Source organism: Variovorax sp. GW531-E2 (assembly GCF_059423125.1).
The window spans coordinates 1-48824 of the sequence record NZ_JBWKXQ010000049.1; the positions used below are offsets into that span (position 1 = coordinate 1).

Genomic DNA, 48824 nt, shown 5'->3' on the forward strand with positions numbered 1-48824 from the left:
ACGCATCGGGGGACGGGGCAGGGCGCCGGTGGTGGCGGAAGAGGAGTCCATCGAGGAAGAAGGGGAAGAAGAAACGGCGTGCATCGGTTTCGAAGTGTCGCGCATCCTGTGCGACGGCTGCGCGCCGAAGTTTCTATTTATCAAAGCAATAGCTTGTTTAATTGAGGGGCGCCGCCTAGTATCCAGGCTCCTTTCGCGTTCCCCTTCGTTCTCATGTCGTCCTCCTCCTCTTCCCTCGATGCCGCCGCCGTTGGCGCGCCGCCGCCTACCGCCGCCTGGCGCGAGCTGTTCAGCGGGCGCAACGGCTGGCGCGCGCTGGCGCTGACCGGCGGCGTCGCGCTGCACGCGGTCAACGTCCACATCGTGACCACCGTGCTGCCCTCGGTGGTGCGCGAGATCGGCGGGCTCGACTGGTACGCCTGGAGCACGACCCTGTTCGTGGTCGGCTCGATCCTCGGCGCCACGCTCTCGGTGCGGCTCTTGGCCGCGCGCGGGCCGCGCGGCGCCTGCCTCACGGCGCTGGCCGTGTTCACCGCCGGCTCGGTCGGCTGCGCGCTGGCGCCGGCCATGCCGTGGCTGCTCACGGGGCGCACGGTGCAGGGCCTGGGCGGCGGGTTGCTGGCGGCGCTGAGCTACGGGCTGATCCAGCGCGTGTTCGAACCGCGGCTGTGGCCGCGCGCGGTGGCGCTGGTGTCGGGCATGTGGGGCGTCGCCACGCTGTGCGGGCCGGCCGTGGGCGGGCTGTTCGCGCAGGCCGGCCACTGGCGCTGGGCCTTCTGGGCACTGCTGCCGGTGGCGGCGGCGCAGGCCCTGCTGGTGGCGGTGCAGCTGCGGCCCGCGGCCGGCATCCGGCACGACCGCCCGGCGCAGATGCCGCGCGTGCCGGCGCCGCAGATCGCGCTGCTGGCGCTGTCGGTCTTGGTGATTGCCGCCAGCGGCTTCTGGCCCGGCCTCGTGGGGCAGGCCGTGGGCGTGGCGCTGGGCCTGGCCATCGGCTTCGCCGCCACCCGCATCGACCGCCGCACCGGCGCCGTGCGCTTGCTGCCGACCGGCGCCTATGCCCTCGGCACGCCGCTGGGCGCCATCTACGCGAGCGTGGCGCTGCTGCTCATCGGCACCACCACCGAGATCTTCGTGCCCTACTTCCTGCAGCTGCTGCACGGCCACTCGCCGCTCGCGGCGGGCTACCTCACGGCGGCGATGGCGGGGGGCTGGAGCATCGGCTCGCTGACCTCGTCGGGCCGCACTGGCGCAGGCGCCGACCGCATGCTGCGCGCCGGGCCGGTGGTCTGCACCGCAGGCCTGCTGGCGCTCGCGTGGTTGCTGCCGACGCCGGGTGCGCTTGACGCCAATGTCGAGACCGCGCTCGTGGCTGTGGCGCTGGCCGCGGTCGGCTTCGGCGTGGGCATCGGCTGGCCGCACCTGCTGACGCGCGTGATGGCGTTGGCGCCGCGCGGCGAAGAGGGCCTGGCGTCCGCGTCGATCACGACCGTGCAGCTGTACGGCATGGCCGTCGGTGCGGCCGTCGCCGGGCTGGTGGCGAATGCGGCGGGGCTCACGGTGCCGGGCGGCGTCGACGGTGCGCGATCGGCCGCGATCTGGCTGTTCACGGTCTTCGCGCTGGCGCCTGCCATCGCCGCCTGGCTGGCGTGGCGCGCGGTGGCGCGGCGCTAGGCCAGCACGCCTTCCCAGGCCAGCGCGCGCCGGCGTCCACGTTCGCGGCGCGTTTCGCCGCGCAAGGTGGCGACGAGGTCATACACATCCGCCGGCAGGTGCGCGCCGCGCCACGCGATGTGCTGGTCGGCGCGGCACATCACGAGGCGGTGCGCATAGGCCTTGGGCAGGCTCGCGGTCTCGATGTCGAGCACCGTGAGCGGCATGCGGTAGGCGGCGGCCGCGCGCTCCAGCGGCCGCACGTCCACGCTGCGGTCGAAGCGCAGCAGCGTGTAGCCCGGGCCGAAGGCGTCGTACAGCGAGCGCCCGTCGGCCAGCCAGAAATGCGGCGCGCGGCAGCCGGGCACGGTGGAGGGCGTGAACTCGCCCATCGAGTACGGCGGCGCGCGGTGCTCGCCGTCGGGCACGATGATCGGTGAGCCCGTGTAGAAGTAGCCGAAGTTGAGCCCGCCGCAGCAGAACTGCTGCACGTTGAGCGCATAGGCCTCGCGGCCGATTTCGGCGCGCTGCGCGTCGCCCGCGGGGCCGGGCGCCTCGATGTCGGGCGGCACGGCGCGGCGCGCGCGGATCATCTTCTGCGCATGGTCCATCGCGAACTGCGACACCTGCTCGGTGATCGGCAGCCGCTCGGCCTCGTAGGCGTCGAGGATGGCCTCGTCGGCCCAGCCCTGCACGCAGGCGCCCAGCAGCCACGAGAGGTTGAGCGCGTCGGCGATGCCGGCGTTCATGCCGTAGCCCGCGTAGGGCACCCACAGGTGCGCGGCGTCGCCCGCGAGGAACACGCGGCCGTCGCGAAAGCGCGTGGCCACGAGGCGTCGGCCGATCCAGTCTTCCTTGCTGATGATGTCGTAGTGGAAGTCGGACCCCACGCCCAAAATCTCGCGGATCGAGGTGTCGCGGTCGACCGAGTCGAACTCGGGCTCTTCGGCGTTCAGGTGGTTGTGCACCAGCCAGGTCTCGTGGCCGTCGATGGCGAACATCGTGCCGCAGCGGCGTGGGTTCATCGCGTAGTACGACCACGCGGGCTTGCCCGGAATCATGTCGCGCAGCTGCGGTGCGCGGATGAAGGTCGACTGCACGCGCTGGATGACGGCCGTGCCTTCGAGCTTCGCGCCGATCTGCTTGCGCACCGGCGAGCTGCCGCCGTCGCAGCCGACCATGTAGCGGCAGCGGATGCTGCGCGTGGCGCCGCTGTCCATGTCGGTGGCGATGGCGTTCACGCCCTCGGCGTCCTGCGTGAAGCGCTCGAAGCGCGTGCGGTTGAGCAGCGTCACGCCCGGCAGCGCGGCCGTGTGCTTCAGCAGAATCGGTTCGAGGTAGATCTGGTTGATGCGGTGCGGCGGCTCCGGCGTGGGCCACCACGCGTCGGGGCCCTCGGTCTCGGTGTAGCGGTCGCGCCGGCACGGAATGGGAATGCGCGTGAGCTCGGTGCCCGTCACCGTGGTGCGAAACACCACGTCGTTCGGGTGGTCGGCCGGCAGCCCGGCATCGCGCAGCTGCTGCGCCACGCCCAGGCGGCGGAACTGCTCCATGGTGCGCGAGGCCACGTGGTTGCACTTCACGTTCGGCGGCTCGGCGAAGCGGCGCGTCTCGCACAGGATCACCGAGACGCCGCGCGAGGCCAGATCCATCGCCAGCGTGAGGCCCACGGGGCCGGCGCCGACGATCAGCACGTCGGCTTGCATCGAGGTGTCGGCGGTCTTCGTCATGTCTCTATCGGCTTGTCGTTCAATCGAGCTTGATGTGGGCGTCCTGGATCACCTGGGCCCACTTCTTCGTCTCGGCGCGGATGTAGCTGTCGAAGGATTCGACCGAGCCCGGCGCCGGCTCCACGCCGAGCGCGCGCATCGCGGTCTTCACCTGCTCGTCGCCGAGCGCGGCGTTGAGCTCGGCATTGAGCCGCGCCACCACCGGCGCCGGCGTGCCGGCCGGCGCGACCACGCCGAACCAGCCGGTCGAGTCGTAGCCCGGCAGGCCGGCCTCGGCCACCGTCGGCACCTCGGGCAGCATCGGCAGGCGCTGCGGGCTGGTCACGGCGAAGGCGATCAGCTTGCCGGCGCGGATCTGCTGCAGCGACGAGGGCAGGTCGACCACCGCCAGCGGAATCTGCCCGCCCAGCACGTCGAGCGCCGCCGGGCCGGAGCCGCGGTAGGGCACCTCCACCAGCCGCGTGCCCGCCATCTGGTTGAACAGCGCCGCCGACAGGTGCATGGCCGTGCCGTTGCCGCCGTGGCCGATCGACAGCGTGCCCGGCTTCGCCTTGGCCAGCGCGATGAGTTCGCGCTGCGTCTTCGCGGCCACCGAGGGGTGGCCGACCAGCACGAAGGGAATGGCCGCCAGCATGCCCACGGGCTTGAGGTCTTTCTGCGGATCGAAGGGCATCTGCGGGTACAGGCTCACGTTGGCCGCCAGCGCGCCCGCCGCGCCCACGCCCAGCGTGTAGCCATCGCCCGGCGCCTTGGCCACCAGCGTCAGCCCCACGTTGCCGCCCGCGCCGGGGCGGTTGTCCACCACCACCTGCTGGCCCAGCTTCTCGTTCAGGCGCGGCACCAGCATGCGCACCACGCCATCGGCGCTGCCGCCGGGCGGGAAGGTCACGACCATGCGGATCGGCTTGGTGGGGAAATCGCCCGCCGGGGCTTGCGCCAGCGCGGTGCCGGCCACCAGTGCACCGGCCACGGCCCACAGCAGTCGCCTGCGTCGCCCACGAAATGCGTGCATGCCGCGGGCGATGGGTGCTGTCATTCGGGCCTCTCCTTGAATTCGGTGCTTTGATCGGAGATTGAACGATGGCAGCATTCATTCGTAAATCAAGAAATTCCGAATGATTTTTCAAATTTTCTGATGAATACGAACTTCAGTCCTACGATCCGCCAGCTGCGTGCGTTCCTCGCGGTCTACCAGCTGCGCAAGCTCGGCGCCGCGGCCACGCGACTGTTCGTCACGCAGTCGGCCGTGAGCATGCTGATCCGCCAGCTCGAAGAGGGCCTGGGCACGCGCCTGTTCGACCGCACCACGCGCGCGCTCAAGCCCACGGCCGCAGCCGAACAGATGATTTCCACCGTCGAGCGCGTGCTGCGCGACGTCGATTCGCTCTCGGCCGATTTCCGCGAACTCGCCACGCTGGAACGCGGGCGCGTGACGCTGGCGATCACGCCCACACTTGCGGGATTCCTGTTACCTGATGCGCTGCGCGCCTTCGGCGAGCAGCACCCGAAAGTTCGCGTGCTGGTGAACGACTGCGCGCCCGACCAGTTCCTGTCGCGCATCCTCGGCGAGCATGTCGACTTCGGCATCGGCACGCCCGAGCGGCCCGGCCCCGAGGTCGAGGTGCAGCGCCTCCTGCGCGACCACCTTGCCGTGGTGTGCCGCACCGACCACCCCTTGGCCAAGGCACGCGTGGTGCGCTGGTCGGACCTGGGCCGCCACCCCGTCATCACCGTGCGCCCCGGCTACGGCGTGCGCCCGCTGATCGACGGCACGGCGGCCGAGGCCGGCGTGACGCTCGACGTGGTGAACGAGGTGTCCTTCCTGTCCACCGCGCTGTGGATGACGGCGGCGGGCATGGGCGCGTCGATCATGCCGTCGGCCTTCGCGCGCGCCGAGAAGAACCCGGTGCTCGTGGTGAAGGTGCTCAGCGCACCGCGCGTGGTGCGCGACATCTCCATCGTCACCAAGCGCGGCCATTCGCTGTCGGCGGCGGCGCGGGCGTTCATCGAGGCGTTGAAGCAGAGCCTGCAGTAGCCGTGGCGGCGGGCCGGTCGTATGCTGGCCGGTCTTTTCTCTTTGCGCGAAAGCAGGTGCCCCATGACCACAACCACACGGTCCCGTTTCTCTTCCGCATGGCTGGTCCTGGCATTCGGCCTGATGCTGTCGATGCTGCTCGTGGCCTGCGGCAACAAGGAGGCCGAGCAGCGCACCGCCTTCATCGCCTACCTGCAGACCCGCGTGCTCGACAAGCCCGGCTTGCGCGTGCCCACGCCCACCGCCGAAGAAAAAGCCTCGTTCGGCGACTACGCGCAGCACTACGCGGTGATCACCGATTTCAACGAAGGCATGAACCAGTCGGTGAGCCAGCCGATGACGCAGGTCATGGCCAAGGGCGCGCTGCGCTCGCTGGCCGACCTGCCGGCGCGCCGCGACGATCTCAAGGCCGCCAAGGAGGGCCTGGGCGGCTTGCGCTCCGCGCTCGACCAGCAGCTGGCCAAGGCCGACGCGGCGCGCGCGCAACTCAAGCAGCCCGACGACCTGAAGCAGGTCTACGGCAAGGCCTACGAGAAGACGGTGACGACGCCCGCCGCCACCTTCAAGGAGGTGTTCCCCGCGCTCGACGCCGTGTTCGACAGTGCGCTGGCCATCGGCGATTTCATGGAGAAGAACAAGTCGAAGCTGCAGGTCTCCGGCGCTTCGCTCACCGTGACCGACCCCGCGGTGAGGGCCGAGCTCGACAAGATGGTGCAGCAGCTGGGCCGCCAGTCGGCCGCCATCAACACCGCGCAGGACAAGATGCGCGCGATGCTGCGCGGCTCTTGATCAGACGAAGTGGTCGAACGAGCCGAAGCGCTGTGACACCGGCGCGCCGCTCGCATCGACGATGCGCAGCCCCGCGTCCGCTTCGATGCGGCCGATGCGAGTGACGCGCGTGGCACTGTTCACGCCGGCCTGCAGGACCGCATCGCGGGCCGAGGCCGGCGCGGTGAACACCAGCTCGTAGTCGTCGCCGCCCGAGAGCGCGCAGGTGCGCAGCGCCTCGGTGGGCAGGCCGGCCGTGTCGACGGCGATCAGCGCGGTGGTGGCGTCGGCATCGAGCGTGGCGCCCACGCGGCTGGCCGCGAGGATGTGGCCCAGGTCGCCGATCAGGCCGTCGCTCACGTCCACCGCCGACGTGGCAATGCCACGCAGCGCCTGGCCCAGCGCCACGCGTGGCGTGGGTTGTTCCATGCGCGCGCGGGCCTGCGCGAAGGCGTCGGCAGGCAGGCTCAGCGTGCCGCGGAACACCTCGAGCGCCAGCCGCGCATCGCCCAGCGAGCCGCTCACCCACAGGTCGTCGCCCGCGCGCGCGCCCGAGCGCAGCAGCGCGGCGCCGGCCGGCACTTCGCCGAACACGGTGATGCAGATGTTGAGCGGGCCGCGCGTGGTGTCGCCGCCCACCAGCTCGCAGCCGTGCGCGTCGGCCAGCGCGAACAGGCCGCGCGAAAAACCTTCGAGCCAGGGCTCGTCCACGCCGGGCAGCGCCAGCGCCAGCGTGAAGGCCAGCGGTTTTGCGCCGCAGGCGGCCAGGTCGCTGAGGTTCACGGCCAGCGCCTTGTGGCCCAGCCGGGCCGGCTCCACGGTCGAGAGAAAGTGCCGCCCCTCCACCAGCATGTCGGAGGACACGGCGAGCTGCATGCCCGCGGCCGGCGCGAGCAAGGCGCAGTCGTCGCCCACGCCCAGCGGCGAGCGCGTGGCGGGACGTTTGAAATAGCGTGTGATCAGGTCGAATTCACCCATGGGTGCGAGAGCATAACGACCTGGCGCGGGGCCGCCCGCCGCGGCGCCCGCGGGAAATGGGGGCTGACACTGGAAGCATTTTGTAATACCGTCATGCAAGCGGATACACCGAAAGTCCGAACAGGAGGAGGCCGCCATGACAGCCATCGTGCAGGGAGGCGTGTCCGCCGACGCAGACACCGACCGGATCGTTGCCTTGCTGTACGACGGGATCACCTGTCCCGGCGACTGGTACGACGCGCTCGATGCCATGCGCGAGGTGCTCGGTGCCGCGTGCTTTCACACGCTCACGGTGCGCCGCGCCGACTGCTCGGTGGTGGGCGCGGGGCTCGCCAACCTGGAGAGCCCGCCCGACAAGGTGCGCGAGTACGAGCAGCACCTGGCGCGCGACGACATCCGCATGCAGATGCCGGTCAACGCCCCGCTGGGCACGCCGGTGGCCGACCACGCCTACTTCGGCGCGCGCACGCTGTCGCGCAGCCCGATCTACGTCGACTGGCTGGCGCCGCTCGGCCTGCGCCACACGCTGGCGATGGGGTTGCGCGCCGACGACGACACGCGCGAAGTGCTCGGCTTCATCCGTCCCCGGGCCGAGGCGCCCTACGGTCCTGAGAGCGAGGCCTTCTGTCGGCGCCTGTCGCCGCACCTGGTGCGCGCCAGCGAACTGCGCGCTCGCATGGCGCAGCTGGGCGAGCACGCAGCCACCGGGCTGTCGGCGCTCGACGCGCTGCCGCAGGGCATCGCCGTGGTCGACGAGGCCTGCCGCATCGACCACCTGAACGCGCGCGCGGCGGGGTGCGCGGGCCGCGGCGGCCTGTTCGACAGCGCGCAGGGGCGATTGCGGCTCGCGTCGTCCGCGCTGCAGTCGGCCTTCGAGCAGCGGGTGCGCGAGGCCTGCGCCCCGGCCGGCGGCGCGCGGGCCGGCGTGCTGCACCTGCCCGTGGCCGGCAGCGTGGTCCGCATCACGGTGCTGCCGCTCAAACCTTCGCACCCGCTGGCCGTGCTGCGCCAGCGCCATCGCGCGCTCGTGGTCTTCGCCCATCCGGCCGAGGCGGCGCCCGTGGAGCCGCGGCAGCTGGAAAGCCTGCTCGGCCTGAGCCCGACCGAGGCGCGGCTCGCGCTGCTCCTGGCGAGCGGCAAGACCGTGAAGGACTTCGCCGCCGCGCAGCACTGCTCCGAACACACGGCGCGCAGCCATCTGCGCAACGTGATGCGCAAGACCGACTGCCACCGGCAGGCGGAGCTGGTGCTGCTGGTGCAGTCGCTGCGGGACTGAGCAGCAGGTTCTACTGCGAACGGGGGATGGCGCCGCGCGGCGGTTGCGAGAACCATGGCGCCCTCTACACGAGGAGTTCGCCATGGCTGTCTACTGGGACGAGACCAAGATGCAGATGGGTCCGCACGGCACCGCGACCATCCTTGCCTTCGGCGATTCGTGGTTCTGGTACCCGCTGCCGGGCGGCAGCCTGCTGAACTTCCTGGGCGACGTGGTCGGCGCGCGCGGCCACGTGATCCTGGCCAAGGGCATGAACGGCGCGGAAGCCCAGGACTATGTGGAGGGCAAGTACCGCAACGCCGTGCGCGAGTCGCTGCGCCTGTACGGCCCGACGCTGTCGGCGGTGTTCATCAGCGGCGGCGGCAACGACTTCGCGGGCTTCAACGACCTGCGCCCGCTGCTCAAGTCCGATTGCACGGGCGAGACCCAGGCCGCGCAGTGCTTTCGCAACGGCAAGGGCGGCTTCGACCAGTTCCTCGTCGACATGGACGAGCAGTACCGCGCGCTCATCGGCCTCATCTACACCCGCACCAGCGTGGACTGCCACATCGTCATGCACAGCTACGACTACGCGCCGCCCACCGGCAAGGCGCTGTTCGGGCGCGAAGGCTGGCTGCGCCCGGCGCTGGTCGACGCGGGCGTGGCGCCCGAGCTGTTCAAGCCCTGCGTCGACCACCTGATCGACGGCTTCCACGGCATGCTGCAGAACATCGCCGCGGGCGACCCGCAGCACCTGCACGTGGTGGACAGCCGCGGCACGCTGGGCCCGACCGACTGGGCCAACGAGCTGCACCCCAACGGCCGCGGCTTCAAGAAGATCGCGGTGCAGCGCTGGCAGCCCGTGCTGCAGCCGCTGAACCTGGCCTGAACTCTTGTGAAGTTCAGACGCCGCGCGCGCGGCGGTTGGACATGACCACGTTGTCCTTCTCGATCGCTGTACCGCTCTTCAGCGCAGCAACCCACGCGTCGGTCGTCGCCACGGCGGCAAAGTTGCTGTGGAACACGACGCTGAAGACACGGTGGATTTCCTCGGCGCTCACGCGGCCGGCCGCATTCTCGTAAGGCAGCGCGCCGGTGGCGTCCGACAGGAACTCCACGCTCAGTCCGCGGTGCATGGCTTCGAACACGGTGGAGGCGTCGCAGTTCTGCGTCATGTAGCCGGTCACGCTCAGCGTGTCGATCTCGTGGCGCGCGAGCCAGTCGGCGAAGTCGGTGCCGGTGAAGACGCTCGGGAAGGCCTTGGTGACGAGGTGGTCGCGCGGGCGCTGGGCGATCTCGGGGTGCAACTGGCCGTGGAACTTGTCGGCCTGAAAGACCGGCGCACCCTTCGGCGCGTGGTGCTGCACCACCACCACCGGCACGCCGGCCGCGCGGGCCGCGTCCATGGCCTGCGCGATCTTCGGCAGCGAGCGCTCGACCGGCGGGTATTCGATGGGCAGGCCGCCGCCTTCGAAGTATTCGTTCTGCACGTCGATGACGACGAGGGCGCGGCGCGGTGCGGTTTGGCTCATGGGGTATCTCCTTCGGTGGTGTGTTTGGAATGACTCGATTCTTCGCGCACCACGGGTTTTGCGACAGTGGCCCGAAAGCCATTCATCGATAAGATCGGGCCATGCGCCCATCTGCAGCCGAAACCATCGCCGTCGTGGCCTTCGACGGCATCAGTCCTTTTCACCTCTCCGTGCCCTGCATGGTGTTCGGCGAAGACCGCACCGACACCGGCGCGGCGCGTTTTCGGGTGCAGGTCTGCGCGCCCGAGCCGGGCCCGCTGGCCACCAACGCGGGCTTCACGCTCGTGGTGCCGCATGGGCTGGAGGCGATCCGCCGCGCGCAGATCGTGGTGGTGCCGTCCTGGCGCGACGACGGCCGGCCCGCGCCGCCCGCGCTCATCCGTGCGCTGCAGGCGGCGCACCGGCGCGGCGCGACCGTGGTCGGGCTGTGCCTGGGTGCTTTCGTTCTGGCCGAGGCCGGCCTGCTCGACGGCCGGCCCGCCACCACGCACTGGCACCTGGCCGCGGCCTTTGCCAAGCAGTACCCGCAGGTCGTGCTGCAGCCCGAGGTGCTGTACGTGGACGACGGCAACGTGCTCACCTCGGCGGGCACGGCCGCAGGCATCGACTGCTGCCTGCACCTGCTGCGCGTGCGCTACGGCGCCGACACCGCGAACCGCGCCGCGCGGCGCATGGTCGTCGCGCCGCACCGGCAGGGCGGTCAGGCGCAGTACATCCAGCAGCCCGTGCCGGCGGCGGCCGAGCGCGACCGGCTCACGCCGTTGCTCGAATGGCTGGGGCGGCATCTGCAGACGCCGCACGAACTCGACGAACTCGCGCGCCGCGCGCTCATGAGCCGGCGCACCTTCACGCGGCGCTTTCGCGAATCGACGGGAACGACGGTCGGCCAGTGGCTGCAGAACCAGCGCCTGGCGCTGGCGCAGCGGCTGCTCGAAACGACCGACCGCTCCGTGGAGCGCGTGGCGGCCGATGCGGGCTTCGGCTCGGCGGTGCTGCTGCGCAAGCACTTCGCCACGGCGTTCAAGGTGTCGCCGACGGTGTACCGGCGGCAGTTCTCCCAGGAGGCCGTGGCGGCCTGAACAACGTCAGGCCGCGCCGCGAAAGCGCAGCGAAGCCTGGCGCACCACTTCCGCCAGCAGCCGCTCCTTGCCCTGCTTCTCTCGCAGCCAGCGTGCGTCGTTGCGGTTGGCCTCGACGCTGGTGCGCAGCTCGCCCAGCGCCTGCGTGGCGTTGAGCGCCTCGCTGTGCCACTCGAGCTGGGTCATGGTCATCAGGATGTGGTCGCGCAGCGGCATGTGCTGGCCGCTGGCCGGGTCGACATACACGGCGTCCAGGCCGAAGCGGCAGGCCTGGAAGCGGTTGTAGGTGTAGACGAGGTAGTCGTCCTCGCTCGGCTCGAAAGGCTGCTCCTGCAGGAACCACGCGGCCAGCGACTGCACGTAGCCCGCCAGCGCGGCGGCGCGCTCGATGGTGAGCGGCGTGTCGAACACGCGGATCTCGATGGTGCCGAACTCGGGCTTGGGGCGGATGTCCCAATAAAAGTCCTTCATGCTGCGCACGACGCCGGTGCGGGTCATGCGCTCGAAGTAGGCCTCGAATTCCTTCCAGCTCGTGGTGAAGGGTGCGCGGCCCGAGAGCGGGAACGCGAACACCGAGTTCAGGCGTGCCGAGTCGAACTGCGTGTCCTGCCCCTGCACGAACGGCGAGGATGCCGACAGCGCGATGAAGTGCGGGATGTAGCGCGACATGCGGTGCAGCATCAGCAGCGCCGAGTCGGCGTCGGGGCAGCCGATGTGCACGTGCTGGCCGAAGATGGTGAACTGCTTGCTCAGGTAGCCGTACAGCTCCGACAGCTCGCGAAAGCGCGGCTTGTCGTAGATGCGCCGCTCGTGCCACTGCTGGAACGCATGCGTGCCGCCGCCGACCACCGCGATGTTGAGCTTGTCGGCGTTCTTGATCAGCGCCTCGCGGATCGGCGACAGCTGCGTGATCACGTCCTGCGCCGAATGGCAGATGTCGGTCGAGATCTCGATCATGCTCGAGGTCATCTCGGGCACCACGCTGCCGGGCAGCGGCGTCTGCGCCATCAGGCGCAGCATGTCCTCGGCGTACGGCGCGAGGTCGTAGTCGTGCGTGTTCACGAGCTGCAGCTCGAGCTCCACGCCCAGCGACAGCGCCTCCGACTTGTTGAAGGGCTCGAGCTTGACGGCGCGGCTCGCCGGATCGGCGGGCAGCGGCGCAGAGCGCACGTCGTCGCTGTCCGGATCGATCGGGGGAAGGGTGGGGTTGCTGTTGCTGCTCATCGCTGCGTGTCTTCCGTGGTGCTGAAGGCCTGTGGCGTCCAGGGGACCGAACTCTCGCCCACGGCGTGGATCGCCACGGTGGCGAGCACGGCGCCCATCACTTCCATCAGCAGGATCGAGGGCAGGGCGACCTGCGTGATCATGGTGCCCAGAAGCGGCGAGGCCGAGGCGAAATTGGAGGCGATCAGCAGGGCGATCGACGACAGCGGCGTCATCGCGCAGCCGACCCAGAAGGCTTGCTTCCAGCTGGCGCCGCTGCCCGGGTTGGCAATGGCCACGCCCGAGATCTTGGTGACCAGGCGCACGCCGATCACGGCCAGCACCACGCTGGCCACGGGCAGGGTCCAGTCGGCCTGCGCCGCCACCATCGACACCAGCACGAACATCAGCATGGTCAGCAGCGACGAGGCGGTGCCGAGCTGGCGCTGCCAGGCCCAGGGCTTGGGGTTGAGCGTCTTGAGCAGCACGCCGCCGATCAGCGCCGCCAAGGGTGCCGAGCCGCCGATGTGGGCCGTGAGTGCCGCGCCCGCCGCGATGATCGCCAGCAGCAGGATCGAGGTGTTCTCGCTGTTCGGGCTCATCACGCGCAGCGCCGAGCGCAGCGCCAGCGCCATGATCGCGCCGACCACGAACGACATGCCCAGCACCACCGCCACCGGGTAGAGCTTGAGCATCAGCGACTGCGGCGCGCGCTCGATCAGACCGGCCTGCGCGTAGCCCAGCGTGAGGGCGTAGAAGGTGTTGAGCGTGGCCAGCGTCATGGCGCGTTCGGTCACGGGGCCGGCGGCGCGGGTGTCCATGATCACGCGGCTGAGCACGGCGGGCGAGGCGACGATCGCCATCAGCGCGATGGGGTTGGCCACCGGCTCGGGCAGGCCCAGAAGAATCAATATCCAGTACACGCCGAAGTAGGTCAGCCCCGCCTCCAGCAGGCTCTGCACCAGCACCATCGGGTTGTGGCGGAACCAGCGCAGCGGCAGCCGGCCACCCGCTTCGAACAGCACCACGGCCGCGCCCAGCTCCAGCAGGAACAGGCTGATGCCGCGCAGCGGCCAGATCGCGCCCTCGAAGCCCGCAAAGCCCACCACTGCGCCCACCACCGAATAGCCGATGACCTTCGGCATTCCCAGGTAGCGCTGCACCAGGTGGCCGGAGGCCGCGGCGGCGGCCACCAGCAGGGCCCAGAGCACGGTGGGCAGGCCGGCCGAGGGGCGCGCCCATTCGGCCCAGAAGCCCTGGAGTTCGGCGAGGAGTGCGGTCAGGTTCATGTAGGCAGGAAGAAGCTCACCGGCCGGCTGCGCCAGCGGGCCCAGATCGCGCTGCGGATGCGGGCGCGGTCACCGAGGCTCACGCTGTGCGCGCGCAGCGCCAGCCGGAAAGCGAAATAGAAACTCACGCTCACATTGAGCGCGCCGATCACCGGGATCGCCGCAACCGCCCACCACAGGGCCGGCTGGTGCAGTGCCGGCAGCCCGATGGATGCCGCCGCGGCCGCGATCTGGCCGGCCGACAGCGTGACATGGCGCACATCCAGCCCGAGCCCGAAGAAGCCCGCGAACGCGGGCAGCAGTCCGAGCATGAGTCCCAGCGAGATGTTGGAGGCGAAGCCTGAGATGTGTGTGCGCATGAAGGCGGCCCAGCGACGGGCCCGGGCGGCACCGAGAAAGGCGCCGATGCGAGGGTTGTAACGCATGGCGGAGTCCAGGCGATGCAGGACAAAGGCGTTTTCTGTCCATCCGGCGATGATGCTGGACGAAAACAGCAGGATGCCGGTGATTGCCGCGAAAAGCACGGTCGGTCCGAGCAGCGACAGCGAATGCAGCGTCGAGGCCGCATGCGCCGCGTCCAGCAGCGGCCGGCCCAGCGCGGCCTGCCAGCCCAGCACCAGCAGGCCCACCGCCGGCACCACCAGGAGCACGTTGCCCAGCACGGCCGCCACCTGCGAGCGCACGAGGTTGGCCACCTCGTCGACGAACTGGTCCACGGCGTCGTCCGACTTGATGTCGCGCAGCCGCGCCGCCATGGCGGGCGCGGTCATGGCCGGCTGCTTGGTGGCCAGCGTGAGGTGCAGCAGCTGGATCGCCACGAAGCTGGCCGCGTACATGAGGCCCGCGGCCAGCCCGCTCCAGAAGGCCGACAGGGCCAGCGCGTAGATGCCGAACTTGGCCAGCACCGTCAGCGCCGTGAAGGCGCCGCCGCCGGCGGCCTTCTTCACCATCTGCAGGTAGCTGCGGCGGTCGCGGGTGATGTAGTGCTCGCCCGTCTCGGCGCTGCGCTCGGTCACCTTGGCCGCGAGCATCGACGAGTTGGAGGCGATCAGCGCGCGGATGCTGTTGCGCTCGCCGCCCGCCAGCACCAGCTTGCCGACCAGCCGCGCCATGCTCGGCCCCGGCACGGGCGACATCAGGCAGTCGAGCAGCTCGCGGATGCGCAGCACGCGCTCGCGCAGCTGGCGCAGCCGGAACACCAGGCCGACCGAGATGCCGTTGTCTTCCAGGTGCGTGTAGACCGACGAGGCGCTGGAGCGGCAGGCGTCGAGCCGGTCGCGGAAGGCCACGAAGGCGGCCTGCAGGGATTCTTCGTCGCGCGGCAGGGCGAACATCTGCTCGCGCAGCGCGTCCAGGTCGGCCATGAGGGCGTGGAAAGGGCGCGCCTCGCCCGCTTCGGGGCTGATGCGCAGCCGCAGCTCGGGCGAAAAGCCCGTCGCCACCACCTGGCTGCAGCAGTAGGTGACGGCGTCCATCACCGTGTGGCGCCAGCGCGCCGAGCCGTCGGGCATGGGCGCGGCGTCGGCCAGCAGCGCGCCGATGCGCGCGAGCTGGGTGTCGTCGAGCAGCGCGATCCAGCCGGCGTCGAACACGCCGGGCAGCACCAGCCGGAACAGGTCCGAGGCGTCGGTGGTCTCGGGCGTGCCCGGCAGGATCTTGCGGCGCATGCGTTCGCCGAACTCGCTCAGGAAGGCAGTGCGCGGCGCAAAGCCGTAGTCGGCCAGCAGCGCCGTGAGGTCGACCGACTGCGTGAACGCGCGCCACCAGGCGCGCAGCCGGTCGCACAGCTCGGGCCGCGCCTCGACGGCGTCGAGCAGCAGTTGCACGCGGCCGATGGCGGCCTGCGGCGAGGCGCGGTCGCCGCGCAGCCAGTCGAAGAGGTTGATGAGCCAGATGTGGCGCTGCGCCACATCGGCCGTGGGGTCGAGGCCGGCAAGCAGCCCCTGCAGATCGCGCGATGCGGCAGCCATGGGGGAGCGGAAGAGAAAAGAAAGAAAAAGAGCGCGTCGCGCGCTCAGTGCAGCACCCGGGAGACCGGGGCGCCGCCGATGTCGGCTTCGAGCACGAACATGGGAACCGGCACGTCGAAGCGCTCGCCTTCTTCGGTCACCACGAAGAAGCTGCCGTGCATGGTGCCGCTGGCCGCCTGCAGGCGGCAGCCGCTGGTGTAGCGGAACGATTCGCCGGGCGCCAGCAGCGGCTGCTGGCCGATCACGCCGAGGCCCTTGACCTCCTGCGCATGGCCCGAGGCGTCGTTGATGAGCCAGTGGCGCGCGATCAATTGCGCGCCCACCGTGCCCACATTGGTGACGGTGATCGTGTAGGAGAAGGTGTAGACGTTGTCCTTGGGCGAGGACTGGTCGGCCAGGTAACGCGGTTCGACCTGTACGCTGAAGGGGCTGTGTGACATGGGGCGCATGGTAACGGAGGCCTTTCCTCGGACTTCCGTCGGCTGCGAGAATCCGGGGTTATGAGCAGCACCCCGTTCCGCATTGCGCCCTCCATTCTTTCCGCCGACTTCGCGCACCTCGGCCAGGAACTGACCGACGTGATCGCGGCCGGCGCCGACTGGATCCACTTCGACGTGATGGACAACCATTACGTGCCGAACCTGACCTTCGGCCCCATGATCTGCCAGGCCCTCAAGCCCTACGCCAAGACCGCCGACGGCACGCCCGTGCCCATCGACGTGCACCTGATGATCCAGCCGGTCGACGCGCTGGCCGCGTCTTTTGCGCAAGCGGGCGCTGACTACATCAGCTTCCACCCCGACGCATCGACCCATGTGCACCGCAGCATCCAGGCCATCAAGGCCGCCGGCTGCAAGCCCGGGCTGGTGTTCAACCCGGGTGCCGGCCTCGAGGCGCTGGACTGGGCCATCGACGACATCGACCTGATCCTCATCATGAGCGTCAACCCCGGCTTCGGCGGCCAGAGCTTCATCGATTCGGCCCTGCGCAAGATCGAGCAGGCGCGCAAGCGCATCGAGCAGAGCGGGCGCGACATCCGCCTCGAGGTGGACGGCGGCATCAAGGCCGACAACATCGCCCGCGTGGCCTCGGCCGGCGCCGACACCTTCGTGGCGGGCAGCGCGATCTTCAACGCCAAGGACTACGGCGCGGTGATCGGCGACATGCGCCAGCAGCTGGCCACCGTCAAGGCCTGACCTTGCCGTCGGCGGTGCGCTCGGGCGTGAGCCCGCGATCGGTGTCGACCACGCCGCGCTCCACGTCCTCGTAGCCGCGCCGGCCCTTCTCGGGCGGCTGGCCGTCCTGCATCACCTGGCTGTCCGACGACTGGTCGCGCTCGTGCGGCAGGCGCGGTGCCGATTCGCCGTCCTGTGCGACGCGGGTGGTGTCCTTGTCGTCGGCATTTTTCTTGTGCTTGTGCTGCTGGGCCATCGTGTGCTCCTTCAAAGTGCGGGTCTGGCGCCAGCTTGCGCGGCGCCCCGCCACGGGGCGGTAGGACAGGCCAGGGCGCGGCTGTAGGTTCGCGCTGCACGCCCGCCATGTCACAGGGTCTTGCCTTTTGCGTGGCCACAGTCGCCTCCGCATAATCGCCCGCATGTCCACCCCGCTTTTCGACGACGCCGCGACCGCCACCGACAGCCTGCGCCTTCACGCATTCGCGTCGCTGAATCCCGGCCCGCGCCTGCTCGTGATCGGCGGGGTGCATGGCGACGAGACCTGCGGCACCGAGGGCATCGCGCGCGTGCTGGCCGAGTTCGATGCCGGCGACTTGCGCCTGCTGCGCGGCGAACTCACGCTCGTGCCCGTGGCCAACCCGCTCGCGCGGCGCCGCCTGCAGCGCGAGGGCCAGCGCAACCTCAACCGCCTGTTCCGCCCGAGCGAGACGCCGGCCGACTACGAGGCCCGCATCACCAACCGGCTGGCCCCGGTGATCGCGCGCCACGACGTGCTGCTCGACCTGCACTCCTTCCAGAGCGAGGGCGAGGCCTTCGCCATGATCGGCCCGCGCGACAACAGCGGCAGCCTCGAACCCTTTGCGCGCGCGCAGGAAGAAGGCCGGCTCGCGCTGCACATCGGCACGCCCATCGTCGTCGAGGGCTGGCTCGACATCTACGCCGCCGGCCTTGCGCAGCGCGGCGCCGCGGTCGACGAGGCCGCCATCGACTTCGGCCGCGGCACCAACGAGTACATCCGCAGCTGCGGCGGCTACGGCGTCACCCTCGAATGCGGCCAGCACCAGGACCCGCAGGCGCCGCAGGTGGCGTGGGCGGCCATCCGCCGCACGCTCGCGCTGCTGGGCATGGCGGCGCTGCCGCCGAGCCTGTCGGCCGCGCCCCCGCAGCCGCCCCAGCTGCTGCGCCTGGCGAGCGTGACCGACCGCCTGCACGAAGACGACAGCTTCGTGCGCGACTGGGCCACCTTCGACCCCGTGCAGCGCGGCGAGCCCGTGGGCATGCGGCACGACGGCACGCTGGTCAGCGCGCCCGACGACGGCTTCATCGTGTTCCCGAACGCGATGGCGCTGCCGGGCGCCGAGTGGTTCTACTTCGCGCGGCCCAGCGAGCGCGTGCTCGACCCGACCGCCTGAGGCTCGCGCCTGTCGGCGCCCTCCTACCGGTGACGCCCACCTTCTCCCACAGACGGGGAGGGGCGGCCACTACGGCCCGCGCACCGGGCCCCACCTAAGCTTCCTCTTTGCGGATTTGCCGGCTTGCGGCCCCGCTTCTCTCGGAGGGAAAAACATCATGGAAATCTCGGCACTGTTCGATTCGCTCATGGGCACCTGGGGCGACGACATCCTGATCTGGGCGGTGGCTGCCGTGACCGCCTGCATCGGCCTGATCGCCGTGGTGAACGTGCTCGACATCTTCATCGGCAGCGGCAACAGCAACGAGGCCGGCTGAGCCGACCCGCATCGATGCCCAGAACCCCGATGTCCCCCCAGAACAAGGCCGCCGCAGGCCGCCGCGCCAGCACCGCCAAGACCGGTGACGGCGCCAACGCCAAGCAGCTGCAGCTCGAGGGTTTCACTACCGAGCACCCCACGCACCTGACGACCAACCAGGGCCTGCAGGTTCCCGACAACCACAACTCGCTCAAGGCGGGCGTGCGCGGGCCAACGCTGCTCGAAGACTTCATCCTGCGCGAGAAGATCACGCACTTCGACCACGAGCGCATTCCCGAGCGTGCCGTGCACGCGCGCGGCTCGGCGGCGCACGGCTACTTCCAGGTCTACCAGTCGATGTCGCAGTACACCTGCGCCGATTTCCTGCAGGACCCCGATGCCAAGACGCCCGTGTTCGTGCGCTTTTCCACCGTGGCCGGCTCGCGCGGCTCGGCCGACACCGTGCGCGACGTTCGCGGCTTCGCCGTCAAGTTCTATACGCGCGAGGGCAATTACGACCTCGTGGGCAACAACATCCCCGTGTTCTTCATCCAGGACGCGATGAAGTTCCCCGACCTCATCCACGCCGTGAAGCCCGAGCCGCACCACGAGATGCCGCAGGCCGCGAGCGCGCACGACACCTTCTGGGACTTCGCCTCGCTCATGCCCGAGAGCACCCACATGCTGATGTGGGCCATGAGCGACCGCGCCCTTCCGCGCAGCCTGCGCATGATGGAAGGTTTCGGCGTCCACACCTTCCGCTTCGTCAACGCGCGCGGTGAGAGCCACTTCGTGAAGTTCCACTGGAAGCCCAAGCTCGGCGTGCACGGCCTCGTGTGGGACGAGGCGCAGAAGATCGCCGGCAAGGACCCCGACTTCCATCGCCGCGACCTCTGGGAGGCCATCGAGCAGGGCCACTTCCCCGAGTGGGAACTCGGCGTGCAGCTCATCGCGCCCGACAAGGCCGAGTCGCTGGGCTTCGACCTGCTCGACCCCACCAAGCTGATCCCCGAAGAGATGGTGCCCGTGCAGCGCATCGGCAAGCTGGTGCTCAACCGCAACCCCGACAACTTCTTTGCCGAGACCGAGCAGGTGGCCTTCCACCCGGGCCACGTCGTGCCGGGCATCGACTTCAGCAACGACCCGCTGCTGCAGGGGCGCCTGTTCAGCTACACCGACACGCAGATCTCGCGGCTGGGCGGCGCCAACTTCCACGAGCTGCCGATCAACAAGGCCGTGTGCCCGTTCCACAACATGCAGCGCGACGGCATGCACCGCCAGACCATCGCGCGCGGCCAGGTCGCCTACGAGCCCAACACGCTGGGCAGCGGCACCGAGTTCCGCGTGGACGGCGGCAGCCACGGCTTCCAGTCCTTCCCCGAAGAGATCGAGTCGCCGAAGGTGCGCCGCCGCAGCCCGTCGTTCGACGACCACTTCACGCAGGCGCGCCTGTTCTTCAACAGCCAGAGCATGGCCGAGAAGGAGCACATCGTCGCGGCCTTCCGCTTCGAGCTGTCGAAGCTCGAAGTGCCCGCCATCCGCCAGCGCATGGTCGACAACCTCGCGCACGTGGACGAGAAACTCGCACGCCGCGTGGCCGAGCCGCTGGGCATCGGCGAGCCCGACGCGAAAGCGGCCGCAGGGTACTCGGGCTTTCGCGAGCATCGCATCGAGTTGCCCATCGACGAATCGCCTGCGCTGCGCATGAGCGATGGCAGCGCCGACGGCGTGGTGCGCACGCGCAAGGTCGCGATCCTCGTGGCCGACGGCGTCGACTCGGCCTCGCTCAAGCCCATTCGCGACGCGCTCGAGCAGGTGGGCGTGCTGTGCAAGGTGGTGGGCCCGAAGCTCGGCACCGTGGCCAGTGCGTCGAAGCGCCAGATCGACGTCGACATGACCTTCACGAACACTGCCTCGGTGCTGTTCGACGCCGTGCTCGTGCCTGCGGGCGCCGAGGGCGCCGCCGCGCTCGCGGCGCAAGGCGATGCCGTGCACTTCGTGCTCGAGGCGTACAAACATTGCAAGGCGATCTGCGCGGTGGGCGAGGGCGTGCAGTTGCTGGCCACCCTCGGCGTCACGCCCGAGGGCGAGGCACCGGCCGGCGTGGTGGTGGCCGAAACGCCGGTCACGAACCTGGGCGACGCCACGGCGGCGACGCAGATCGCGCACGACTTCATTGCGGCGATTGCGAAGCACCGGCATTGGGACCGACTCAACATCGACAGCGTGCCCGCCTAGCGTGAACCGGCTCTACGCCATTTGCGCTAGACCGTATTGCGAATAGGCGAGGTGAACACCCGCTCCTAGACTTTCCCACGAGGCCTGAACGGCGCGCACTCCCGCGGCGTCGAGCGTTCGCGGCAGCGAGTGCATGGGTCGAGGGGGTTCAATGGCGTGGTTTTCGAGATGGGGATGTGCGCATCCGGCGCGTCGCCGTGCCGGTCTTGCCGGTGCGGTCGGCCTGGTGGGTGTGCTGCTTCTGGGCCCCGGCGGTCCTTCGGCGCAGGCACAACGTCCGGCGCCACCACCTGCAACCCCCGCTGCTTCAGCGGGCGGCCCGAATGCCGAAGCCGCGGCCGACCGCATGGCGCAGGCGCGGCTGGCCGACACCGACACGCTGCTGGCCCTGACCAGCGAAGGCGCGGTGCTCTACGGGCAGGACGCGGTCAAGCTCTCGGGCTATCAGTACTGCAGCCAGGCGGTCGCATTGGCCGAGGCGGGCGAGTTCCGCCAGAGCGTGCGCGCCGCGAGCAAGGCGCTGCACTTGGCCAATGCCACCAGCGACCCGAACCTGCGCGCCGTGGCCAACCGCGACCTGGCGATCGTCTACAGCTACTCGGGCCAGCTCGAGAAGGCCGAGGAGTTCGCGCGTGAAGCGCTGCGCCATCCCGCGCGCGACCCCAAGCTGGTGGTCGGCCCGGTGCAGAAAGTGATCGGCGACGTGCGCACGCGGCGCGGCGACTTCGCGGGCGCGGTGCTCAGCTACGACGAGGCACTGGCCAACAGCTCACCGCGCTATGCGCCGCTGGTGCAGGCCTCGCTGGTCAACGCGCTCATCGAATCGGGTGACGCGGCACGCGCGCGCCAGGTGCTCGGCGACATGGCCGAGCCGCGCGAAGCGCCGCTGGCCGCGCAGCTCGAACGCACGCGCGCCCGCCTGTTGCTGGCCGAGAACAAGCCGGCCGAAGCACGCGACAAGTACCGTGCGCTCACCACGCGCCAGGTCGGCACCGACACCGCCTACTACCGGCTCTGGGCCTGGGACGGTGTGGCGCGCAGCGAACTCGCGCTGGGCCAGAAGCAGGCCGCGGCCGAGGCCGCGGGCCGCGCGCTGGCCGACGTCGACCAGGTGCGCGCGCGCTTTCGCAGCGAAGAAGTGAAGATGGGCCTGTTCTCCGACCTGCAGTCGGTGTTCGAACGTGGCGTGGCGGTGTACAGCGAGGCCGGCGATCCGCAGCGCGCCTTCGAGGTCAGCGAGCACAGCCGCTCGCGCGCGCTGCTCGATGCGGTGCGCGGGCGCGCGAAGCTCAGCGAGTCGTCGGCCGGCACGGTCGGCGTGGCCGCGCTGCAGCGCACGCTGGCGGCCGACGAGCGTGTGGTGCAGTACCACGCGCTGCCCGACCGCCTGATGGTCTGGGTCGTGGGGCCGGACAGCATTGTCGAAAAGCGCATCGCAGTGAAGCGCGACGAGCTCACCGAACTCGTCGAGACCTTCCGCAACTCGATCGTGCGCGGTCGCCGCGCCGCCATCACCAACGCCGACAAGCTGGGCGCCGCGCTGCTCGGCCCGCTGGGCCTGGCGCCGGGCCAGCGCGTGGTGGTGGTGCCGCACGGGCCGCTGCACTACCTGCCGTTCCAGGCGCTGCGCCTGGACGGGCGCTACCTCATCGAGACGCACCCGGTGTCGGTGGCGCCGTCGATCAGCATCGCGGTGCAGCTGGCGCAGCGCACGCCGCGCGTGAACGCATCGCTCACGGCCTTCGGCAATCCGCGCATCGAGGACAAGTACGACCTGCCGGGTGCCGAGACCGAGGTCAAGCAGCTCGCGCAGCTCTTCCCACGCAACACGGTGTACATGGGCGCGGCCGCCACCAAGACGCAGTTCCGCGACGTGGCCTCGCGCTCGCCGCTGATGCACGTGGCGGCGCACGCCGAGGCCGACGAGGTCGATCCGCTGTACTCGCGCATCCTGCTGGCCAACGAAGGCGGCAAGCAGAATTTTCTCGAAGCGCACGAGATCCTGGCACTGCCGATGGACGGCACGGCGCTGGTCACGCTCTCGGCCTGCGAGTCGGGCCTGGGACGCATCGCGCAGGGCGACGAGGTGCTGGGCTTCACGCGCTCGTTCCTCTCGGCCGGCAGCTCCAGCCTCATCGCCTCGCTGTGGCCGGTGTCGGACGACGCCACCGCCGTGCTCATGGGCACGCTCTACGGCGAACTCGCCAAAGGGCGCGACATCCAGAAGGCGATGCAGGCCGGACAACTGGCCGTTCTGAAGGACCCCAAGATGTCCCACCCCTTCTTCTGGGCGCCGTTCAACCTCATCGGCAACTGGCGCCTCACGGTGGGGAGCTGACCATGTCTTCGCCACGCTCCCTCCTGCAAAGAAGCACTGCCATGGCCCCTGCGATCCGCCTTCGTCCACGGCCGACGCCGGTCGCTCTCGCCGCCATGGCGCTCGTCGGCGCCACGCTGTGGGTCGCCATGCCCCGCGCCCATGCGCAGGAAGCCACCACCTTGCTGCCCACCAAGGACCCGTGCGGCAGCTGCGACCGCCCCGTGGCGCAGGCCACTGGCGCCGTCGCCCCGCAAACGCTGCCCGCGCCGCCCCGGCCCGCGGCGGGTGCGGGCAGCTTCAAGCTCACCGACCTGCGCCTGAACGGCGTGAAGGCGCTGAGCAACGAAGAGCTGCAGACCATCACCGCGCCGTACATCGGTCGCGACGTCACGCTCGGCGACCTCGAAGGCCTCGCGCAGGCCATCACCACGCGCTACAAGGAGCGCGGCTACTTCCTCGCGCAGGCGGTGGTGCCGGTGCAGACCGTGCGCGACGGCATCGTCGAGATCAGCATCATCGAAGGCCGGCTCGGCAAGGTCGACGTGCTGGTCGCGCCCGAGGCGCCGATCAGCGAGGCGCGCGTGCGCGGCTTCCTGGCGGCGCTGCAACCCGGCGAGGCGGTGAACGCGCCGGCCTACGAGCGCGCGATGCTGCTGCTGTCGGACCAGCCCGGCCTCAAGGTGTCGTCGAGCCTGCAGGAAGGCGCGCAGGCCGGCACCACCGATCTGTCGGTCGAGGTCGAGGCCGGCGCGCGCTGGGCCTTCTCGGCCGAGGCCGACAACCACGGCACCAAGGAGGCGGGGCGCTACCGCGTGGGCGGCACGGCGCGCTGGCTCAGCCCCTTCGGCATCGGCGACAACCTCGATGCGCGCCTGCTGCTGTCCAACAGCAACGCGCTGCAGTACGGCCGCGTGGCCTACGAGGCGCCGCTGGGCACCAGCGGCCTGCGCGCGGGCATCGGCATCTCGCGCGTGAGCTACGACCTGGGCGGCAAGTTCGTCGACCTCGACGCGCGTGGCCGCGCCGACGTGCTCGACGTGTCGCTCAACTACCCGCTGATCCGCCAGCGCCAGCAGAACCTGTTCCTGCGCCTCACGGCCGACGTGAAGGACCTCACCGACGAGCTGCGCGGCGTCGACTTCACGGCGAAGAAACGCGTGCAGGGCTTCGGCATCGGCTGGGCCTGGGAGCGGCGCGACGAGGTGCTGGGCGGCGGCTACTGGGCCAGCTCGGGCACGCTGTACCACGGCGACCTGTCGATCCGCGACGCACAGAGCTTCCAGTCCGACCAGCAGTTCGGCGGACGCCACACCGAAGGCGGCTTCACCAAGCTGAGCTTCCAGGTGTCGCGGCTGCAGGCCATCGTGCCGCGCCACTCGCTGTACTTCTCGGTCGGCGGGCAGTGGGCCAGCAAGAACCTCGATGCCTCGGAAAAACTCGCGCTCGGCGGCGCGCGCGCAGTGCGCGCCTACCCCTCGGGCGAACTGCTGGTGGACCAGGGCCTGATCGGCACCTTCGAATACCGCTGGGCCGCCACCGACGAGATCACACCCTACCTGTTCTACGACGCGGCACGCGGAAAGATCGCGCGCCATCCCTCGCCCTTCGACGGCGAGAACTCCCACAGCCTGCGCGGCTACGGCATCGGCCTGAGCTGGTCGCGCCCGGGCAACTTCTCGATCAACGCCACGCTCGCCTGGCGCGCCGGCACACCGCCCGCGCAGACCGACGGCGGCGGGCGTAACCCGCGGCTGTACGTGCAGCTGCAGAAGGCGTTCTGACCATGAAGCCACGGAACTTCCAACCCCGGCATCCGCTGCGTCCGCTGGCGCTTTCGATTGCCTGCATGGGCCTGGCCCCGGCGCTGGCACAAACCATCCTGCCGAGCTTCCTGCCGGGCGGCTACACCACGCTGGGCGGCGTGACCGTGGGCACCACCACGTCGGCCTCCAGCGCGGGCGGACAGGCGCTGGGCATCTCGCAGTCATCGCTGCGCGCGATCATCAACTGGAACAGCTTCTCCATCGGTGCCAAGGACGCGGTCAACATCAGCCACACCAACCCGTCGCAGGCCGCGGCCAGCATCCTGCTCAACCGCGTGACGGGCAACGAGCTCTCGACCATCGCCGGACAGCTCACGTCCCCCGGGCGCGTGTTCCTCGTCAACCCGAATGGCGTGATGTTCAGCCAGGGCGCGACGGTCAACGTGGGCGGCCTCGTGGCGTCTACGCTGGCACTGAACACCCCCGACGTCGACTTCCTCGCCGGTACCAGCACCAAGCTCGATTTCCTGCGCGACGACAACAAGACCACGGCCGTGAGCAACGCCGGCGTGCTCACCGCCACCGGTGGCCCCGTGGTGCTGATGGGCGCCGAGGTGACCAACACCGGCAGCATCACCGCCAACCGCGGCACCGTCGCACTGGCCTCGGGCCGCAAGATCAGCTTCGACCTGGGCAACGACGGGCTCACGAACCTCGTGGTCGCGGCCGATGCCATGGCCACCAGCGCCAAGGTGGTCAACGCCGCGGGCGCCACCTTGCAGGCCGACGGCGGGCGCGTGATGCTCATCGGCAGTTCCACCACGGCGGGCGAGCTGGTGGTGAACCAGTCGGGCACGGTGCGCGCGCGCACGCTGGAGAACGTCAACGGCGAGATCGTGCTCGGCGCCGGCAGCAACAACCGCATCGAGATGAACGGCGGCACGCTCGACGCCACCGGCATGGGCGCGGGGCAGCGCGGCGGCACCATCCGCATCGCGGCGGGGCAGGTGCGCATCGAAGGCACCGGCGGCGGCGACCAGCGCGCGGTGATCGACGCCAGCGGCCAGGCCGGCGGCGGCAGCGTGTCGGTGCACGGCTACGACGTGGCGCTGTCGTCCACCTCGGTGCTGCGCGCCGACGCCACCACGGGCGGCGCGGGCGGCACGATCACGACGGCCAGTGCCCAGGGCCAGGCCCTGGTCGGCGAGGCCGATCCGGCGCCCGAGCGCGAGTCGCGGCTGCAGGCCTACGGCGAGATGACCGCGCGTGGCGCGGGCGACGGCAAGGGCGGTGCGATCTCGAACGAAGCCGATGCGGTGCGTGTGCAGGCCGTGCGTGTGGACGCAGGCGGTGGTGCGCAGGGCGGCGTCAACGGCAGCTGGCGCGTGAGCGCGAAGCAGTCGGACCTGGGCATCGTCGAGGCCGGCAACGTGTCGGCGTATGACAGCAAATTGCCGGCCTTCACCGGCGGCTCCCTGAGCGCCGGCAGTGTCGGCGACACGCTGGGCCGCGGCACCGACGTGACGCTGGCGAGCGGGCGCACCGGCCTCGGCGCGGGCGTGACCTTTGCGCCCGATGTGCAGGTCGTCAAGAGCGAGGGCGGCACGGCGCGGCTGCGCGTCGATTCGGCCGGCAGCATCGTGATGAACGAGGGCTCGGCCATCACATCGCAGCAAGGCGCGCTGCACGTCGACTTCAACGCCGACGCGACCGGGCGCGTCGCCACCAACGCGAAGAACATCAACAACAGCAGCGGCAACCCTTCTGCGGAGACCGACTATGCCGGCGCCATCGTGCTGACCGGCGCGACCATCGCGGCCAACGGCGGCGACGTGCGCTTCTTCGGCCAGGGCGACGCGCAGAACGGCCGTGCCATCGGTGGCATCGTCCCGCTCGGCGGCGACACCGGCGACTTCGTGTGGCGCGACGGCGTGACGCTGGCCGGCAGCCAGGTCACGACCGGCGGGGACGGCCGCGTGACGATGCGCGGCCAGGGCCGCACCTGGATCGACGACCAGAACAACAGCGACTTCATCTTCCGCGGCAGCAACGGCGTGTCGATCACGGGCGGCACGGTCGGAGCGGGCGCCGGCGGCCTGCAGCTCGACGGCCTCGCGGGCTACGGGCGCAGCGGCGTCGCCATCAGCAGCGGCGCGGTGCTGAAGTCGGTGGGCGACATCGGCATCAAGGGCCAGGGCCCGACCTGGACTTCCAACATCGGCGGCGCCGCGGTGGGCGCCAGCACGGCGGTCGTCATCGACGACGCCACCGTCGCCGGCGAGCGCGACGTGCGCATCGAAGGCCAGGGCGCGAACCTCGACGGCCTGCGCACCGACACGGGCTTTGCGGCGGGGAACATGTCGGCCGGCGGCGGCAACGGCGTCGCCATCCGGGGCGCGGTCTCGGCCGGCGCGGGCCGGCGCATCGACGTGATCGGCCACGCGGGCAGCGAAGGCTTCAGCGCCACGCTCGGCAGCCCCGACATCATCATCACGCCGTCCACCACGCCCACCTACGGCGTGGCCGTCACGGCCGACGCCGACCATCCGACGGCGCTGCGCACCAGCGGCGGCACCATCGCCATCGACGCCCAGGGCACCGACATCTCGATGCGCATGGTCACCTCCTTCTCCGGCGTGGGCACCAGCGTCGGCACGCTGGCCTCGGTGGCCAGCGACAGCGGCAAGGGCGGCAGCATCTCGGTGCAAGGGCGCAACGTGCTCATCGACGGCGCCACAAATTCCGACGGCTCGCCCGCGGTGGCGCGCCTGGACGCCAGCGGCGCGACCGGCGGCGGCAGCATCGACATCGCGGCCACCAACGCCATCGCCGTCGGCGGCAACACGCGCCTGGAAGCCAACGCGGGCACGGGCGCAGGCAACGGCGGCAGCATCAAGGTGGTGGCGACCGAGTCGCTGCGCGCGCACGGCCAGCTCTCGGCGCGCGGCGGCGCGGCCGGCGGCGACGGCGGGCGCATCGAGACCTCGGCCGGGCGCTTCGACCTGCGCGGCGCGCGCGTCGACGCGTCGGCACCGGTGGGCTCGGCGGGGCAGTGGTTCATCGACCCCTTCGACCTCACCATCGCCCACGGCACGGCCGCGGGCACGCTGCCGACCAACCCCTACGACGCGGTCGCCAACTCGACCATCCAGGACGGCGACATCAACACCGCGCTCAACGGCGGCACCAGCGTGAAGATCACGACGGGCACCGGCACGGGCGGTGGCGGCGTCATCACGCTCGATGCCGACGTCGACATCAACTACACCGGCTCCAAGGGCCCGCTCACGCTGCAGCTGGACGCCGCCAGCGGCATCCAGACGCGCACGCCGGGCACCACCATCCGCGCGACCGGCGGCGACGACCTGAACGTGGTGATGAACGCGGGCGTCAACCCCGACGGCACGCCCTCGGGCAACAGCGGCTTCATCGACTTCGGGGGCAACATCCTCACGCAGGGCGGCAGCGTGACGATGAACGCGCTGGGCACGGGCACGCCCGGCAGCGGCTTCATCCGCCTGAACGGCGGGCAGGTCATCACCGACGGCGGCAACGTGTCGCTGCTCAGCGGCCAGCCCGGCGCGCCCACCGGCACCGTGGTGCTCACGCAGGACGTGCAGGTCGACACGCGCGTCGGCCAGAGCGACGCGGGCGCGGGCGGCAACGTGCGCATCGAGGGCGGCGACGTGCTGCTGCAGGGCGCGCGCATCGCCACCGCCACCGGCAACGTGGACATCCGCGGCACCTCGACCACGTGGGACAGCGGTGTGGTCATCACCAGCGGCCAGCTCGGCCCGAGCACCATCAGCACCACCAGCGGCAACGTCACGGTGCAGGGCGTGGCGCGGCGCCAGGCTTCGTCGACCTTCGCGGCGGCGCACGGCGTGCTCATCAACGGCGGCAGCTCCATCACCACCGGCAGCGGCAACATCGCGGTGCGCGGCTACAACTTCAACAACGACCCCTCGGCGCCGGGCGTCACCGAAGACAGCGGCGTGCGGCTGGAGAACGGTGCGCAGCTCGTCACCACGGGCGGCGGCAACATCGAGGTCACGGGCCGTTCGCAGAACGGCGGGCGCGGCGTCGTGCTGCAGGCCGGCGGCGCACCGACCGCGCCGGGCGCGCTGCCCGGCATCCGCAGCAGCGGCAACGTGCTGCTGCGCGCGAGCAACGACGGCAGCGGCGATTCGATCGTGATCGAGGCGCCGGTGGTCGCGGCCGGCACCATCGACCTGCGCCCGGGCGGGGTCGATGTCAACATGGTCGCGTCGGACGACACGGCCACGCCCATCGTGCTGGGCGGGCCGACGGTCAACGGCTTCTCGGTGTCGGGCGCGGAGTTCGCGCAGCTGTCGGCGCCGACCATCGTCGCAGGCAGCACCACGCACGCGGGCGCCATCACGGTGGCGGGCGCGCTCACGACTTCCGGTGCGCTCACCTTGCAGAACGAAGGCGGTGGCGGCGGCATCGCGCTCAACGCGCCGGTCTCGGCCGCGACGCTGGGGCTGCTGTCGGCCGGCAACGTGAGCCAGTCGGGCGCGGGCACGATCACGGCGGGCACGCTGCTCGCGCGCTCGCGCAACGGCAGTGTCGATCTGCGCAACCCGGGCAACGACGTGGCCACGGTGGGCGGCGGTGCGGCCGGCGGCTTTGCCTACGTGGATGCGAACGCGGTCACCATCGGGCCGGTGTCGGTCACGGGTTTCGATGCGGCGGGCAACCTGCCGCAGGTCACGTCGGCCGATTCGATGGCCGCGAACACCGTGTTCGTGCGCACGCTGAGCGGCGACCTCACGCTGGGCGCGCCGGTCAGCAGCAGCAGCGGCACCGACCTCGTGGCGGCGGCGCGCTTCCAGAACCCGGGCGGCCATGGCATCTCGGGTGCGCTGTGGCGCGTGTGGGCCGACACCTGGGTCGGCGAAACGCGCGGCGGCCTGGCCGGCTCGGGCCCGCTGCCGAACTTCTATCACTGCGCCTACCTGGGCCTGTGCACCGTGACCGTGACGCCGGGCGACAACCACTTCATCTACGCGCAGCAGCCGACGGCGACCATCGTGATCGCCGATGCCTCGCGCACCGTGGGCGCGCCCAACCCCTTCTTCATCTACAGCCTCACCGGCCTGATCCTGGGCGACACCGGGGCGGGCTTCAGCGGCTCGATGTTCTCGCCGGCGCTGCCGGGCAGCCCGACGGGCCTGTACCCGATCAACGGCACCTTCACTTCGGCCGAGGGCTACGCCGTGCGCGTGGTGCCGGGCCAGCTGCGCGTGAGCGGCCTGCCGTTGCTGCCCTCGGTGGACGTGGTGCGCGAGCCGCTGACCTCGTACCTGTACGACCGGAACATCGGCCAGGCGCCGATCTGCCTGGCCACCGGGCCGTTGGACGGCGACCGCGCGCAGCAGGGCGCCGACGTGCTGGCGCGCGAATGGTCGCGCGTGCGTTCGCGGCCCAACCTGCTGAGCTGCGTGAACACCGAGCGGCGCAACGGCTGTTCGGATTTTTGAGAAAGTGTCAGCGCGGCGCGTGATCGCGGGCCGTGAGCACGAAGAGCTGCGCCATCAGGTCCGCGAGCAGCCGCAACTGCGGGTCGTCGGTGAGCGGGGCGTGGCGCCACGGCGCGACATGGGCCTCGAGGCCGTCGAGCGGGCCGGCGAAGAAAAGGCGCCGCAGCGCACCGCCGAGCACGTCGTGCGCGGCCGATTCCGCGGGGCTGCCGAGGGTGCTATCGGCGTGGCTGCCGGAGGCGGGCGTGGCGAGGAAGGGCGAGAGCACCACGCCTTGCAGGCGGCCATCGCGCAGGAAGCTGCCCAGCGTCAGGTCGTAGGGTTGCAGGGGCCCGTGCGCGAGCGCCTCTTGCAGCAGCGCGGGCAGCACGCGCAGGCCCTTCGGCGTGACGAGGTAGGCGACCGCGCCCCAGTTGTAGAGCGTGCGCGCGTCGAGGAAGTCGATGCCGGTCAGCGCATGGCGCGGCGCGCCACTGCCTTGCGGCGGCAGGCGCCGTTGCAGGCTGTGCCAGAGCGCGAGCAGGTGCTGCGTCGAGGTCACGGGCTGGCATTCGAGAAAAGCGATATCGCAGCCCTCGGCTTCGAGCTGCGCGAGCGCGCCGCTGCGCAGCACGGCCGGCAGGGCCTCGCTGAGCTGTGCGTCGTCCTCGAGCACCAGGAGTGCTTCGCCGGGGTTCGCGCGGGTCAGGGCTTCGGTGTGCGAGAGAAAGCAGGCACGCTCGCCGGGCGTGATCGCCGTGTTGCCGGGCGCGAGTGCCTGTGCGTCGACGGCTGCGTGTCGCCGGACATTCGTCAGCCCGAGCCGCTGCAACTGCGCGTCCATCGCGGCACGGCGCTCGGTGCTTCGCTCGAGATTGATGTAGCAGCCTTGCATGGGCATCTCCGGTGCGTCATCGCTGAAGGAGCGATGCAGTGAACATCATGACGTCAAGCAATCAAGAGGCTGACACGAACCGTCCGTGGCTCAGCGTCGTGCTGCCTTTCTACCGCAAGCTTGCCGAATTCGAACGCGTGCTGCCGATGAATGCGGGGTATTGGGCGTGGCCCGGCATCGAGGTGGTGATCGCGCTCGACGAGCCCGGCGAGGAAGCCGGCGTGCTGGCGCTGGTCGAACGCTTTCCGCAGATCCGCTGGAAGGTGCTCGTCAACGACGTCGCACATGCATGGCGTCCGCCGTGCAAGGCCATCAACGCCGGCGTGCGCGGCAGTGCGGGGCGCTTCGTGCTGGTCCATTCGCCCGAGTCCGTCTACGCCGGCGATGCGCTGGCCCTGCTGTTGCACGCCGCGATGGGGCACGCGCGCGGCGTCGCGGTCGGCCGCGTCGGCTTTGCGCGTTTCGACGAACTCACGGACACGCTCGAGGCCGTCTTCGCGCGCCAGGTGCCGCCCGAGCTGCTGCTGCAGACCTTCTACGGCTCGCTGTGCTGCGCGCGCGAGGCCTTCGAAGCGGTGCATGGTTACGACGAATCGTTCGAAGAGTGGGGTGGCGACGACGACAACCTGCGCGTGCGCCTGGAGATGGCGGGCTGGCAGCTGCTGGCCTGCCCGGACGCGCACCTGCTGCACCTGTCGGACGAGACGCGCACGGGCGGCGAGCAGTTCGACCGCGACGTCGACTGGATCAAATGCACGCCGCACGAGGCGCGCGCGGGCGATGCCGGCTGGGGCCGCGACTTCGGGCGCATCGCACGCGACGACAGCGCCCGCGCATGGCCCGCCGAAGCACCGGCCTGGCCGGCCGCCGCACCGGTGGTGCCGATGGGCTCGCGCCGCCAGTGCGAGGTCTGCGCGCGCCTGCTGCACCACGAGCCCAGCGCCTTTCATTGCCCGCGGTGCGCGCCCCCGCCGATCGCGCCGCGTCTCACGTCGCGGCTGCGCATCATCTGCGTGCTGCAGCTGCGCAACGAGGCACGCTGTCTGCCGGGTTGTCTCGACCACCTGCGCGGTCATGTGGACGGCATCGTCGCGCTCGACGACGGTTCGACCGACGGCACCGCCGACATCCTGCGACGCGAACCGATGCTGCTGGAACTGCTGTCGAACCCGCCGTGCGACGACGGCACGCACGTCTGGCGCGAGAACGAGAACAAGCGCCGCCTGCTCGAAGCCGCGCGCCGCCACGGCGCAGGCTGGGTGCTGGTGTGCGATGCCGACGAGCGCTACGAAACGTTGTTCCTTAGTCACCTGCACGCCACCGTCGATTCGCTGCCCGAACACCAGCTCGCCAGCCTGTCGCTCGTGTCCTGCGAACTCTGGAACACGCCCGACGCCTGGCGCAGCGACGGCCCGTGGGGCTGCAAGTCGCGCGCGCGACTGTTCCGGTTGCCGCAGCGGATCTCGTTTGAATCGAGTCCGGAATTGCACGGCCCGTGGCTGCCCGACGACGCGCAGCGCCACGGCCTGATGTTCTACAGCCGCTACCGGCTCTACCACCTGAAGAGCATCCGTCACGCCGACCGCGTGGCGCGGCGCGACCTCTACACGCGGCTCGATCCGGCGCGGCAATTCCAGACCATCGGCTACGACTACCTCGCGGAGGAAGGCCCGGGGCTGCAGCTGATGCGCATCGAGGCCGACCGCGACTACGACCGCCGCACCTTGCCGCCCGACCTGCAAGCGGCTCAGCCGCCCAGCCCCAGCGTTCTCGCGAAGTCGCCGCGGTAGGTGCGCAGGCCCTGGTGCGACAGCCGCGAGCGCGTGTCGACATGCACGCGCCCGCCGATCGATTGCCAGCGGCGGCAGAAGCCGTAGTCCTCGCTGAGGTAGCGCCCGTTGTTCGGTTCGGCAAACACGTCGAAGAAGCGGTAGTGCGGCCGCGCCGCGGCGACCGGGTCGTCCATGCGGTCGGGCGTGTAGCGCAGTTCGGGCAGCGCCTGCGCCATCTGCTCAAGCACGCGGCGCGCGATCAGCATGAAGCCGGTGGGCGCGTCCAGCACTTCGAGAAAACCGTCGACGTCCACGCGTGCGCCCGCATCGTTCACGTTGACCGGAAATGCCGCATGCAGCGCCTCGAAGTCGGCGCGCGTGGTGCCGGCCGGCAGCGGCGCGCGCAGGCCGCCTTCGGGCCAGCCGTCGCTCTTGTGCGGGTACACGCCGGCCACCACGTCGCGGCCCGCGCCCAGCAGCCGCAGTGCGGCCTCGGGCTCGAAGCCGATGTCGGCATCGATCCAGAACAGGTGCGTCCAGCGCGTGTCGGCCAGGAACTCGGCGGCCAGCCGGTTGCGCGCGCGCGTGACGAGGCTGTCGCCGTCGAGAAAGCGCGTCTGCATCGCAAAGCCGTGGGTCCAGGCGAGGTTCACCAGGCCGAGCAGGCTGCGCGCGCACTCGGTGCCGACCGCGCCGCCGTGGCAGGGCGTGGCGACGAAGGGACGGACGTCTTTCAGGTCGATGGCGGTGGGCATGCGTGGTCAGGCGCCGGGCGCGTGGCGCCGCGTGGTGAGCAGTGCGCGCAGCTTGGCCGGCGCCACCGGTTTGGTCAACAGCGTCACGCCGCCGTGGCGCAGCCGCTGCAGCACCTCGGGGCCGGTGGCGCCCGACACCAGCACGGCGAGCGCGCCGGGCTGCAGGCGGCGCGCGGCATCGATCACTTCCACGCCGTCGGCGTCGCCGGCCAGTTGCAGGTCGCACAGCACGGCGTCGTAGACGATGTCGCCGGTGCCCAGCCGCGCCAGCGCCTCGGCGCCGGTGGTGACGCATTCGACCTCGCAGCCCCATTGCGTGAGCAGCGCGTGCGTGCCGTCGAGGATGGCGGGGTCGTCGTCGACCACGAGGCAGCGCAGGCCCGCCAGCGGCGCCGGTGCGACCGGGGCGGGCTCGGGCGGCGCGACGTCGGCCTTGCGCGCGGGCGGCAGCGTGAACGCGAAGGTGCTGCCCGCCTGCAGCGCCGAGCGCACGGTGATGCGGGTGCCCAGCAGGGTGGCGATGCGCGCGCAGATCGCCAGCCCCAGGCCGAAGCCGCGGCGCCGGTCGCGCTCGGTGTTGGCCACCTGGTAGAACTCTTCGAAGATGCGGCCCTGGTGAATGGGTGCGATGCCCACGCCGTTGTCGCGCACCTCGATGCGCACGCCGGCCCGGCTGCGCCGCGCGGCCACCAGCACGGTGCCACCCTCGGGCGCATGGCGCAGCGCGTTGGCCACGAGGTTGCCGACGATGCGCTGCACCATGGCCGCGTCGCTGCGCACCGCCAGGCCGCGGTCGCGCCAGTGCAGCCGCACCTGCGCCGCGCTGGCGGCGGGCGCGTGCTGCGCGTCGAGCTGGTCGAACAGCGCGGCCAGCGAGACGCGCGTGATGGCGGGCGTGAGCACCTGCGCATCCAGGCGCGAAATTTCCAGCAGGTCGTCCAGCAGCACGCCCATGAAGCCGGTGCTCTCCTGCAGCCGCAGCACGGCCGGGCGCTGCGCCTCGGTGGCGCTGGGCAGCAGGCCGTCGATGAACAGGCCCATGGCATGCAGCGGCTGGCGCAGGTCATGGCTCGCGGCCGCGAGAAAGCGCGCACGCGACAGCGCGGCCTGCTCGGCCTCTGCCATGCGCTGCAGCGCGACGGCGGTGGCCTCGCGCACGCGCTCCTCGCTCACCTGGCGGTTGTATTGCAGGCGTTCGGCGAGGCGGTCGATGTCGTGCGCGAGCACGGCCAGCTCGTGCGTGCCGCGCGTGCCGCCTTCGACCACATCGCAGCGCACCTCGAAGTGGCCGGCCTCCAGCGCCGCCACGGTGCGCGACACGCGCCGCAGCGGCCGCGCCACCGTGCGCGCCATGTGGCGCACCGAGGCCCAGGCCGCCAGCAGCGCGACCAGCGCGATGCCGATGCCGGCGATGAGCGAGCGGCTGCGCTCGTGCGTGTAGGCGGTGGTGTCGCGGAAGGTCTGCACCAGCCCGATGGGCGTGTCGCCCGCCGCGGTGGAGCCGGCCGGCGCGAAGGCGCTGGCGCGCGAGGCTTCGCGCAGCGTGACCGGCGCGCTGAACATGCGCAGCTGCGCGAGCGATTCGTTCTTGGGCCCGGCCGTGACGTACACGCCCGCGCTGTTGCTGATCTCCACCCGCGTCACCTGTCCGCCGCGCAACGCGGCCGAGGCCACGTTCTGCAGGGCCGGCAGGTCGCCCGCGTACAGGCTCAGGTCGGACATCGCCGCCACCTGCTTGGCGACGGCCTGGCCTTCGGCGTCGAAGGCGGCTTCGAGCGTCTGCAGCCGGTTGTGCGTGAACCAGCCGGTGAGCGCCAGCGCCACCGCGGCGCAGGGCACGACGCCCAGGCGGAACAGGTCGCGCTGCAGGTTGCCGCGCACGACGAGCGAAGCGGCGGCCGGCGAGGGAGGGGGCGGCGGCGATTCGGTCGCCGTGGCCGCTCCCGCCGCCGTCGGGCGGGACAGCGGGCTCGGGGGGACCGGCGTGGTGCTCATCGCGGGGCTGCGAGTCGTTCGGTGAGCTCCCGTTCCTCCGGCGGACGCAGGCCGAGCCCGCGTGCCACGGTCGCGTTGATCCGCACGGTGGCCGGCGTGGCCGCCTCCACCAGCGGGCTGTTGTTGCCGGTGCTGCCTGCGCTGGCCACCTTCTGGCCGAGCTGGCGCGCCTGTTGCGCGAGCTGGCCGGGCGTGGAGACCGCCGCCGCCAGACCGCCCGAGCGCACCAGCCCCTCGCTGGCGCCGAACACCGGAAGGCCCGCGCCGGCGCCGGCATGCAGCACCGAGAGCGTGGCGGCCTGGCTGTCGCCGATGAGGTCGGGCAGCACCATGAGGGCGTCGCTGCGCGGCACCAGGGCGCGCAGCGCGGCGGCGAGCGAGCGCGCGTCGGGCGCGATCTCGACCTGCAGGTCCCAGGCCGGGTTGGCGTTCTGCGCGGCGCGCTGCAACTCGCGCACCAGCGGTTCGGATTCGGGCGTGGCGATGATGCCCAGGCGGCGCTTCTGCGGCAGCACGGCGTTCACCAGTGCGAGCTGGTCGGCCATGGCCGGGTCGCGCAGCAGCACGCCCACGCGCCGGTCGCCGCGCCGCAGGGCAACGGGGCTGGCGGCCTTGAGGGTCTCGTAGTCGAGGCGGCTCAGCATCGCGAGCACCAGCGGCTCGGCACCGGGCCGTTCGAGGGCGGCGCGCGCAGCGGCGGTGCCGACCGCCACGGTGAGGCCCGCGTCGCTCGCGGTGCGCAGGCTGCGCGTGCGCACGCCGGTGTTGGCGGCGGGCTCGGTGTCGGTGCTGGCCGGCTCCGCGGCCGGGGCGCCCGGTCCGATGCGCACGAGTTCGAACTTGCCGGAGGCCGACTGGCCGGTGCGCAATTGCTGCACGAACTCGGCCGACGCGGCCTGGTCGTCGCCGACGAGCACCGTCAGCGTGGCCGCCGATGCCACGCGCGGCGCGGCGGCCAGGCACAGCACGAGGCCGAAGGCCAGCAGCGCGTGGACAGCACGGTGCACTCTTCCGGAGAAAAGCGGAATGGGAGGGTTCACAGCGACGGACATGGACTGCTTTGTGCAGCGAGAGGCAATGGTCCAATGTAAGGACGCGCCCTGTTTCCCGCGATAAGGCGGAGGGCTTATGCCCGCATGCGCGAGGGCCTGCGCGTGTGAGGAAGATCACACCGCGGCGGCTGCTTGGTCTATGTCCGACGGACTACCCGGCGCCTACCGGGAAGGTACCGTGTCAGAGGCCCGCGGCAATCACCAGCGCGGCCGCGCGCTGTGCCTGGATCGCCTGGCGCAGCACGCGCGGCGACACCGGCTTGTAGAGCACGGCGATGCCGGCGGCGGCCACCTCGCGCAGCCGGTCGGGCTTGGTCTCGCCGGTGACCAGCAGGCGCGCGGTGCCGGCGCCGATGCCGTTGGGGTGGCGCTCGAGCGCGGCGATCACATCGAGGCCGTTGTCGCCGCCCTGCAGCAGCAGGTCGCTCACCACCACGTCGGGCGGCGTGTCCCAGTGGTCGGCCAGCGCCAGCGCCTCGGCGCGCGTCTGCGCGGCCAGCACCGTGGCGCCCCAGTTGGACAGCACCACGCTCAGGCCTTCGAGGATCGTGCGTTCGTCGTCGATGACGAGGATGCGCAGGTCCGCCAGGCTGTCGCCGTTGCTCTCGTCGTCGGCGCTGGTCGCCGCGGGTGCCGGTGCCACCGGCGCCGGCAGCGCGGCGGGCGCGGCGCGCACCTGCACGCGCACGCAGGTGCCCTTGTTCAGGCGCGAGCTGAGCTCGACGCGCGTGTTCAGCAGCTCGGCCAGCCGCTGCACCGTGGCCAGCCCCAGGCCCATGCCGCGCGCGCCGCCGGGCGCGTTGCTGCGGCTGGCCGGCTCGACCTGGTAGAACTCCTCGAACACCCGCGCCTGGTGGTGCGCGGCAATGCCCACGCCGGTGTCGACCACGTCGATGCGCACGCCCTTGCCGCGGGCGCGCGCGCCGATCAGCACGCCGCCCTCGACCGTGTGGCGCAGCGAGTTCGACACCAGGTTGTTCAGGATGCGCGAGAGCATCACGTAGTCGCAGCGCACCCACAGCTCGGTCTTGCGCACCACCAGCCGCAGGCCCTGCTGCTCGGCGACGGGGCGGAAGTTGCGGCTGATCTCGTCGAACAGCCGGTCGAGCGGAAAGTCGGCCCACTGCGGCTGCAGCACGCCGGCGTCGAGCTGCGACAGGTTCAGCAGCTCCGAGAACAGCCGGTCGAGCGAATCCACGCACTCGCGGATGTGGCCGATGCGCTGCAGCTTCACCGGGTCGGTCTCGCCGTTGGCCAGTCCGTCGGAGAACAGCGTGAGCGCATGCAGCGGCTGGCGCAGGTCGTGGCTGGCGGCGGCCAGCAGCCGCGTCTTGGCCTGGCTGGCCACTTCGAGCAGCTGGTTCTTGCGCGCCAGCTCGGCCGTGGCCTCGTTGATGCGGCTTTGCAGCAGCCGGTGGCTTTCGGCGAGCGCGCGTGCCGCCTGGTTGAAGCCGTGCTGCAGGTGGCGCACCTCCGAGGTGCCTTCGATCGCCACGCTGGCGGCCTCGCCCGCGCCGAGCCGGTCGACCGCCTCGCCCAGCGCGCGGATCGGCTCGCTGATGCGGCGCGCCGCCCACCAGCCGGCCAGCCCCACGCCCAGCAGGCTCATGGCCAGCACCAGCGCCACGTTGAGCCAGACCGAGCGGCGCGCGCTCTGCACCGCGTCCAGCCCGATCTCGACCATCACCTTGCCGTTGTGCCGGCCGTCGTCGCTGACGATCGGAACCACCACCTGCAGGCCCTCGCCGCGGCGGCGGTCGACGGTCTCGGAGTTGGCGACGATCTCGCCGTCCTCGGTCCAGATCTGCACCTGCTGCACGTGCGGCTGGTAGGTGCCCGTCTGCGCGGTGCGCGCCAGCGCGCGGCGGTCCATGCGCGCCAGCGGCGCCTGCGCCACCGTGGCCACCTGCAGCGCCACCGTCTGCGCGTTGGCGCGCATCAGCTCGGTGAGGTTGCCCAGGTGCTGGCGCGTGAGCACCGCGATGGCCACCAGCGTGGCTGCCGTCGCCGGCACCAGCGCCAGCAGGATCAGCTGCTGGGCGAAGGTGAGGCGGGCCAGCCCGCGCAGGAGGCGGAAGTTCCAGTTCATGAAGGCCTTGAACGCATGGGGCGCGAGCTTAGGGCCACGGCCCCGAACAGGGAAGACCGGAAAAACATCACGAGAAAGACTCGCATTTGGGATGTAATGGCGTCCGCGTCGCCCATGTTAGACCCCGCCGGCTCGCCGCGGGCCCCGTGTCTTCCGCTCCTTCCATGCACGCCTTCTTGCGTCGTTTCGGCAGTTTTCCCGGCACCGGCCGCCGTGCGGCCCTGGCGCTGGCCATGGGGCTCCTGCTGCTGCCGCTGCTGGCGGCGGCGCAGGCGTCGGCGCCCGCCGCGGACGCGCCGGTGCGCTTCGGCATCCTGCCGCTGGGCGGTGCCTTCGAGTCGCGCAGCGACTGGGACCCGCTGCTGGCCGAACTCAGCCGCGCCATCCAGCGGCCGGTGAGCGTGCTCTCGGTCAACTCGTACGAAGCGCTGGAGCAGGCCATCCAGCGCGGCGAAGTCGACATGGCGTTCCTGTCGGGAAAGATGGCACTCGATGCCGTGAGCCAGAAGCGCATGAAGGTCGTGGCCCAGGTCGTGCGCCACGACGGCCTGCCCGGCTACCGCGGGCTGCTGCTCACGCGCAAGGCGCCTCCCTTCAACACGCTGAAAAACCTCGTCGACCAGCCCGAGCGCTGGCGGCTGGCGCGCGGCGAGCGGCAGTCGGTGTCGGGCTTCATCGTGCCGCAGCTGCAGTTCTTTTTACCGAACCACATCGTCATGGAGACGCGCTTTCTGAGCGAGGTCGTCGGCACGCACCAGGCCAACGCGCTGGCCGTGGCCAACAACGAGGCCGACGTGGCGACCAACAATTCGGCCGATTTCGAGCGCTTCAAGCTGCGCTTTCCGGCCGAGGCGCAGCGGCTGCAGGTGCTGTGGGAGTCGGAGCTGATCCCGCACGCGCAGATCGTCGTGCGCCGCGAGTACCCGCCTGAGCTGCGCCTGCGCGTGCAGGCCTTCCTGGTCGCGTATGGCCGCGGCAAGGGAGCGCGCGGCGACGCCGAGCGCGTGGTGCTCAAGTCGCTGCACGACCTGGCGGGCTTCGTGGCCGCCGACAACAGCTCGCTGCTGCCCGCCGCCAAGCTGGCCTACCAGCTCGCCATGCAGAACGCGAAGACCGCGCAATGGGTCAACGACGCGGCGCGCCAGGCGCGGCTGCAGCGCCTGGAGAGCGGCTACGCCGAGCAGCTCGCCGTATTGAAGGATGTGAGCCCTTGAACCGCCGGACCCTGCTTGCGATGGCCCTGTCGTCGTCGCTGATGGCGCCATGGCCGGCGGGCGCGCAGCCCGCGCCGACGCCCGCCGCCAAGGGCGCACCGGTGATCAAGGAAGTGCGCTTCGGCGTGCTGCCGCTGGGCGGCACTGTCGAGTCGCGCGCCTTGTGGACGCCGCTCATGGCCGACATGAGCCGTGCGCTGGGCCTGCCCGTCAGCGCGTACTCGGTGCCGTCGTACGAAGAGCTGGACCGTGCCATCGGCCGCGACGAGATCGACATGGCCTTTCTCTCGGCCAAGATGGCGCTGGACGCCGTCATGCAGCGGCGCATGAAGGTGGTGGCGCAGATCGCGCGGCGCGACGGCATGCCCGAGCACCGCGCCGTGCTGCTCGCGCGCAAGACCGGGCCGCTCAACACGCTCGAGGGCCTGCTGGCCCAGCCCGAACGCTGGCGACTCGCGCGCGGCGACAGCCGCTCGGTCACCGGCTTCATCGTGCCGCAGAGCCAGCTCTTTCTGCCCAACCAGATCGAGATGGAAACGCGCTTTCGCAGCGAGTTCGTCGGCACCCACCAGGCCACCGCGCTGGCCGTGGCCAACGGCGATGCCGACGTGGCCACCAACAACACCACCGACTTCGAGCGCTTCCGCCAGCAGTTCCCGGTCGAGGCCGCGCGGTTGCAGGTGATCTGGGAATCCGAGCCACCGCCCGGCGCGCCGATGGTGGTGCGCCGCGACTACCCGCCCGATTTCCAGGCGAAGCTGCAGGCCTTCCTGATCGGCTACGGCAAGGGCAAGGGCCCGCGCGCCGACGCCGAGCGCGAGGTGCTGAAGAACCTGCGCGCGGCGTACGGCTACGTCGCGGCGGACGACAGCGCGCTGCTGGCGGAAGCGAAGCTCGAATACCAACTGGGGCGCCAGCGCGCGTTGTCGGCGGCGTGGGTCAACGATGCGGCGCGGGAGCAGCGGCTGCAGCGGATCGAGAAGGCGTATGCGGCGCAGGTGGAGGCGCTGAAGGCGTCAAGCGCATCCCGCTGAGGCACGGCCAGCGCAGGCCGTGCCCATGACAAATCACTCGCTTCGCGCGGGTATCTGAACGCAGGTCGCGGCGGGCGACCATTGTTGTCAATGCAAACGCGTGGTGGCTTCCACACTGCGCGACCTCTTTCCGTGTGAAGGCTGCTGTCGTCGAAGGCGTTCTTGCGAACGGCTTTGTGCGTCGTGTGCTGTCTGTTGGAGAGAGGACGGGGCGAGAGTCCACATCTGACAACAACGATCTCTATCGGGAAGGCAGTCACGCAATGAAGACCTACAAGATATTCAAGGACCCCCTCGGCAATGTGCAGGCCGTCAAGGACGGGTGGTGTTGGCCGGGTTTTTTCTTCGGGGCGTTCTGGGCCCTTTTCCATCGCATGTGGTGGGTGGGGCTGGGCCTATTGGGCGTGGCGACGCTCATCGTCGTTGGAGAAGACGCCATCGGAACGGCGGCCACGGATGGATTGCTCAACGTGCTCTCCGTCGTCGTGTCGGTGGGGTTCGGCATCGGCGGGAACGCCTTGCGCGCGGGGCAACAGATCCGCAGGGGCTATGAGGAGGTGGCGGTGGTGCAAGCTGCCAATGTGGAGATGGCGCTGATTCAGGGGCATGCGGCAGCGGCAACGAAGCCCGGGATGCGCTGAGAACCGGCTTGCGGCATGACAAATCCCACGCATGGTGAGCGTCAGCGTAGAACCTCATTGCATGGAAAAGAATGAAGAACTACAAGATATTCAAGCACCCTAGCGGCGACATGCGAGTGATCAAGAAAGGCTGGAGTTGGCCAGCCTTCTTCCTGGGCTGGATATGGGCGTTGCGTCATGGCCTGTGGTCGTTGGCGCTCGGGGTTCTCGTGGCTGGCGTTCTGGCCGGCATCGTGGCACGTGGGATGGGAGACAGCGCAGGGGGCGGGTTGATCGTCCTCTTCGGTGTACTGAACGCCGTCACCCTCGGTTGCGTCGGCAATCTGCTGCGCGCGGACCGGCAGGCCAGCGAGGGATACGCATGCGTCGATACCGTTGCGGCCTCGAATGCGGAGATTGCGCTGTCGATCCACGAGCGCGGTCTCGGAGCCGGAATGCCTTTGGCCCGCGAGCTTCGCGGCTGACCAGACTGCGGGAAAGGCCAACCGGTTGGCTTTCGCCGAATTTCCATCTACTCCCTTCGCCGTACCTCGCACCCGCCACCTAGGCCATTAGCTAGGCCTTAAGGCGGATTTGCCTCCCGCCCCCCGCGCCGGAAACTTCGTGTTTCTTCTTACTTCCCGGCACCCTTGCCGTAGACGGAGTGCGGATGAGTTGGCGAACCAAAGTGGTCTGGAGCGAGGGGATGCTGTTGCAGCCTCAGCACCTGCAGCAGAGCGAGCGCCATGCCGATCATGCGCGGCATGTGCTGTTGCGCACCACCACGCCCTACGCCTGGGGATTCGCCGAAGTCGAGATCGACGCGGCGGCGCTCACGCTGGGCAAGCTGGCGCTGGTGCGGGCGGTGGGCATCTTCGGCGACGGCACGGTGTTCGACATGCCGGCGGTCGATCCGCTGCCCGAGCCCATCGACATTCCTGTGTCCATGCGCGACGAGGCCGTGGTGCTGGCGCTGCCGTTGCGCCGCGCCGGGGCGCGCGAGGCCGACGCTGAAGAATATGAAGAGCTGGTGCGCCACCGCGTGCTGGAGTCGGACGTGCCCGACTCCAACACGGCCGGCGAGCGCACCGCGATGCTGCAGCTGGGCCAGCTCCACACGCGCCTGATGCGCGCCAGCGAAGCCACCGACGCCTGGGCGACCTTGGGCGTGGCTCGCGTGGTCGAGCGCCGGGTCGACAACCAGGTGCAGCTCGACCGCACGATGCTGCCGCCGCTGCTCGACGTGGCCGGCCATGCGGTGATCCGCGCCTGGCTCGACGAGCTGCTGGGCCTGCTGCGCCAGCGCGGCGAGGCGCTGGCGGGGCGCATGACGCAAGGCGGCACCGGCGGCGTGGCCGAGATCGCCGACTTCATGCTGCTGCAGGCGGTGAACCGCAACGAGGCGATCTTTGCGCACCTGGCCAAGAGCGCGATGCTGCACCCGCAGCATTTCTTCGAACACGCGCTCGGGCTGGCCGGCGACCTTGCGAGCTTCCGCGACACGCGCCGCGTGACGCGCTTCGGGCCCTACATCCATGACGACCTCGCGCTGAGCTTCCGCCCGGTGATGGACGACCTGCGCCGCAGCCTGTCGATGGTGTTCGAGCAGTCGGCCATCCGCATCGACCTGCACGACCGCAAGCACGGCGTGCGCGTGGCGGTGGTGACCGACGTGGAGCTGCAGCGCAAGGCGACCTTCGTGCTGGCGGTGAGCGCGAACATGCCGAGCGAGGCATTGCGCGCGCGCTTCCCCACGCAGGTGAAGATCGGCCCGGTCGAGCGCATCCGCGATCTCGTGAACCTGGCGCTGCCGGGCGTCACGTTGACGCCGATGCCGGTGGCGCCGCGCCAGATTCCCTTCCACACGGGCGCCAACTACTTCGAACTCGAAACGCGCAACAGCGACCTGTGGCGCCAGCTCGAGCAATCGGGCGGCATCGCGATGCACATCGCGGGCGATTTCCCCGGCTTGGACCTCGCGTTCTGGGCCATTCGTTCCTAGCCGCCTCCGGCTGACGGAAACGGAACATCACCATGAGCACCCCTCCCGACCCCTTTGCCGCCTTCGAGTCCGAGCGCACGGTCATCAAGCCCAAGCCGCGCACGCCGGGTGGAACGCCGCCAGCACCGGCGCCCGCCCCGTTCTTCGGCGGCGCCGACCCGACGCCCGTGGCCGAGGTGGGCGAGATCGGCCTGCTCAATCCGCTGGTGTCGGCCGCGGGCAAGCTGCTGGTGCTGATCGGCAAGCTGCGCAACCTCGCGCAGCCGCCCAATGTGCCGGCGCTGCGCGCGTCCACCGCCGATGCGGTGAACCAGTTCGATGCCGCGGCACGCCGTGCGGGCGTGGGCAACGAATCGGTGCTGGCCGCGCGTTATGTGTTGTGCACCGCGCTCGACGAAGCCGTGGCCAACACGCCCTGGGGCGTGCAGGCCGGCTGGAACAAGCAGAGCCTGCTGGTGCAGTTCCACAACGAGACCTGGGGCGGCGAAAAGGTGTTCCAGCTGCTGGCCAAGCTCGCACAAGATGTGCCCACGCACCGCCAGCTGCTGGAGCTGATCTACAGCGTGCTCGCGCTCGGCTTCGAGGGCCGCTATCGCGTGGTCGACAACGGCCGTGCGCAGCTCGACTCGGTGCGACAGCGCCTGGCCGATCTCATTGCGAAGGACCGTCCGGCCGTCGAACCCGAGCTGTCGCCGCACTGGCGCGGGCAGGGCGCGGGCACGGTGCGGCTGCGCGAGTCGCTGCCGCTGTGGGTGTTCGCGGCCGGCTTCGCGCTGCTGCTGGCGCTGGCGTGGTTCGGCCTGCGGCTCACGCTCAACCACCGCTCCGACACCACCTACGCGGCCGTGTCGAGCTTGCGTGTGCCCAACATCCAGATCGCACCGCCCGCCGCGCCGGCCAAGTCGCCGCGGCTCGCGCGTTTTCTCGAGCCCGAGATCAAGCAGGGCCTGGTCACCGTGACCGACGAGGCCGACCGCAGCGTGGTGCGGCTGCGCGGCGATTCGTTCTTCGGCTCGGGCAGCGCCGAGCCGATGGCGGCCTCGCTGCCGGTGCTGCGCCGCATCGGGCAGGCGCTGGCCGAGGTGAAAGGCGAGGTGCTCATCACCGGCCACTCCGACAACCAGCCGATCCGCTCGCTGCGCTATCCGTCGAACTGGCACCTGTCGGCCGCGCGCGCCGATGCGGTGAAGGGCGCGCTCTCCACGCTGGTCGAGCCCGCGCGCATGCGCTCCGACGGCAAGGCCGACGCCGAGCCCGTGGTGGCCAACGACACGCCGGCCAACCGCGCGCGCAACCGCCGCGTCGACATCGTGCTGCTGACCGAACCCGAGCGCCTCGCTGCTGCACCGGCTGCTCCCGTTCCAGGAGCAACGAAATGATCAAGAAAATCTTCGGCTTCCTGTTCAGCCCGCTGCTGCTGACGCTGCTCGCGCTGATCGTCGTCGCGCTGCTGATCTGGTGGATCGGCCCGCTGGTGAAGATCGGTTCGCTCGCGCCGCTCGAAGGCGAGATGACACGCGCCATCGTCATCGGCGTCATCGTGCTCATCGTCGTGATGCGCGCGCTGTACCGCCGCTGGCGCGCGCGCCGTGCGAGCCAGCACCTGACCGACGGCCTCATGAAGGCGCCGGCCGCCGCCAAGGCCGGTGCACCGGTCGACGGCGAACAGAAGATCCTCGACACGCGCTTCAGCGAAGCCGTCGCCACGCTCAAGCAGATGCGCCTGCATGCCGCCGGCAAGAAGCCGGGCTGGCGCGACTGGCTGTCGATCTCGGGCGGCAGCTACCTGTACGACCTGCCGTGGTACGTCTTCATCGGCGCACCGGGCGCGGGCAAGACGACGGCGCTCGTCAACTCCGGCCTCTCGTTCCCGCTGGCCGAGAAGTTCGGCCCCGGCGCGATCCGCGGCGTGGGCGGCACGCGCAACTGCGACTGGTGGTTCACCGACGAGGCCGTGCTCATCGACACGGCCGGGCGCTACACCACGCAGGACAGCCACCAGTCGGAAGACAAGAGCGCGTGGGAAGGCTTCCTCGGGCTGCTGAAGAAGGCGCGTCCACGCCGGCCGCTCAACGGCGTGTTCCTCACCGTGAGCGTGGGCGACCTGCTGAGCCAGGGCCCCGAGGCGCGCACGCAGCTCGCGGCCTCGATCCGCGCGCGGCTGCTCGAGCTCGACAGCAAGCTCACCACGCGCCTGCCGGTGTACGTGCTTGTCACCAAGAGCGACCTGCTCTACGGCTTCACCGACTACTTCGACGACCTCGGCAAGGAGCAGCGCGCGCAGGTCTTCGGCTTCACGCTGCCGGCGGACGAGAACGTGCAGCTTGAAGAGAAGGGCCTGTCGGCCGCCTTCCAGCGCGAGTTCGCCTTGCTGCACAACCGCGTCAACGACGGCCTCATCGCACGCATGCAGCGCGAGACCGACGGCACGCGCCGCGCGGCGATCTTCGGCTTTCCGGCGCAGTTCGGCTCGGTCGGCCCGCTGCTCTCCGATCTGCTCGAACAGGTGTTCACCGGCTCGCGCTTTGCGCAGCCGCCGTGGGTGCGCGGCGTGTACTTCACCAGCGGCACGCAGGAGGGCAGCCCGATCGACCGCGTGATGGGCAGCCTGGCGCGCAGCTTCGGCATCGAGCGCGCCATGCTCGCACCGCAGAAGTCGAGCGGACGCAGCTACTTTCTTACCGCGCTGCTGCGCGAGGTGGTGTTCCCCGAGCAGCGCCTGGCCGGCGCCGACGTGAAGCTGGAGCGCCGCCGCAACACGCTGCGCCTGGCGGGCGTGGCCGCGATGACGCTGGTCACCGTCGGCCTGCTCGCGGCCTGGGGCTACAGCACCTGGCAGAACAACAACTACCTGAAGTCGGTCGAGGCCCGTGTCGAGCCCGCGCAGAAGACGCTGGCCGCGCTGCCGACGCGCGTGCAGAACCTGGTCGAGGTCGCGCCCGTGCTGCAGGGCCTGCGCGACATCTGGAAGACGCCCGACAACCGCCAGGGCGACGAGCCGCTGTCGATGACGCTGGGCCTGTACCAGGGCGACAAGCTCGATGCCGCCGCCATGCTCACGCACCAGCGCGCGCTCAACGACGCCTTCCTGCCGCAGATCGCCAAGCGCATCGAGGACCAGCTGCGCACCGCGCAGAAGGACAACCTCGAGTTCACTTATGAAGCCCTCAAGAGCTATCTGATGCTCTACCAGCCCGAGCGCTTCGACCCCGAGGCGCTGAAGGCCTGGATCACGCTCGACTGGGCGCGCAACCTCGACCGCGGCATTCCCGAAGACCAGCGCAAGGCGCTCGAGGACCAGCTCGACGTGCTCATCGCCCAGGGCCCGCCGCGCTCGCCGCTGAAGATGGACGAGAACCTGGTGCGCAGCGTGCGCGCCGTGCTCGCGAGCTATCCGCTGGAGCAGCGCGTGTTCAGCCGCCTCAAGCGCCAGCGCGCCACCAAGGACATTCCGGGCTTCAGCGTGGCGCAGGCCACCGGCCCCTCGGGTCCGCTGGTGTTCGAGCGCATCAGCGGCAAGCCGCTGAGCGAGGGCGTGCCGGGGATGTTCACCTACGACGGGTACCACAAGCGCTTCCAGAACGAGGTCGTGGTGCTCACCGGCCTGCTGGCCGCTGAAGACCCGTGGGTGCTGGGGCAGGACCGCAACGCCAGCGAACGCCTGCGCGACGCCGCGGCGCTCGGCGCGCTCACCGACCGCGTGCGGCGTCTCTACCTCGAGGAGTACGTCAAGCAGTGGGAGGCGCTGCTGGCCGACGTGCGGCTGATCCGCGTCAGCGGTCTGGAGAAGAACATCGAGACCGCGCGGATCTTGTCGGGCGTCGATTCGCCGCTCGCGAACTTCCTGCGTGCGGTGGTCAAGCAGACCACGCTGATCCCTGCGGCCGATGCCAACAAGGACGTGGTCAGCAAGGCCACCGAGACCGTGCGCAACACGCGCAAGGGCCTGGAAGACCTGTTCGGCAGCGACCCCGGCAAGCAGGTGGCGCCGGGCAAGCGCATCGAGAGCATCGTGGACGACCGCTTCGAGTCGCTGCGCCGTCTGGTCACTGCGGGCGGCCCGAACCAGCCCGCGCCGATCGACGACGCGCTCAAGCTCTTCAACGAGGTGTACGTGTACCTCAACGCCGTCGACACGGCCGTGAAGGGCCGCACCTCGCCGCCGCCCGGTGACGTGGCCGGCAAGCTCAAGTCGGACGCGGGCCGCCTGCCCGAGCCGGTGCGCAGCATGATCGAGAACCTGAGCCAGACCGGCGCCGCGCAGGCGCAGGTGGCCGAGCGCGGCAACCTGAGCCAGGACCTGCGCCCCGTGACCGAGTTCTGCAACCGCGCCATCGCGGGCCGCTACCCGTTCGTGCAAAGCAGCAAGCGCGACGTGCTGCCCGAGGACTTCGGCCAGATGTTCGGCGCCGGCGGCCTGATGGACGACTTCTTCCAGAAGCGCCTGGCCGCGCTGGTTGACACCAGCACCCGGCCGTGGCGCTACAAGCCCGTGGCCGAGCGCGGCGCGATCACCACGCAGGCGCTGGCGCAGTTCGAACGCGCGGCGCGCATCAAGGACATCTTCTTCCGCGGCGGCGGTCGCGGGCCGTCGATGCGGCTGGACTTCAAGCCGGTGGAGATGGACGCGGGCATCACGCAGTTCATCCTCGACGTGGACGGGCAGCTCGTGAAGTACGCGCATGGGCCGGTGGTGCCGATGGCGGTGCAGTGGCCGGGGCCGAAGGGGAGCAACCAGGTGCGCGTTCAGGTGAGTCCGCCGTCGACGACGGGGAGTTCGGGGTCGGCGATGGATGGGCCTTGGGCTTTGTTCCGTACCTTGGACGATGGGCAACTCGAAGCGGGGGATGCGCCGGAGAAGTTCTTCATCACGTTCCAGGTGGGGGCGCGGAAGACGCGGTTCGAGGTGACGACGAACAGCGTGCAGCATCCGATTCGGTTGAAGGAGTTGCGGGAGTTTTCTTGTCCGGAGGGGTTGTGATCTTGGCCTCTTCTTCGCTCTTTGTTTCCGGTGAACTTCCTGGCTGGTTCGGGAAGTTGCCGGGGATGGGGGACTTTGCGCATCGGCGGTTGCCGGAGTCGTTTCGCTCTGTCTGGGACCCGTGGCTGCAGCGCGGGCTGGCGCGGTTGCGGGATCGGCATGCGGATTGGACTTCTCACTACCTGGAGGCGCCTGTTTGGTGCTTTGCGCTGGGGGCGCAGGTGGTGGGGGAGCG

General features: G+C 70.5%; 36 protein-coding genes. 22 read left to right on the forward strand and 14 right to left on the reverse strand.

What is annotated here, in order from left to right; all coding sequences use genetic code 11:
- Positions 1-213: 213 nt before the first annotated feature.
- Positions 214-1674 carry an MFS transporter gene (locus AC07XP_RS23490; protein ID WP_495266021.1) on the forward strand — a complete coding sequence of 487 codons (1461 nt, stop codon included), beginning with the start codon at positions 214-216 and terminating at the stop codon, positions 1672-1674.
- Here AC07XP_RS23490 and AC07XP_RS23495 read toward each other — a convergent pair.
- Positions 1671-3383 (reverse strand): FAD-dependent oxidoreductase, encoded by a 1713-nt coding sequence (locus tag AC07XP_RS23495; protein ID WP_495266022.1) that lies wholly within the window; start codon positions 3381-3383, stop codon positions 1671-1673. The two genes, AC07XP_RS23490 and AC07XP_RS23495, sit on opposite strands and share 4 nt — an antisense overlap.
- 19 nt (positions 3384-3402) lie before the next feature.
- Positions 3403-4419: a Bug family tripartite tricarboxylate transporter substrate binding protein gene (locus tag AC07XP_RS23500; RefSeq protein ID WP_495266023.1), complete on the reverse strand. Its 1017-nt coding sequence runs from the start codon at positions 4417-4419 to the stop codon at positions 3403-3405.
- Between the two features lie 99 nt (positions 4420-4518).
- Between AC07XP_RS23500 and AC07XP_RS23505 the strand changes: the two genes are divergently transcribed.
- The gene (locus tag AC07XP_RS23505; RefSeq protein WP_062482610.1) at positions 4519-5418 is read left to right on the forward strand and encodes a LysR family transcriptional regulator; all 900 of its coding nucleotides are present in this window, start codon (positions 4519-4521) and stop codon (positions 5416-5418) included.
- Between the two features lie 63 nt (positions 5419-5481).
- Entirely contained in the window at positions 5482-6207 is a 726-nt protein-coding gene (locus AC07XP_RS23510) for a DUF3053 domain-containing protein (RefSeq protein ID WP_495266024.1), read from the forward strand.
- Here AC07XP_RS23510 and thiL read toward each other — a convergent pair whose 3' ends face one another.
- Complete coding sequence (gene thiL / locus AC07XP_RS23515) at positions 6208-7164, reverse strand: thiamine-phosphate kinase (RefSeq protein WP_495266025.1); 957 nt, start codon at positions 7162-7164, stop codon at positions 6208-6210. It lies immediately after the preceding gene.
- A 136-nt stretch (positions 7165-7300) separates the two neighbouring features.
- On the opposite strand from thiL, the gene AC07XP_RS23520 reads away from it, so the two are divergent.
- Complete coding sequence (locus AC07XP_RS23520) at positions 7301-8440, forward strand: helix-turn-helix transcriptional regulator (protein ID WP_495266026.1); 1140 nt, start codon at positions 7301-7303, stop codon at positions 8438-8440.
- Positions 8441-8522: 82 nt separating this feature from the next.
- Positions 8523-9308: an SGNH/GDSL hydrolase family protein gene (locus tag AC07XP_RS23525; protein ID WP_062483039.1), complete on the forward strand. Its 786-nt coding sequence runs from the start codon at positions 8523-8525 to the stop codon at positions 9306-9308.
- A 13-nt stretch (positions 9309-9321) separates the two neighbouring features.
- Here the strand turns inward: AC07XP_RS23525 and AC07XP_RS23530 are convergent, their stop codons facing one another.
- Complete coding sequence (locus AC07XP_RS23530) at positions 9322-9951, reverse strand: isochorismatase family protein (protein WP_492687375.1); 630 nt, start codon at positions 9949-9951, stop codon at positions 9322-9324.
- 101 nt (positions 9952-10052) lie between these two features.
- Between AC07XP_RS23530 and AC07XP_RS23535 the strand changes: the two genes are divergently transcribed.
- On the forward strand, positions 10053-11030 hold the full coding sequence (locus tag AC07XP_RS23535) for a GlxA family transcriptional regulator (RefSeq protein ID WP_495266027.1): 978 nt from the start codon (positions 10053-10055) through the stop codon (positions 11028-11030).
- Positions 11031-11036: 6 nt separating this feature from the next.
- On the opposite strand, the gene AC07XP_RS23540 is transcribed toward AC07XP_RS23535, so the two are convergent.
- From AC07XP_RS23540 to apaG, 4 genes are read right to left on the reverse strand one after another with little or no spacing between them, the layout of a single operon-like run.
- Complete coding sequence (locus AC07XP_RS23540) at positions 11037-12254, reverse strand: YbdK family carboxylate-amine ligase (RefSeq protein WP_495266028.1); 1218 nt, start codon at positions 12252-12254, stop codon at positions 11037-11039.
- Positions 12251-13522: a cation:proton antiporter gene (locus AC07XP_RS23545; protein WP_062480997.1), complete on the reverse strand. Its 1272-nt coding sequence runs from the start codon at positions 13520-13522 to the stop codon at positions 12251-12253. Before AC07XP_RS23545 ends, AC07XP_RS23540 begins: the two co-directional genes overlap by 4 nt.
- Positions 13519-15492, reverse strand: a complete 1974-nt coding sequence (gene tlpB, locus AC07XP_RS23550; protein ID WP_062481011.1) for a transporter-like protein TlpB — start codon at positions 15490-15492, stop codon at positions 13519-13521. The genes AC07XP_RS23545 and tlpB overlap by 4 nt, the downstream gene beginning before the upstream one ends.
- A gap of 44 nt (positions 15493-15536) precedes the next feature.
- Positions 15537-15932, reverse strand: coding sequence for a Co2+/Mg2+ efflux facilitator ApaG/CorD (apaG, locus tag AC07XP_RS23555; RefSeq protein WP_062481013.1), 396 nt, complete (start codon positions 15930-15932; stop codon positions 15537-15539).
- Between the two features lie 60 nt (positions 15933-15992).
- On the opposite strand from apaG, the gene rpe reads away from it, so the two are divergent.
- Complete coding sequence (rpe, locus tag AC07XP_RS23560) at positions 15993-16688, forward strand: ribulose-phosphate 3-epimerase (protein ID WP_062480999.1); 696 nt, start codon at positions 15993-15995, stop codon at positions 16686-16688.
- Here the strand turns inward: rpe and AC07XP_RS23565 are convergent.
- Positions 16678-16923 (reverse strand): hypothetical protein, encoded by a 246-nt coding sequence (locus tag AC07XP_RS23565; protein WP_495266029.1) that lies wholly within the window; start codon positions 16921-16923, stop codon positions 16678-16680. The genes rpe and AC07XP_RS23565 overlap by 11 nt on opposite strands.
- Before the next feature lie 163 nt (positions 16924-17086).
- Between AC07XP_RS23565 and AC07XP_RS23570 the strand changes: the two genes are divergently transcribed.
- The 6 genes from AC07XP_RS23570 to AC07XP_RS23595 all read left to right on the forward strand — a co-directional run bounded on the left by AC07XP_RS23570 (position 17087) and on the right by AC07XP_RS23595 (position 30201).
- Positions 17087-18079, forward strand: coding sequence for a succinylglutamate desuccinylase/aspartoacylase family protein (locus AC07XP_RS23570; protein ID WP_495266030.1), 993 nt, complete (start codon positions 17087-17089; stop codon positions 18077-18079).
- Between the two features lie 157 nt (positions 18080-18236).
- On the forward strand, positions 18237-18395 hold the full coding sequence (locus AC07XP_RS23575; RefSeq protein ID WP_167394958.1) for a hypothetical protein: 159 nt from the start codon (positions 18237-18239) through the stop codon (positions 18393-18395).
- Positions 18396-18424: 29 nt separating this feature from the next.
- Positions 18425-20614 carry a catalase gene (locus AC07XP_RS23580; RefSeq protein ID WP_390346988.1) on the forward strand — a complete coding sequence of 730 codons (2190 nt, stop codon included), beginning with the start codon at positions 18425-18427 and terminating at the stop codon, positions 20612-20614.
- Between the two features lie 226 nt (positions 20615-20840).
- On the forward strand, positions 20841-22952 hold the full coding sequence (locus tag AC07XP_RS23585; RefSeq protein ID WP_307697124.1) for a CHAT domain-containing protein: 2112 nt from the start codon (positions 20841-20843) through the stop codon (positions 22950-22952).
- 41 nt (positions 22953-22993) lie between these two features.
- Positions 22994-24715 carry a ShlB/FhaC/HecB family hemolysin secretion/activation protein gene (locus AC07XP_RS23590; RefSeq protein WP_495266031.1) on the forward strand — a complete coding sequence of 574 codons (1722 nt, stop codon included), beginning with the start codon at positions 22994-22996 and terminating at the stop codon, positions 24713-24715.
- Positions 24716-24717: 2 nt separating this feature from the next.
- Positions 24718-30201, forward strand: a complete 5484-nt coding sequence (locus tag AC07XP_RS23595) for a two-partner secretion domain-containing protein (RefSeq protein WP_495266032.1) — start codon at positions 24718-24720, stop codon at positions 30199-30201.
- A 7-nt stretch (positions 30202-30208) separates the two neighbouring features.
- Here the strand turns inward: AC07XP_RS23595 and AC07XP_RS23600 are convergent, their stop codons facing one another.
- Positions 30209-31075: a glycosyltransferase family 25 protein gene (locus AC07XP_RS23600; RefSeq protein ID WP_495266033.1), complete on the reverse strand. Its 867-nt coding sequence runs from the start codon at positions 31073-31075 to the stop codon at positions 30209-30211.
- A 47-nt stretch (positions 31076-31122) separates the two neighbouring features.
- On the opposite strand from AC07XP_RS23600, the gene AC07XP_RS23605 reads away from it, so the two are divergent.
- Entirely contained in the window at positions 31123-32865 is a 1743-nt protein-coding gene (locus tag AC07XP_RS23605) for a galactosyltransferase-related protein (protein WP_495266034.1), read from the forward strand.
- Here AC07XP_RS23605 and AC07XP_RS23610 read toward each other — a convergent pair.
- The 4 genes from AC07XP_RS23610 to AC07XP_RS23625 form a co-directional block, all read right to left on the reverse strand.
- Positions 32823-33602, reverse strand: coding sequence for a hypothetical protein (locus tag AC07XP_RS23610; protein WP_495266035.1), 780 nt, complete (start codon positions 33600-33602; stop codon positions 32823-32825). The two genes, AC07XP_RS23605 and AC07XP_RS23610, sit on opposite strands and share 43 nt — an antisense overlap.
- A 6-nt stretch (positions 33603-33608) precedes the next feature.
- Positions 33609-35597 (reverse strand): hybrid sensor histidine kinase/response regulator, encoded by a 1989-nt coding sequence (locus tag AC07XP_RS23615; RefSeq protein ID WP_495266036.1) that lies wholly within the window; start codon positions 35595-35597, stop codon positions 33609-33611.
- Entirely contained in the window at positions 35594-36604 is a 1011-nt protein-coding gene (locus tag AC07XP_RS23620; RefSeq protein ID WP_495266037.1) for an ABC transporter substrate binding protein, read from the reverse strand. The genes AC07XP_RS23615 and AC07XP_RS23620 overlap by 4 nt, the downstream gene beginning before the upstream one ends.
- Before the next feature lie 226 nt (positions 36605-36830).
- Positions 36831-38738 carry an ATP-binding response regulator gene (locus AC07XP_RS23625; protein ID WP_495266038.1) on the reverse strand — a complete coding sequence of 636 codons (1908 nt, stop codon included), beginning with the start codon at positions 38736-38738 and terminating at the stop codon, positions 36831-36833.
- Between the two features lie 164 nt (positions 38739-38902).
- Between AC07XP_RS23625 and phnD (AC07XP_RS23630) the strand changes: the two genes are divergently transcribed.
- From phnD (AC07XP_RS23630) to tagF, 8 genes are all read left to right on the forward strand, one after another.
- Positions 38903-39952, forward strand: coding sequence for a phosphate/phosphite/phosphonate ABC transporter substrate-binding protein (phnD, locus tag AC07XP_RS23630; RefSeq protein ID WP_495266039.1), 1050 nt, complete (start codon positions 38903-38905; stop codon positions 39950-39952).
- A 20-nt stretch (positions 39953-39972) separates the two neighbouring features.
- Positions 39973-40986: a phosphate/phosphite/phosphonate ABC transporter substrate-binding protein gene (gene phnD / locus AC07XP_RS23635; RefSeq protein WP_495266045.1), complete on the forward strand. Its 1014-nt coding sequence runs from the start codon at positions 39973-39975 to the stop codon at positions 40984-40986.
- A 263-nt stretch (positions 40987-41249) separates the two neighbouring features.
- Positions 41250-41627, forward strand: coding sequence for a DUF2628 domain-containing protein (locus AC07XP_RS23640; protein WP_495266040.1), 378 nt, complete (start codon positions 41250-41252; stop codon positions 41625-41627).
- Positions 41628-41698: 71 nt separating this feature from the next.
- On the forward strand, positions 41699-42091 hold the full coding sequence (locus AC07XP_RS23645; RefSeq protein WP_495266041.1) for a DUF2628 domain-containing protein: 393 nt from the start codon (positions 41699-41701) through the stop codon (positions 42089-42091).
- A 185-nt stretch (positions 42092-42276) separates the two neighbouring features.
- Positions 42277-43608, forward strand: a complete 1332-nt coding sequence (gene tssK, locus AC07XP_RS23650) for a type VI secretion system baseplate subunit TssK (protein ID WP_495266042.1) — start codon at positions 42277-42279, stop codon at positions 43606-43608.
- A gap of 32 nt (positions 43609-43640) precedes the next feature.
- On the forward strand, positions 43641-44987 hold the full coding sequence (locus tag AC07XP_RS23655; protein ID WP_307697150.1) for a DotU family type VI secretion system protein: 1347 nt from the start codon (positions 43641-43643) through the stop codon (positions 44985-44987).
- Positions 44984-48589 (forward strand): type VI secretion system membrane subunit TssM, encoded by a 3606-nt coding sequence (gene tssM, locus AC07XP_RS23660; RefSeq protein WP_495266043.1) that lies wholly within the window; start codon positions 44984-44986, stop codon positions 48587-48589. The genes AC07XP_RS23655 and tssM overlap by 4 nt, the downstream gene beginning before the upstream one ends.
- Positions 48590-48591: 2 nt before the next feature.
- Positions 48592-48824: type VI secretion system-associated protein TagF (tagF, locus tag AC07XP_RS23665; RefSeq protein ID WP_495266044.1), on the forward strand; the 233-nt coding region annotated here is incomplete at its 3' end.

Excerpts from the sequence above, each read along its gene's own strand:
- AC07XP_RS23490 (WP_495266021.1), top strand. The coding sequence starts at position 214 with ATGTCGTCCTCCTCCTCTTCCCTCGATGCCGCCGCCGTTGGCGCGCCG.
- AC07XP_RS23580 (WP_390346988.1), top strand. The coding sequence starts at position 18,425 with ATGTCCCCCCAGAACAAGGCCGCCGCAGGCCGCCGCGCCAGCACCGCC.
- AC07XP_RS23495 (WP_495266022.1), bottom strand. The coding sequence starts at position 3,383 with ATGACGAAGACCGCCGACACCTCGATGCAAGCCGACGTGCTGATCGTC.
- AC07XP_RS23530 (WP_492687375.1), bottom strand. The coding sequence starts at position 9,951 with ATGAGCCAAACCGCACCGCGCCGCGCCCTCGTCGTCATCGACGTGCAG.
- AC07XP_RS23610 (WP_495266035.1), bottom strand. The coding sequence starts at position 33,602 with ATGCCCACCGCCATCGACCTGAAAGACGTCCGTCCCTTCGTCGCCACG.
- AC07XP_RS23640 (WP_495266040.1), top strand. The coding sequence starts at position 41,250 with ATGAAGACCTACAAGATATTCAAGGACCCCCTCGGCAATGTGCAGGCC.
- phnD (WP_495266045.1), top strand. The coding sequence starts at position 39,973 with ATGGCCCTGTCGTCGTCGCTGATGGCGCCATGGCCGGCGGGCGCGCAG.
- AC07XP_RS23565 (WP_495266029.1), bottom strand. The coding sequence starts at position 16,923 with ATGGCCCAGCAGCACAAGCACAAGAAAAATGCCGACGACAAGGACACC.
- thiL (WP_495266025.1), bottom strand. The coding sequence starts at position 7,164 with ATGGGTGAATTCGACCTGATCACACGCTATTTCAAACGTCCCGCCACG.
- AC07XP_RS23525 (WP_062483039.1), top strand. The coding sequence starts at position 8,523 with ATGGCTGTCTACTGGGACGAGACCAAGATGCAGATGGGTCCGCACGGC.
- AC07XP_RS23595 (WP_495266032.1), top strand. The coding sequence starts at position 24,718 with ATGAAGCCACGGAACTTCCAACCCCGGCATCCGCTGCGTCCGCTGGCG.
- AC07XP_RS23590 (WP_495266031.1), top strand. The coding sequence starts at position 22,994 with ATGGCCCCTGCGATCCGCCTTCGTCCACGGCCGACGCCGGTCGCTCTC.
- tssM (WP_495266043.1), top strand. The coding sequence starts at position 44,984 with ATGATCAAGAAAATCTTCGGCTTCCTGTTCAGCCCGCTGCTGCTGACG.
- rpe (WP_062480999.1), top strand. The coding sequence starts at position 15,993 with ATGAGCAGCACCCCGTTCCGCATTGCGCCCTCCATTCTTTCCGCCGAC.
- AC07XP_RS23570 (WP_495266030.1), top strand. The coding sequence starts at position 17,087 with ATGTCCACCCCGCTTTTCGACGACGCCGCGACCGCCACCGACAGCCTG.
- AC07XP_RS23545 (WP_062480997.1), bottom strand. The coding sequence starts at position 13,522 with ATGAACCTGACCGCACTCCTCGCCGAACTCCAGGGCTTCTGGGCCGAA.
- AC07XP_RS23645 (WP_495266041.1), top strand. The coding sequence starts at position 41,699 with ATGAAGAACTACAAGATATTCAAGCACCCTAGCGGCGACATGCGAGTG.
- AC07XP_RS23540 (WP_495266028.1), bottom strand. The coding sequence starts at position 12,254 with ATGAGCAGCAACAGCAACCCCACCCTTCCCCCGATCGATCCGGACAGC.
- AC07XP_RS23520 (WP_495266026.1), top strand. The coding sequence starts at position 7,301 with ATGACAGCCATCGTGCAGGGAGGCGTGTCCGCCGACGCAGACACCGAC.
- AC07XP_RS23505 (WP_062482610.1), top strand. The coding sequence starts at position 4,519 with ATGAATACGAACTTCAGTCCTACGATCCGCCAGCTGCGTGCGTTCCTC.
- tssK (WP_495266042.1), top strand. The coding sequence starts at position 42,277 with ATGAGTTGGCGAACCAAAGTGGTCTGGAGCGAGGGGATGCTGTTGCAG.
- apaG (WP_062481013.1), bottom strand. The coding sequence starts at position 15,932 with ATGTCACACAGCCCCTTCAGCGTACAGGTCGAACCGCGTTACCTGGCC.
- AC07XP_RS23615 (WP_495266036.1), bottom strand. The coding sequence starts at position 35,597 with ATGAGCACCACGCCGGTCCCCCCGAGCCCGCTGTCCCGCCCGACGGCG.
- AC07XP_RS23655 (WP_307697150.1), top strand. The coding sequence starts at position 43,641 with ATGAGCACCCCTCCCGACCCCTTTGCCGCCTTCGAGTCCGAGCGCACG.
- AC07XP_RS23500 (WP_495266023.1), bottom strand. The coding sequence starts at position 4,419 with ATGACAGCACCCATCGCCCGCGGCATGCACGCATTTCGTGGGCGACGC.
- AC07XP_RS23600 (WP_495266033.1), bottom strand. The coding sequence starts at position 31,075 with ATGCAAGGCTGCTACATCAATCTCGAGCGAAGCACCGAGCGCCGTGCC.
- AC07XP_RS23535 (WP_495266027.1), top strand. The coding sequence starts at position 10,053 with ATGCGCCCATCTGCAGCCGAAACCATCGCCGTCGTGGCCTTCGACGGC.
- AC07XP_RS23625 (WP_495266038.1), bottom strand. The coding sequence starts at position 38,738 with ATGAACTGGAACTTCCGCCTCCTGCGCGGGCTGGCCCGCCTCACCTTC.
- AC07XP_RS23510 (WP_495266024.1), top strand. The coding sequence starts at position 5,482 with ATGACCACAACCACACGGTCCCGTTTCTCTTCCGCATGGCTGGTCCTG.
- AC07XP_RS23605 (WP_495266034.1), top strand. The coding sequence starts at position 31,123 with ATGACGTCAAGCAATCAAGAGGCTGACACGAACCGTCCGTGGCTCAGC.
- AC07XP_RS23575 (WP_167394958.1), top strand. The coding sequence starts at position 18,237 with ATGGAAATCTCGGCACTGTTCGATTCGCTCATGGGCACCTGGGGCGAC.
- phnD (WP_495266039.1), top strand. The coding sequence starts at position 38,903 with ATGCACGCCTTCTTGCGTCGTTTCGGCAGTTTTCCCGGCACCGGCCGC.
- tlpB (WP_062481011.1), bottom strand. The coding sequence starts at position 15,492 with ATGGCTGCCGCATCGCGCGATCTGCAGGGGCTGCTTGCCGGCCTCGAC.